The sequence below is a fragment of the Methylosinus sp. KRF6 genome (assembly GCF_018887255.1).
GTDB classification, from domain to species: Bacteria; Pseudomonadota; Alphaproteobacteria; order Rhizobiales; family Beijerinckiaceae; genus Methylosinus; species Methylosinus sporium.
Genome location: NZ_JAHLJF010000001.1, coordinates 4281759 through 4337612, shown reverse-complemented (window position 1 = coordinate 4337612; position 55854 = coordinate 4281759). Strand labels below are relative to the sequence as shown.

The following is a 55854-nucleotide window of genomic DNA, read 5'->3' as shown; positions in this document are numbered from 1 at the left end:
TCGGCGAGCGCCGAGCCGACGCCGCGCCGCGCCACGCGCGGATGCACATAGAGCATGTCGAGGAGCTTGTTCTCGCTCAGCGCGGCGAAGCCGGCGATCTCGCCGTCGAGCGAGGCGACGATGGTGAGCGCGCCGGCGAGCTTCTTTGCAAAAGCCTCTTCGTCATCGGCGGCGGCGGCCCAGGCGGCGAGCTGATCGTCGCCATAGTCTTCGGCGGCGAGCGTCTCTATGCTCGCGCGAAACAATTGCGCCAGGCGCGGCGCATCGGTCGGCAGAAAGGGACGAAGCCCGGGAGCGGAAGCGGCGCGCGCCATGGCTAGATCAGCTCGAAGGCCGCGAGCACATGCCATGCGGCGATGGCTGCGAGCGCGAGGATGATGAGCTTGAACACGAGATAGGACGCCCAATGCCCCGGAAAGGGCAGAAATCTGCGCCAGTCGTTCTTAAGCATGGACGTGGTCTCCTCTCACGAAAGACGGAATCTTCGTGCGCGTCTCCTTCTCCCATTTATGGGAGAAGGTGGCCCTCGCGTCAGCGAGGGTCGGATGAGGGTCCGCGAACATATCCATCGATTCCGGCCGCCGCAGCGAGCCCTCATCCGACCCGACTTCGTCGGGCCACCTTCTCCCCCAAAGCGGGAGAAGGAGTCGCGCGTCTCGATTGTTGGATAATGTTCGAGCACAGTGAAGCTTCATCGCTTCACCTCCCATGTCGTCGTACCGTCCTTATTGTCCTTCAGCGCGACGCCCATCGCCGCGAGCTCGTCGCGTATGCGGTCGGACTCGGCCCAGTTTTTTGCCGCGCGGGCGGCGTTACGGGCCGAAATTTGTTCGATTACATAAATGACATCCAAGTCTAATTCTTTAATTTTCCGTTGCGCCCATGCCTCTGGATCGTGTTGAAGCAACCCAATTAATCTAGCACTGCCAAGGAGTAACGCTAGGCTCTGACCACCCTGGTCGGCAAAGATCGAAAGACCTTCGGCCCGAAAGCCAATCGCCCCTTCAAACATTGAATGAAGATACGAGATTGCCAAGTGTGTGTTCAGATCATCACTTAGCGCAGCAATAACATCAACTGAAACCCGCGGTGTATGCGTCAGTTCGACTTTTTCAAAAGCCTTATACCACATATCCAATATTCGCTCCGCCTCTTCCAGCGCCTTCACCGTAAAATCGATCGGCTGGCGATAATGCGTCCTCAGCATAGCGAGGCGCAGCACTTCGCCCGGCCATTTCCGCCCGCCGAAATTCTCCGTGTGCAGCAGCTCGTTGATGGTCACGAAATTCCCCAGGCTCTTGGACATTTTCTCGCCCTCGACCTGCAGGAATCCATTGTGCATCCAATAATTCGCCATCGCCTCATGACCGAAGGCGCAGCGTGTCTGGGCGATCTCGTTCTCGTGATGCGGGAAGACGAGGTCGATGCCGCCGCCGTGAATGTCGAACACCTCGCCCAAATGCTTCCACGACATGGCCGAGCATTCGAGATGCCAGCCGGGCCGCCCGCGTCCCCAGGGCGAGTCCCAGCCGGGCTCGCTCTCCTTCGACGGCTTCCAAAGCACGAAATCCATGTCGCCGCGCTTATAGGGCGCGACATCGACGCGAGCGCCGGCGATCATCTCGTCGAGGGGACGACGCGACAGCCGGCCATAATCCGCCATGGACGGCACGTCGAACAGCACATGGCCGTCCGCCGCATAGGCGTGGCCGGCGGCGATCATCTTCTCGATGAGCGCGATCATCTCGGCGATATGCTCCGTCGCGCGCGGCTGCACGGTCGGCTCGAGGCAGCCGAGCGCCTTCACATCCTCCTGGAATATCTTGTTGGTGCCCTCGGTCAGCTCGCGGATGGTGATTCCGCGCTCGGCGGCCCGCGCGTTGATCTTGTCATCGACGTCGGTAATGTTGCGGACGTAAGTGACATGATCGGCGCCATAGAGATGACGCAGCAGGCGAAACAGCACGTCGAAAACGATGATCGGCCGCGCATTGCCGATATGGGCGTAGTCATAGACGGTGGGGCCGCAGACATACATGCGCACATTCGCCGGATCGAGAGGACGGAACTCCTCCTTGGCGCGTGTCAGCGTATTGTAGAGCTTCAGAACGGGAGCGTCGGACGACATGAATTTCCCCTCGGCCTGCCGGCCCGGGGCGTCATTGCGTGTCATGAAGAGAGACGTGACGGCTCCGGCCAGCGATTGGGCTAGCTGATAATGATCCGACAAAGGATGCAGGAGTGGAGCGTGCTCGTCATAGCGCTAACATGCGCGCTCCGGGGCCGTCCGTCAAGTCGCAGACTCGGCCCTTCGGTCCCTTCCCCAGCCCCTCGCCAGAACGGGCCACGGCCGCGAGCGCGGGCTTGCCAAATATATCGTTACACGATATGAATTTCATCGTAGAACGATGCAATTGCCGACGCGCTCCTGCATCGGCGATCGCGCCCGTTCGCATCCCGACGGCTCATCGCCGACCGCCGCCCGTTATTCCCTCTCGAGGCGGCCGATCCGCGGAGAAAAGCGGGATGTGGCGCACGCCGCCTTCGACCGCCCCGCAGGTCGAAGGCGGCGCGCCCGAAACGACCGAAGAAGGCCTGGGCGCCCTCGCGATCGGCGCGAGCGACGTCTCGAGAGGCCCGCAATTGGAGGAAACGACAATGAAAATTCGCCTCGTCTTCACCCTCGCCCTCATCGCCGCCGCGGCCGGCGCCGGACTCGCAGAGGCGACGCCGCATCGGGTCGGCGACCTCGGCTTCTCGCCGCGGCCGATCGAAAAAGTGAGCTGCGACAATCGCGGCGACGACAAGCAGGCGCGCTGCATGGAGAGCTGCGACGAGGTCTGGATCAAGGCGTCGCAGGCCTATAATGGCAATATCGACAAGGCCAAGGTCGAGAAGAAGTCCTGCGAGGCCAAATGCGGCTGCTGAGCCGCCGAGCCGTCGTCGCCTCGGGGGAAGGCTTTCCTTGATCCCTTCGCCGGAATAAGTCACAACAGCTCGCGCTGCGGCCCTGCGCCGCGGCGCGAGTCCTTTTTCCGGAACAGGGTCAAATGGCGGAAATTTTGCGCGTCGGCGTCGCGGGCTTGGGCACGGTGGGCGCTTCGGTCGTGCGGCTGCTGCAGAGGCAGGCGCAGGCGCTGGCGGCGCGCACCGGGCGCGAGATCGTCGTCACGGCGGTTTCCGCCCGCGATAAGAGCAAGGACCGCGGCGTCGACCTCGCCGGCGCGACCTTCTATGACGATCCCGTCACCCTCGCCGCCGCGGACGGCATAGATCTTTTCGTCGAGCTGATCGGCGGGTCCGAAGGACCGGCGCGCGTCAGCGTCGAGACGGCCCTCTCCAAGGGCAAATCCGTCGTCACCGCCAATAAGGCGCTGCTCTCCGCCCATGGCTCGGCGCTGGCCGAGCTGGCCGAGAGCCGCCATGTCGCGCTCGCGTTCGAGGCGTCGGTGGCCGGCGGCATTCCCATCGTCAAGACGCTGCGCGAGGGCCTCGCCGGCAATTCGATCGAGCGCGTCTATGGCATTTTGAACGGCACCTGCAATTACATCCTCTCGCGCATGGAGGCGGAGCGCCTCTCCTTCGAGGAGTGCCTGAAGGAGGCGCAGCGCCTCGGCTATGCCGAGGCGGACCCGACCTTCGACATCGGCGGTTTCGACACGGCGCATAAGCTGTCGATTCTCGCCTCCCTCGCTTTCGGCGCGCGCATCGCGCCCGAGGCGGTGGAGATAGAGGGCATAGAACGCGTCACCTTGGCCGATATAGACGCGGCTGGGGAGCTCGGCTTCCGCATCAAGCTGCTCGGCGTCGCCCAGCGCACGGCGCAAGGCATAGAGCAGCGCGTGCATCCCACAATGGTGCGCAAGACCACCGCCATCGCCCAGGTGATGGGCGTCACCAACGCCGTGACCATAGACGCCGACGCCGTGCATGAGCTGACCTTGGTCGGTCCGGGCGCCGGCGGCGACGCCACTGCCTCCGCCGTCGTCGCCGATATCGCCGACATCGCCAAAGGCGTGCGCTCCGCGCCCTTCGGCCTGCCGAGCGCCGCTCTGCGCAAGCTCGAGCGCGCGCCGGCGGCGCTGCATGAGGGCGGCTATTACATCCGCCTCGCCGTGCCGGACGTGCCGGGCGCCTTCGCCGCCATCGCCACGGCCATGGCGGAGCGCAAGATCTCGCTCGAGAGCATCATGCAGCATGGCGCGCGCGCGGCGCGGCGCAGCGGCGCGGCCCAGGTCGGCGCGCAAGTCGGGGTGATCCTCATCACCCATGCGACGACAGAACGTCTGGTGCGCGAGGCGCTCGACGCCATCTACGCCGACGGCGTCATCGCCGAGCCGGCGCAGGTCATCCGCATCGAGCGCGAATAGCGCATCGCCGGAGAAGAGCACATGGCGCGCCCCGCATCGGCGGCAGAAAAGCCGATCGACCGCAATCTGACCCTCGAGCTGGTCCGCGTCACCGAGCGGGCGGCGGTAGCGGCGGCGCGCTGGCGCGGGCGCGGCGACGAAATGGCGGCCGATCAGGCCGCCGTCGACGCCATGCGCAGCGAATTGGGCAAGCTGGCGATTCGTGGCCGCATCGTCATCGGCGAGGGCGAGCGCGATTGCGCGCCCATGCTGTTCATCGGCGAGGAGGTCGGCGCCGGCGGCGGCCCGCGCGTCGATCTCGCCGTGGCGCCGCTCGAGGGCTCGACGCTCTGCGCCAAGGACATGCCGGGCGCGATCTCCATCGTCGCCATCGCCGCGGCCGGCTCGCTGCTCTATGCGCCAGATGTCTATATGGACAAGATCGCCATCGGCCCCGGCTATCCGCCGGGCGTCGTCGATCTCGACAATGAGCCGGACGCCAATATCGCCGCCCTCGCCGCGGCCAAGGGCGTCGCGGCGCAGGACGTCACCATCTGCATACTGGACCGGCCCCGCCATGCCGAGTTGATCGCGCGTTGCCGCGCGGCGGGCGCGCGGGTGCGGCTCATCAGCGACGGCGATGTGGCGGGCATCATCTTCACCGCCCAGCCGGCGGAGACGGGCGTCGATATGTATCTCGGCGCCGGCGGCGCGCCGGAAGGCGTGCTGGCGGCCGGCGTGCTGCGCTGCGTCGGCGGCCAGATGCAGGGCCGCCTCGTGCTCGACAGCCCGGCCAAGACGGCGCGCGCGGCCGAAATGGGCGTGCGCGATCCGCGCAAGAAATATGAGCTGGAGGAGCTGGCCTCCGGCGATGTGGTGGTCTGCGCGACCGGCGTCACCGACGGGCCGCTGTTGTTCGGCGCGGTCTTCGACAGGGAAGCGATCGAGACGGAGACGCTGGTCTACCGCTCCTCCACCGGCACGGTCCGGCGCATTCGCGCCCTGCATCGCGCGAGCGGCAAGTTCGAGGCCGAATGACATTCGCGGCGGCCGCGCGCGACGAGCCTTTGTTCATGTCCGGCGGAACATGAAAAGACTCGTCGCGATCGACGAGACTTCGGCGTTGGAAACGCGATCAAAACAAATGCCTGGAGTCTTTCCGTGTTTCAATGAAACACGGAAAGACTCTAGCCCCTCCCGGCGGGAAAGGCGTTGCGCAGGCTCCGCTGGAGCGTGCGAACGGATACGCCCAGCTCTTCCGCCACCTCCTGCATCTGCGTCTTCTCATGTCGTATAGCCTCGAAAGCGTCGGCGATCTGATCGGGGCTGAGCGATTTCGGCCGACCTAGCGTGCAGCCGCGCGCACGCGCGGCGGAGAGCCCCGCCCGCGTTCTTTCGCTGATGAGGGAGCGCTCGAACTCGGCCAGCGCCGCCATCATATGGAACATCAGCCGGCCGCCCGACGAGGTCGTGTTGATGTTCTCCGTCAGAGACTGAAAATCGATCCCTCGCTTGCCGAGCTGATCCATCAACGCGACGAGAGCCGGCAAAGACCGGCCGAGCCGATCCAGGCGCCAGACGATCAAAGTGTCGCCGGACTTCAAATTTCGTATCGCCTTCTCCAGACCCACGCGACCGAAATCAAGTCCTGACCGTCCGTGATCTGTAAAAATTTCATCACATCCTACCTTTTCTAAGGCTTCGATCTGCAGATCGAGTTTTTGCTCGTCTGTGGATACTCGCGCATAGCCGACGATCATTATTTGTTCTCGTGTCTCGATGCCAAAACGGCGCTTCTACGTCGTAAAGAATCGGTTTTTATCTACCAAACCATCTCGTTACGAGACAGAAAGGCTTGACAAAATCGGTCCTTTCTTTCCCGCGCCTTGAAATATGCGCTCGGTTAAAATAATCCTGTAATTACAATGCTAACATGCGCACGATGTCACAGGATTTTTACGCGCTACTTATGGTCACAAAGGACCGTTTATGCCGCGAATCCGGGAGTTTGACGCTGCAACCAGGCGCCGACGCGGAGAGGAAAAAATCTCTTCTTTTTCTTCGGCCTTCGGCCGCGACGAGCTCGCGGTCCCGGGCGAGCGGGCGCGCCCGCGCGATCTCGAGGCAGCGGACATCCGCGTGTCGGACACGGTCACGGGAATGATGATCGCCGCTGTCTCCGGCGCGGTTATCGGGCTTCTGGCCGCCGGAGGAGCGTTTGCCGCCGCGCTGGTCTTTCTGGCGGCCCTTGTCGGCGTCTACGCGGGCTGGCAGGCGCGAGGAGACGCCTGATGTCGGGCCGCTCCACAGGCGCCTGCGCCGGCGCATCGCCCTTCGGACGGCGCGGACCGCGTCGTGACGAAGTTTCGAAGAGCCGCCGATACGGCGACGATCCGAGCATGTATCGACGCGTCAGGCTGCGGGCGCTCGGCGCGGAGCTGACGTTCGTCTACGCCGCCGACTTCCAGGGCCTCGCGCCGCAATTTCTGGTGCGGTTCGACGAAGACGGGCCCTATCTCTCCATCGGCGATCCCGTCGCATTTTCGCTGGCGTCGAAAGGCGAGCCGATGGGAGCGGATCGACGCAAACGCCCGCGCATCCCGACAGACGGGGCGGAACGGAGCCGACTCCTGCTGATCGCCGGAGAGGAGGAGGCGATCGACCGCGCCGCCGCCCGGCCTGCGCAGCAGCACGGGCAAATTCCGCTCGACACAGCGGATATAGCCGTGGACATGCTCATCGGCTATTCGATCGAGGCCGTCGAACGACGGCTCGTCCTGCGCACATTGCGCCGCTTCAACGGCGATTATCGACAGACCGCCTTTGCTCTGGGGCTGTCCACGCGAGAATTGTCGGCGAAGCTGCTGGCGCTGCTCTACGCGGACGCATCCGCGACCGCGGAATAACGCTATGGAACGATCTTCGCCGCGCGGATCGCCTTGTCGTGACGACCCGCAGCGGCGAAGCGAAACTCAGTATTTGCGGCCGGTCTCGAGCTGGGTCTTGGCGTCGAGCGGCTTCTTCGGCGGCGGGGTCAGGTCGGGCTGCGACTGAGCCGCGCAGGCGGCCAGCGAGAGAGCGAGCAGAATAGCGGCGAACGGACGAAGAGAGCGCATCTTTGGCTTCCGACGGTATGTGTGGAAAACGCCGTGGCTTTCGCGGCGCAGCATGACTTCAGCTAGGCTATTGAGGCCAGATTGTGGCCGTGAGCGCTACCATGGCGATTTTCTGAGACTTTTTGCTTTTCCATGCGCTATCTCACCTCTCGAGCGCGCTGGCGCTGGCCTGCCGGCCCGCGAGGCCGTAAAGCAAAAGCGACATGACTCCCGCCGCACAAGTCTCCGCCGCCATTGAAATCCTCGCCGAGCTCGCCGAGCGCCGCCGTCCGGCCGCCGATGCGATCAAGGATTGGGGACTTTCGCACCGATTCGCCGGCTCCAAGGACCGCGCGTCCATATCGAGCCTCGTGTTCGACGCGCTGCGCAAGCGCGCCTCGGCCGCGTTCCTGATGGGCGACGAATCGCCTCGCGCCGTCGTCATCGGCGCGCTGCGCGAATCGCACACACTTTCCATCGAGGAGATCGCGGCGCTGTTTTCCGGCGAGGGCCACGCCCCCGCCCCGCTCACGGCCGAGGAGCGCGAGCGCCTCGCTACGGCGACGCTCGAAGGCGCGCCGGCGCATATTCTCGGCGACTATCCAGAATGGCTGGCCGAGCGCTTCGACGCCGCCTTCGGCGCGGCCGCCGCCGAGGAGGGCCGCGCTCTCGCCGCGCGCGCGCCGATCGATCTGCGCGCCAATATTTTGAAGGCCTCGCGCGAGGACGCGCTGCGCCGTCTCGCGCATCTTTCGCCGGAGCCGACGCCTTTGTCGCCGCTCGGCCTGCGCATCGCGCCGCCGACCAAGGGGCGCGGCCCTGCGCTGACGGCCGAGCCCGCCTATGTCAAAGGCCTGGTCGAGCCGCAGGACGAAGGCTCGCAGCTCGCCGCCCTGCTCTGCGCCGCCGAGCCCGGCGAGCAGGTTCTGGATCTCTGCGCCGGCGGCGGCGGCAAGACGCTGGCCCTCGCCGGACAGATGCACAATCGCGGGCAGATCTACGCCTTCGACGACGACGGCCGGCGCCTCACCCCCATCTATCCGCGCCTCGAGCGGGCCGGCGCGCGCAATGTGCAGGTCCGCGCCCCGCGCGGGAAGGCGGATGTGCTCGCCGATCTCGAGGCGCGCTGCGGCCTCGTGCTGATCGACGCGCCCTGCACCGGAACCGGAACCTGGCGGCGCCACCCGGACGCCAAATGGCGCCTCGCCCCCGGCGCGCTAGAGGAGCGCATCGCCGAGCAGCAGGAGCTGCTGGACAAGGCCCCGCGCTTCGTGAAGGCGGGCGGGCGCGTAGTCTATGTGACCTGCTCACTGCTGATCGACGAGAATGAGGCGCAGATCGCGTGCTTTCTCGAAGGACATGCGGATTTTTCCGCCGTTCCGGCCGAGGAGGCGGCGGCCAAGGCCGGGCTGCCGGAGCTCGCGCAATTCGCCTCGCCGCATGGGGCGGGGTTTCGGCTGACGCCGCACACGGCGGGGACCGATGGATTCTATGTGTGCGTGCTGAAGCGCGGGTGAATAACGAAATTTGTCAAAGCTCGTTATTGCGCTATCTTAGGCCAAAGAGACCTTTGTCCCCGAGCGACCCCCATGAATGTGAGCCTCACCCCAGAGCTCGAGCAGCTGGTGCATCAGAAGGTGCAGACCGGCCGCTACACCTCTGCGAGCGAAGTGGTGCGCGAAGCGCTGCGCCTGATGGAGGAGCGCGATCGGCTGGAGGCCTGGCGCAAGGATGAGATCCGCGCGCAGATCGCGGCGGGCCTCGAGTCGCTGCGGGCCGGAAAAGGCGAGGACGGCGAGGACGTGTTCGATCGGCTGGAAGCGGAGATCGACGCCGAGGAGAAGCTTAGCGCCGAGTGAGCCGCTTTCGCCTCTCGCCGGAAGCCCAGAGCGACCTCGACGCCATAAGGCGCTATCTGACCCGCAAAGGCGGTCCGACGCTCGCCCGGCATGTCCTGCGGGAAATATACGTCGCGCGCTGCGCGTCATCGCCGAGAACCCGGGGATAGGGCACAGAAGAGGGGACCTCACCAACGAGATGGTGAAGTTTTGGCCGGTCTTTTCCTATTTGATCGTCTATGAGCCGTCGATGCGTCCAATCGGAATCGTGCGCATCATTCACGGGGCGCAAGACGTCGAGACGATGTTTTCCGAGAAGCCGCCGCAAATGTGAGCGGTCCTCGCAGACTGGGCCTTCGCCTTTCGCAGGCCGGGTCCAACATCCCGGGCGCGCGCCGTGCTCTTGCGCATTGCCGACTGCGAGGGGTAGTCACTAGCTCTCGCAAGCCCCCACACACGAAAGACCAGCATGACCGCCACTGAGAGCTTCCACCACGACATCGCCGATCGCCACGACAAGCTGCTGATCGTCGATTTCGGCTCGCAGGTGACGCAGCTCATCGCGCGGCGCGTGCGCGAGGCCGGCGTCTATTGCGAGATCGCGCCCTTTCAGAGCGCCGAGCGCGCCTTCGCCGAAATCCGCCCCAAAGCGGTGATCCTCTCCGGCGGCCCCTGCTCCGTCACCGAGGACGGCTCGCCGCGCGCGCCGCAGAGCATTTTCGACGCGAAAATCCCCGTGCTCGCCATTTGCTACGGCGAGCAATTGCTGGCCGCGCAATTGGGCGGCGCGGTGGAGGGCGGCCACCATCGCGAATTCGGCCGCGCCGAGATCGGCGTCGTCGAGGAGAGCCCGCTCTTTGCCGGCGTGTGGGAAAAGGGTTCCCGCTATCCCGTGTGGATGAGCCATGGCGACCGCGTCACCCGCCTGCCGGAAGGCTTTCGCGTTATCGCCGCTTCCGAGAACGCCCCCATGGGCGCGATCGCCGACGAAGCCCGCCGCTATTACGGCGTGCAATTCCATCTCGAGGTCGCGCATACGCCGGACGGCGCCAAGCTCATCTCCAATTTCGTCCATAATGTCGCCGGGCTGAAATCCGACTGGACCATGTCGGCCTTTCGCGGCGAGGCGATCGAGGCCGTGCGCCGCCAAGTGGGCGCGGGCCGCGTGCTCTGCGGGCTTTCGGGCGGCGTCGATTCCGCAGTCGCCGCCGTGCTGATCCATGAGGCGATCGGCGATGCGCTGACTTGCGTCTTTGTCGATCACGGATTGCTGCGCGGCGGCGAGGCGGAGGAGGTCGTCACCCTCTTCCGCGATCACTACAACATCCCGCTCGTGCATGTGGAGGCGCAGGAGCTGTTCCTGCAAGCGCTGGAAGGCGTCGAGGACCCGGAGGTCAAGCGCAAGACGATCGGTCGCCTCTTCATCGAGACTTTTGAGGAAGAGGCGAAGAAGATCGCCGCCGACGGGCGCGGCGCGCCGCAATTTCTGGCGCAGGGCACGCTCTATCCTGATGTGATCGAGAGCGTGTCCTTCTCCGGCGGGCCTTCGGTGACAATCAAATCGCATCACAATGTCGGCGGCCTGCCCGAGCGCATGAATATGAAGCTCGTCGAGCCCTTGCGCGAATTGTTCAAGGACGAGGTGCGCGCGCTCGGCCGCGAGCTGGGTCTGCCGGAGGCTTTCGTCGGCCGCCACCCCTTTCCCGGCCCCGGCCTCGCCATCCGCTGCCCCGGCGGGATCAGCCGCGAGAAGCTAGAAATTCTGCGCAAGGCGGACGCCATCTATCTCGACGAGATCCGCAAGGCCGGGCTCTATGACGTGATCTGGCAGGCATTCGCCGTGCTGCTGCCGGTGCGCACTGTGGGCGTGATGGGCGACGGCCGCAGCTACGACCATGTCTGCGCCCTGCGCGCAGTGACGAGCACGGACGGAATGACCGCGGATTTCTATCCTTTCGACATGAATTTTCTAGGCCGGGCGGCGACGCGCATCATCAATGAGGTGCGCGGGGTGAACCGCGTGGTGTACGATGTGACCAGCAAGCCGCCGGGGACGATCGAGTGGGAGTGAGGGCTTCGAGCCGCTACGATCATTCGACCGCAGGGATCGCCGCCTCGCGAGCCCGCGCCGCCTCCACGGAAGCGCGCGCGGCAATCCGCGCGACATAGGCGCCGATCTTCGGCCAACGCCCGAGATCGATCGAGAAGCGCGGCATCCAGCCGAGCACAGTGAAGAGATAGGCGTCGGCGACCGTGAAAACCCCGCCCATCAGAAACGGACGGTCCGCCAATGCCGAATCGAGCCAATCGAAACGCTTGGACAGTCGCGCCTCGAAGAACTCTCGCGCCGCCTTCGGCAACGCCTGATCGAACAAAGGGCTCGAACCGGCGTGAAGCTCGCTGGTGACGAAGTTGAGCCATTCCTGAAGACGCACGCGCTCCAATTCGCCGTTCGGCGGCGCGAGCCCCGCCTCCGGTTTCAGATCGGCGAGAAATTGGAGAATCGCCGGCCCTTCGGTCAGCGTCTCGCCGCAATCCAGGCAGAGCGCGGCGACATAGCCTTTCGCATTGACCGTCCAGAAATCGCCGCCCTCCGACGTCCTCTTGGTTCGATTGTTCACCCGTACCAGCTCGTAGGGCAACCCCAGCTCCTGCAACGCGATATGCGGAGCGAAAGAGCAGGCGCCGGCGGCAAAATACAGCTTCATCCGGACATCTCCGTCGAAGAAGGACGCGGGCATGTTGACATGACGCAGGGAAGAAGAAAAATTACGTAACAAGATTTCTCATATAAGCAGCTCTAATATGAAGCTGACACAGCTCCGCGGCCTGATCGCCATAGCAGAATCCGGCAGCATCACCGCCGCGGCCGAAGCGATCGGCGTCACGCAGTCCGGCCTGAGCCAGGCGCTCGCAGCGCTGGAGGAGAGTCTCGGCGTCAAATTATTGGTGAGGAAAGCAAACGGAATCGAGCTGACGGCCTTCGGCGAACGGGTTCTCGAGCACTCCCGCGCGGCCTTCACTCATGTGGAGGCGATCCGCCGAGAAGCGGCGATCGCGGCCGGGGAGCCGTTCGGCGCGCTCCGCATCGCCGCCTTCCCCAGCGTGTTCGCGACCTTTCTGCCGCCCCTGCTCCGGCGCTTCCGCACGCTCTACCCCGACATAGACGTGATCGCGCTGGAGACGGATGATCGGGAGGTCGAGATTTGGCTCGACGAGGGATCGGTGGACCTCGGCGTCGTATTGAATCCGCCGCCAGAGAGAAACACGATCGCGGTTGGGCGGGACGCCTGGGTCTGCGTTCTGCCCGCTTCTCATCGTCTAGCGCGACGTGGATCATCCGTGTCGCTCGCCGAACTGACGGCGGAGCCTTTCGTGCTCGCGACCGGAGGATGCCATGTCCATGCGCGCACGCTCGCCGAACATGCCGGCTTGTCTTTGACGAATATCCGAATGGAGGTGCGCGACTGGACGAGCGCCATTGCGCTCGTCCGCGAAGGCGTCGGCGTCGGCCTCGCGCCCGAGTCGACCTTGCCGGAAAATCGGAAGGGCTTACGTGTCGCGCGGCTCGATCCGCCGCTCTACCGCGAATTCGGCCTGGCCGCAGCGCCGGGACGCACGCCCTCGCGCGCCGCACGGCTCTTCATGGATCTACTGCAGGCAAAAAGGTGAGCCTGCAGCGCCATCACATCCCCGTGACGACCGGCTCCCCGGCCTTCTGCCAGCCGATGATGCCGCCGCCGAAATGCGTGCTCACATCGCGGCGGCCGAAGAGGCGGGCCTGCTCCATGGCGTTCACCGAGCGCTTGCCGGAGCGGCAATAGACCACGACCTTCTGGCCCTCGGCCGGCGCCGGAATCTTGGCTGGATCGAAGGCGGACAGCGGCACGAACAAAGCGCCGTCGATATGGCCCTGGGCGTATTCGTCCGCCTCGCGCACATCGACCAGAATGATCGATTTGTCGGCGATGCCGCTCTTCAAATCCTCGAGGCTGATCTCGTTGTACCACTCGGCCATGTCGTCTTCCCAAAATCTCTGCGCCGCCGCACGATCTGCTCTCGCGCCGCAGCCGCAAAGGCTCGGGCGGGCGGCTTGAAGCGTCGCGCGGGCGCGTTAGGTGGCAAGCCCTCGGGGGCGCTGTTTCCGCCATTTGACACAGGAGGTCCACAAATGTCCAGGAATGCATCGCTCGCGCTCGCGGTCGCACTCGCCGTCGCGTCCTCGCCCGCTTTCGCCGAAGTGCAGATGTTCAAGGGCGATCTCTCCGGCGGCGCGGAAACTCCGCCGAGCGCGAGCAAGGGCGTCGGCTCCATCGCCGTGACGCTGGACCCGAAGACACGGAAAATCAGCTGGAAGGGCTATTTTGTCGGTCTCGAGGGCCAGGAGCTGAAGGCGCATTTCCACGGGCCCGCCAAGGCCGGCGAGAAAGCCGCGCCGGTGCTGCCGGTCGAGGCCTTGGAGGAGACATTCCAGGGCTCGGCGACGCTCGACGCCAAGCAGGTCAAGCAGCTCGAAGACGGCCAATGGTATTTCAACATCCATTCGGCCAAGCATCCGGAAGGCGAGCTGCGCGGGCAACTCAACCGCGTGCGGTGACGCGCGCCCCTATTGCGGATTTTCCAGGCTGAAGGCCTGCGCGCCTTCGTCATAGGCGAAAATCTCGCCATAGCGGCCCCAGGTGGTGACGCTGCGCAGCGTCATCTCCGCATAGTCCTCGCTCATGTAATCCTCGAGCTCCTCGCGGAAGCGCGTGGCGGGCGCGTAATGCGACGGCCGCTCGTCCAGCACGCGGCGGATGCGCTGCGCCAGCGGCACATAAGCGAGCAAATGGTCGCCGAACAGCTTCTTGCGCTGGTCGACGTCCATCTCCGCGAAGCGCTTGCCGGCCGTCGTCAGCCTTATGTCGCCCTCGGCGAGCTCGGCGAAGCGCAGCAGCTGCAAAGTCTCGGCGACGGGGAAGAGCTCGTCGATCTCGAGCTGCAGACTGTCGGCGAGCGTCGGCAGATCGGCCTTGCCGTCATAAGGCGGCGCCGCCACCTCCTCGATCATGCCGGCGAGCGTGTTGGTCGAGACGGTGGGCAGCGCCATGCCGAGGCCGAGGCCCGGGAAGGTCGACTCCCGCATCTTCGCCGGCTCAGCGCGGCGCGTCATCAGCGCATAGATCTGGTCGACGAGCTGGCGGAACTCCGGATCGAGCCGATTGCGCGGATGCGCCAGCGTCACGCGAATTTCCGCGGCGATGCGGCCGGGATTGGAGGAGAGCACCACGATGCGGTCGCACATCAGCACCGCCTCCTCGATGTTGTGCGTGACCATCAGTATGGATTTGATGGGCATCCGGCCTTCCACCCACAGATCGAGGAGATCGGTGCGCAAGGTTTCCGCGGTCAGCACGTCGAGCGCCGAGAAAGGCTCGTCCATCAAGAGAATATTGGGCGCGACGACGAGGGCGCGCGCGAAGCCGACGCGCTGGCGCATACCGCCGGAAATCTCCTTGGGAAAAGCGTTCTCGAAGCCGTCGAGGCCGATGATGTCGATCGCCTTCAGCGCGCGGCGGCGAGCGTCCGCCTCGCGCACGCCTTTGGCGCGCAGGCCGAGCTCCACATTGGCGAGCACGGAGAGCCAGGGAAACAGGGCGAAGCTCTGAAACACCATGGCGACGCCATCGACCGGGCCGGCCACTTTCTCGCCGCGATAGAGAACCTCGCCGCCGGTCGGCCGCGCCAGGCCGGAGACGATGCGCAGCAGCGAGGATTTGCCGCAGCCGGAACGTCCGAGCAGGCCGACGATCTCGCCATCGTCGAGCCGCAGCGAGATATCGTCGAGAACGATCGGGCCTTTTTCGCCGGAAGAGCGGCCATAGGCCTGGAAGACATTGCGGAGCTCGAGCAGAGGCGCTTTCGTCGCGGACATGGCGGAACCCTTCAGGACAGGCGCAGGCGCCGTTCGACGAAGCCGAACAATTGGCGCCAGAAGAGACGGTTGAACAAAATGACGACGACGCTCATCAGCGAGACGCCGAGCACGATCTTGGGATAGTCGCCGGCCGCGGTCGCCGCGGCAATATAGGCGCCTATGCCCTGCGCCTCGATCGTGTCGTCGCCCCATTTCACATATTCGGCGACGATGGCGGCGTTCCACGAGCCGCCCGAGGCGGTGAGCGCGCCGGTCACGTAATAGGGGAAGATCGCCGGCAGAATGACGTTCTTCCACCAGGCGAAGCCGCGAATGCCGAAATTGGCGGAGACCTCGCGGAGATCGTTCGGGAAAGCCGAGGCGCCGGCGATGACATTGAACAATATGTACCATTGCGTGCCGAAGATGATCAGCAGCGACAGCCATATGTCGGGATCGAGCCGGAAGGTGAGAATGCCGATGACGGCGATGGGGAAGAGGACATTCGCCGGAAAGGCCGCCAGAAATTGCGCCAGCGGCTGGATTTTCTCGGCGATGCGCGGACGCAGGCCCACAAAGACGCCGATCGGAACCCAGACCAGCGTGGCGAGCGCGATCAGCACGACGACGCGGATCAGCGTGTAGAAGGTCAGCAGCAGCGCATGGCGGAAATCCTCGAGGCTGACCGCGCTGCGCAGAAATTCGAACACCAGCGACAGCGAAAAGAGCAGCGCCGCGCCGACGGCCGCGAACCATACGACATCGAAGACCACCGCCCCGCGGCGGCTCTCCGGCAGGCGCGGCGCCGCGTAGGGCAAGGCCATTTTCCACAGCGAGGCGCGGCGCAGCAGCGAAGCCGGCCAGGCGGCCGCGGCGCGCAGCCACCGCGTGCGCACGAAGAGATCGCGCACCCAGCTCTCGGCTTCGTCCTGCGAGGCGGAGAGCTCGACTCGGAACTTGCCCGAGAAGGCGACGATGGGCCGAAACAGCAATTGGTCATAGGCCAGAATGATGAGCGCCACCGCGACCACCGCCGCCGCGACGCAATCGATGCGCTTGCTCTCGATCGCCAGCGCGAGATAGGAGCCGACGCCCGGCAGCCGCACATTCACGTCGCCGACGGTGATCGCCTCCGAGGCGACGACGAAGAACCAGCCGCCGGACATGGACATCATCATGTTCCAGATGAGTCCGGGCATCGCGAAGGGCGCCTCGAGCTGCCAGAATTTCTGCCAGGGCGTGAGGCCGAAGCCCTTGGCCACCTCGTCGAGATCGCGCGGCACGGTGCGCAGCGACTGGTGGAAGGAGAAGGCCATGTTCCAAGCCTGGCTGGTGAAGATGGCGAAGATCGCCGCGCCCTCCGCCCCGAGCGTCGAGCCGGGGAAGAGGCCGAGAAAGAACGTCACCGTGAAGGAGAGAAAGCCGAGCACCGGCACCGACTGAAGCACATCGAGCAGCGGCACCAGAATCATCTCGGCGCGCCGGCTCTTGGCGGCGAGCGTGGCGTAGACCAGCGTGAAGAGCAGCGAGAAGCCGATCGCCGCGAACATGCGCAGCGTCGTGCGCAGGCCGTAATAGGGCAGCTCCCAATAATCGAGCGACAATTGCGCCGTCTCCGGCGCCTCGAGCGGCAGCGCCATGCCGCGCCAGCCCAGCGCGGCGAGCGCGAAAACGCCGAGGACGAGCGCGAGAGCGACGAAATCCCACAGATTGGGCAGAGTGCGGCGGCCGAGCGAGGTGAGCGCGACGAAACGATTCAGCATGATCGAAGGCTTTCGGCGAAGCGAGGCGCAGGGATGGCCGGCGGCTGGGGCTCCGGCGGGACAGCATGTCGCACAGCCGGATATCGCCGTCATCTCCGCAGAGACGGAAAAAGCCACGCGCCGCCGTCCAATGGCCAAGCCTTATGACAATTGCGTGTCGCCGCCGGGCGGGATCGCCGAAAATCGGCGCCGGGCCGGCGCGAGCGCGATCACCGCGTCCCCATCGGCGCGACGCGGGACTCGCGGCGGGCCTCGCCCTTGGGCAGGGAGCCGGTCGGCGCGGGATCGATGCGCGCGCCGTCGAGCCGGTCGAGCCGCTGCTCGATCTGCTCCAGCCGCGCGGCGCCGAAATCGCGCGCCGTCTCCAGCGCGCGCAGCCGCACGCCGGCGCGCAGCGCCTCCTCGTCGTGGCGAAGCGATTCGATCAGCGCGCGCGTCGCCCGCGCCTCGTCGAGCAGGCGGGCGATCTCGCGACGCTGCTCGATCCCGAAGGAGACTTCGGGCTTCCAGTCGAGCGCCTTGGCGAGGGTCTGGCCGTCTATGCTCTGCGCGGCCTGCAGCGCGGTCTTGACGCCGGTGCGCGAGCCGAGAAAAAAGCCGGCCGCCGCGCCCGCGCAGACGGACGCGACGATGACGCCGAGAATCCGAAGGCCATTGGGCCGCGAAGGGGGCGCTAGGCGGCGCGCCGCTGCCGTCCACATGAAGGACCTCCTGAGCGACGCCGAGGCGATGTCTCAGTGGTCCGAGTGTCCGCGCCCATGGTTAACGGCGCGTTAAGCGCGCGTGGCCGCCGGCGCGAGACGCGTCCGACGGCCGGAACGATGCGCGTCGAAGCGCTTCGTCAGTGCGCGCGATGCTTCATGGCGCGATGCGGAATGTCGCTATAGGGCGCTATGCCATGGCCGCCGACCGAGGAGCGCCACTGCTGTGACCGCCCCTGATTATCGGAGCGGCCCTGACTGGAGGAGGAGCGGCCCTGGATCGCCGAGCGCCCCTGCGATCCGCTCTGGCCGGCCATGCGCGCCTTGCCGGAGGCGGCGCCGGATTTGGAATATTTCTGAGACGGCGCCGAGGAGCGACCTTTCGTCGCCTTGGAGGCGCGCGCGCCCGGATAGTCCTGATAACGAGCCTTGGCGATATCTGAGGCCGCGCCGGCGGCGAGCGCCGGAACCGCCGAGGGCAGCGCCAGCGCCGGAGCCGTCATCGTCGGTAGAGAGATGGCGAGCAATCCGAGCGCGACCGCGCCCATGGTCAGATTCGTGAGGTTCATATGCACACTCCCGTATCGCGAGCCAGCGCCCGCGGCGGCCCCCCAGGGCGTCACAACGTGCGGGAAGCGGGTCGGTTCCCTCGGCCCACGCCGCGCGCCGCCGCGCCAGAGCCCGCCCGAAGGGGCGGCGGAGCGCAAGATTGCAAGTGGAGGCGACGCTACCTATAGTCCGCGCCAATTCCGGCCGTGAGCGCACGAAAGAGCCGGAGACCGCAACGCCCAAGGGAAGCCCCAAATCATGCTGGAAGGCCTTCGCATCGCCTCGCAACATCGGATCGGCCGCATCGTCCTCGGGCTCGTCATGGGCTTCATCGCGCTGAGCTTCGCGGTGTGGGGCATAGGCGACGTGTTCCGCGGCTTCACCTCCACGCGGCTCGCCAAAGTGGGCGCGGGCGAAATTTCGGTCGACGCCTATCGCAGCGCCTATCAGAATGAGCTGCGCCGCCTGCAGCAGCGCGCTCGCCGCGCCATCACCAATGAGGAGGCGCGCCGCTTCGGGCTCGACCAGCAGGTGCTCCAGCGCATGATCACCGATCTGTCGCTCGACCAGAAGACGAAAGCGCTCGGCCTCGCCATTTCCGAAGACGAGACCTTGCGCCTCACCCGCGATGAAAATGTCTTCAAGGGCCCGACCGGCAAATTCGACTCCGACCGCTTCAAGCAGCTCATTCGCGACGCCGGCTATACGGAGCGCAGCTTCCTCGCCGAGCAGAAGGGCGGCTATCTGCGCAAGGAGCTGACCGATTCCATCGTCGCCGGCATGGAGCCGCCGCCTCTGGTGCTGGAGGCGCTGCATCGCTTCCGCAACGAGGTTCGCGAGATCGATTATTTCCTTCTCCCCGCCGCGGCCGCTGGCGAGATCGCCAAGCCCGGCGAGGAGGAGCTGAAGAAATATTTCGACGATCGCGAGCAGAGCTTTCGCGCCCGCGAATATCGCAAGCTCGCTCTGCTCGCCGTGACGCCGGCTTCGCTCGCCAAGCCGCAGGAGGTGAGCGAGGCGGAGGTTCGCAAGCTCTATGACGAGGTGAAGGCCAAGCGCTACGGCACGGCGGAGAAGCGCCATTTGCGCCAGCTTCTCTTCGCCTCGAAAGACGAAGCCGATAAGGCGCTCGAGCGGCTGAGGGGCGGCCTCTCCTTCGACGCGCTGGCGGGAGAGCGCAAGCTCTCGCAAAAGGACATAGACCTCGGCTTGCTCGAGGAGCGCGACCTCGGCGACCGGCAGATCGCCGCAAAGGTCTTCGCCTCGCGCGAGCCGGGCTTCGTCGGCCCGGTTCAGACGGCGTTCGGCTTCGCCATTCTCCAGGTCGAGAAGATCACCCCCAGCGTCTTCACGCGCAGCTTCGAGGAGACCGCCGACGAGCTGCGCCGCGAGATCGCGCAACAGCGCGCCGCTCCGTCCGTGCGCACGCTGCACGACTCGATCGAGGATCAGCGCACCGGCGGCAAGACGCTGGCCGAGGCCGCCAAATCGGCCGGCCTCGACGTCGCGACGATCGAGGCGGCGGATTCGACCGGACTCGATCCCGCCGGCAAGGAGATCGCCGGCCTCTTCGGCTCCGAGGATCTGCTGAAGGCGATTTTCGCCTCCGATGTCGGCGTCGACAATGACACTGTGCCGACGCGCGACGGCGGCTATGTGTGGTTCGAGATCGCCAAGGTGGAGCCGGCGCGCCAGCGCAGCTTCGCCGAGGTGAAGGAGGCGGTCGAGACCGCTCTGCGCGGCGAGAAGCAGCAGAAGGCGCTGACCGAGCGCGCCGAGGCGCTGACCGCGGAGCTGCGCGCCGGCAAGGCGATAGAGGACGTCGCCAAGGGCGCCGGCGCCGAGACGCGGCATTTGAGCGATGTGAAGCGCGCGCCGCATCCCGAGCTGTCGACCGCGGCGATCGTCGCCATTTTCGACGCGCCGTCCAAGGGCGCCGGCTCCGCCGCGGTCGATGGCGGGCGCCTCGTCTTCCAGGTGAAGAGCGCGACGACGCCGGCCTATGATCCCGCCTCCATCGAGGCCAAGGCGGCGGCGGACCAGCTGCGGCCGGCCTTCACCAATGACATACTCGAGCAATATGTCGGCGCGCTCGAGAAGGTCTTCAACGTGTCGATCAACGAACATGCGTTGCAGGCGGCGACCGGCGGAGCGGATCAGAACCAGTGAGCGCATTGTCCGAACCTTCGTTCGACGAATTCGCCGCCGCCCATGAGGCGGGCCGCGCCGGCCTAGTGGCGACGCGGCTCGTCGCCGATCTGGAGACGCCGGTCGCGGCCTATCTGAAGCTGACGCGCGCGCGGACGGCCAATGTCTTCCTGCTCGAATCGGTCGAGGGCGGCGCCGCGCGCGGCCGCTACTCGATGATCGGGCTCGACCCCGACATCGTGTTCCGCATCCATGGCGAGAAGGCCGAGATCAATCGCCGCGCGCTGCGCGACGCGAATGCTTTCGAGCCCTGCGCGAAACCGCCGCTCGACGCCCTGCGCGAATTGCTCGCCGAATCCGCGATCGACGAGGTCGCGCATCTGCCGCCGATGGCGGCCGGCGTGTTCGGCTATCTCGGCTATGACACTGTGCGGCTGATGGAGCGCCTCGCCCCGGCCAAGGACGATAAGATCGGCGTGCCCGATGCGATCTTGCTGCGGCCGACCGTCATGGTCGTCTTCGACAATGTGCGCGACGAGATCATCGTGGTGACGCCCGCGCGCCCCGCGGGCGGCGTTTCCGCAAAGGCCGCCTATGAGGCGGCGCTCGCGCGGCTCGATTTGGTGGTCGCGACATTGGAAGCGCCGCTCGAGCAGCGCGAGGCGGAGGCCGATCCGCATCTTCTCGCCGAGGAGCCGGTCTCCAACACCACGCCCGGGCGTTTCCTGGAAATGGTCGAGCGCGCCAAGGACTACATTCGCGCCGGCGATATTTTCCAGGTCGTGCTGTCGCAACGCTTCACCGCGCCTTTCACCCTGCCCGCCTTCGCGCTCTATCGCGCGCTGCGCCGCGTCAATCCGGCGCCTTTTCTGTGCTTTCTCAATTTCGGCGACTTCCAGATCGTCTGCTCATCGCCGGAGATTCTGGTGCGCGTCGCCGAAGGAAAGGTGACGATCCGCCCCATCGCCGGCACGCGCTGGCGCAGCCCGGTGAAGGCGGAGGACGAGCGCCTCGCCGCCGATCTTCTCGCCGATGAGAAAGAGCGCGCCGAGCATTTGATGCTGCTCGATCTCGGACGCAATGACGTCGGCCGCGTCGCCGCGACGGGAAGCGTGCGCGTGACCGACAGCTTCACCATCGAGCGCTACAGCCATGTGATGCATATCGTCTCCAATGTCGAAGGCGCGCTCGATCCCGCGCGCGACTGCATAGACGCGCTCGCCGCCGGCTTTCCTGCGGGCACTGTCTCCGGCGCGCCGAAAGTGCGCGCCATGGAGATCATCGACGAATTGGAGACGGACAAGCGCGGCATTTATGGCGGCTGCATCGGCTATTTCGGCGCCGGCGGACAGATGGACACTTGCATCGTGCTGCGCACGGCGATCGTCAAAGATGGAAAGATGCATGTGCAGGCGGGGGCCGGCGTCGTCTATGACAGCGATCCCGATTACGAGCATCGCGAGACGGTGAACAAGTCCAAGGCGCTGTTCCGCGCCGCCGAGGAGGCCGTGCGCTTCGCGACGCGCGCGCGGCGCGGGCAGTAGAGCCGGAGCGAGAGAGGCGCGGCGTGACGGAGCATACGCTCTATGAGGAGGCGGACGACCCGCACCGGCCGATCCGTCTCGGCGACGCCGGCGCTGCGGGCGACGCGGCGCGCTGGGGCCATATGCTCACGCTGTTCATGCGCATTATGGCGCTGTTCTGGCTGCTGCAAGGCGTGATGCAATGGGTGATCGTGCTCGCTGCGAGCCGGCCCATATTCGACGAGGCGCCGACCAACGCCGCCATCGCAATCGTGTTCTTCGCCGTGCTCGATCTCGTCGCCGGCGTCGGGCTCTGGCTGGCGACGCCCTGGGGCGGCGTGCTGTGGCTGCTCATCGCAGGCGCGCAAATCTTCGTGACCTTGAGCGTGCCGGGATTTTTCGCGGGCGGCTATTGGCTCATCGCCCTCGATCTCGCGCTCATCGGCCTCTATTTCTTCCTCACTTTCGAGGCCGGCCGCGATTATGAGGCGCAGCGCCTGCGCGAGAAGCGCCGCAGGCGGCGCGTCCCCGAGGCCGAGGCTGTCGAGGGCCGCCTCGGCCGTATGGGGCGAAAGGCGCGCGCATTTTTCTCCCGGCTCGGGTAAGACGCGCGAAGCGGCGCGCGCAACACCCCTAACGCAATTCTAACAATTTGATTCACTGGCTATTTACCGCATCGAAGGTAGTGGAGGTAAACGACGGATTCAGACTGTTGTTTAAAGCGGTCTTCATTCGCGGCGGATAGGTTCTGGCCCATCGAGACACGGACCGGACATCGAATATCCGGCGCAAAAGACGAGACGGAGCTTGTTCATGAATACGGCGTCGAAGACCGAGGCGGCGCAGGTCCGCGCGGAGAAGATCAACGAAATTCGCCCGATCTATCTCGAATCCCTCACGCTGGTGGAGCGTCTGCACCGCCGCCTGCTCGATGTCATCAAGGACGAGTTCGATCGTCGCAATCGTGGCGACGTCAATTCGGTGCAGGCTCTGCTGCTCTACAATATCGGCGACAAGGAGCTCACCGCGAGCGAGCTGCGCACGCGCGGCTATTATCTCGGCTCCAACGTCTCCTACAATGTGAAAAAGCTCGTCGAGATGGGCTATCTGCACCATGCCCGCTCGCGCGTCGATCGCCGCTCCGTGCGCATCAGCCTCACGCCCAAGGGCAAGGAGGTTCACGACATCGTCGCCGCTCTCTATGAGAAGCACGCGACGACGGTGGAGCAGATCGGCGGCGTCTCGACCGCGGAGTTCCGCACCGTCAACACCGCTCTGACGCGCCTCGAGCGCTTCTGGACGGATCAGATTCGCTATCGCCTCTGACGTCTCCTCCTCTCCTGATAGCTTTCTCCGCTCCACTCGGGCGATCTTCGCGTCACGCGTCGATCGCCCTTTTTCTTTTCCGAATGTCAGGGATTTTTGGCCGAATGTCGACGATTTCTGCTATGAATAGGCGTCGCGGTCGTCACGTCGATAGAGGGGCCTCTTCCATGCGCTGGTCGCTCACGCTCGGCTCGTTCAAGGGCACGGCCGTCCGCATTCACATCACTTTTCTGCTGCTGCTCGCCTGGATCGGCTTTTCCGCCTATCGCAGCGGCGGCGCGCCGGCGGCGCGCGACAGCGTGATCTTCATCACGCTCATTTTCGCCTGCGTCGTGCTGCATGAGTTCGGGCATATTCTGATGGCGCGGCGCTTCGGCATTTTCTCGACCGAGGTCACGCTGCTGCCGATCGGCGGCGTCGCCAATCTCGACCATATGCCGGAAAAACCCTATCAGGAATTGCTCGTCGCGCTCGCCGGCCCCGCGGTGAATGTCGTCATCGCCGCTGCGCTGTTCATCGCGCTCGGCGCCTTCCAGCCGGAGACGCTGGCGCAGCTCGACGATCCGCATCTCAATGTGCTCGCGCGTCTCGCCGCCGCCAATCTGTTTCTGGCGCTGTTCAACATGATCCCGGCCTTCCCCATGGACGGCGGCCGCGTGCTGCGCGCCGCGCTCGCAATGTGGCTGCCGCGCGGCAAGGCGACGCGCATCGCCGCCTTCATCGGCCAGGGCTTCGCCTTCGCCCTGGGCTTTTTGGGCCTGTTCGGCAATCCCATCCTCGTCTTCATCGCCATATTCGTCTACATCGCCGCCAGCGGCGAGGCGCAAATGACCGTGGCGAGCGAGGCTGCCCGCGGCCTCTCCGTCGCCGACGCCATGGAGACCCGCATCGCCGCCATTGCCTGGGGCGCCGATCTCGGCGAGGCGGTCGAGACTCTGCTCGCCACCTCGCAGGACCAATTTCCGGTGGTCGCGGCGGACGGCCGCTTCATGGGGCTGCTCGACCGCTCGGACATAATCGAGGCGCTGAAGGCCGACGACCGCAGCGCGCCGATCGCGCCCCATGTGCAGCGCGACGCCCCCACCGTGAGCGCGGCCGCGCCGCTCGACGAGACGATCGAGAAATTCGCCGGCGCCTCGGCCATGGGCGTGCTGGACGCCGATGGCGTCCTCGTCGGCCTGCTGACGCGCCAGAGCATCGGCGAGATCATGCTGATCGCCAATCTGCGGCCGGACTGGCGGCTCGGACGGCGCGGCTAGAGGCGCCGGCTCCCCCGCCGAGCGGCGCGAATGAATTGACTTGAGCGGCTGAAGAGCCGAAAAAAATCCAGCCGCGGCGGGCGAGCAGCCCACGCCGCCGAGAACCGGACCCACGCGCGAATGACAAAAGTCACGCTCATCGACAATTACGACAGCTTCACCTTCAACCTCGTGCATTATTTCGGCTCGCTCGGGGCCGAGGTGACGGTCAAGCGAAACGATGCGGTCTCGGTCGCCGAAGTGCTCGCCGCCGGCCCGGAGGCGATCGTGCTCTCGCCCGGTCCCTGCACGCCCAAGGAGGCGGGCATCTGCCTCGATCTCATCGCAGCGGCCTGGGCGAAAATTCCGATTTTCGGCGTCTGCCTCGGCCATCAGTCCATCGGCCTGTCGTTCGGCGGCGATGTGATCCGCGCGCCCCTGCCCGTGCACGGCAAAATGGCGACCATATTGCACAAGGGCGAGACGATCTTCCGCGGCATAGAGGGGCCGTTCCAGGCGACGCGCTATCACTCGCTGATCGTCGCGCGCGAAACCTTGCCCTCCTGCCTGCGCGTCACCGCCGAGACTCCAGACGGGCTCATCATGGGCCTCTCGCACGAGAGCGCGCCCGTGCATGGCGTGCAATTCCATCCCGAGAGCATCACCTCGGAGCATGGGCACAAGATTTTGCGCAATTTCCTCGATCTCGCGCAGGAGTGGAACGCGACGCGCCGCCCCGCCAAAGTCGCGTGAGCCAATGCGAGCCTGAAGGCTCGCTCTACTTCAACAGAGACATTCGGCCGTGACCGACCTCAAGCCCTATCTCGCAGCCCTCGCCGCCGGCGCGACCCTCTCCCGGCAGGAGGCGCGCGCCGCGATCTCCACCGTGCTCGAAGGCGGCGCGACGCCGGCGCAGCTCGGAGCCTTTCTGATGAGCCTGCGCCAGCGCGGCGAGACGGTGGAAGAAATCATCGGCGCGGCGGAGGCCATGCGCGCGGCGATGGCGCCGGTCGCGGGCGCGCAAGATGCGATCGACATTGTCGGGACGGGCGGCGACGGCGCCGGCACCTATAATGTCTCCACTCTGGCGGCGATCATCGTCGCCGGCTGCGGCGTGCGCGTCGCCAAGCATGGCGGAAGAGCCGCCTCCTCCCGCTCCGGCGCCAGCGACGTGCTGGCGGAACTCGGCGTCAAGGTCGGCGTCACGCCCGAGCACGCCGCATTTTGCCTTTCGGAAACAGGTATTTGCTTCATGGCGGCGGCGACGCATCACCCCGCCATGCGCCATGCCGCGCCGGTGCGCGGGGAACTCGGCCTGCGCACGATTTTCAACCTGCTCGGCCCGCTGTGCAATCCGGCGCGAGTGGAAAAGCAGCTGCTCGGCGTCTCCTCGCGCGCGCTGCTCGAGCCGCTGGCGCGCGTCTTGGCGGAGCTTGGCTCCAAGCGCGTCTGGCTCGTCCATGGCGAGGACGGGCTCGACGAATTGACGACGACCGCGCCCTCTCACGTCATCGCGCTCGAGGACGGCGCCGTCCGAAGCTTCACGGTGACGCCGGAGGAAGCGGGCCTCACGCGCGCCGAGCCGCAGGCGCTCGTCGGCGGCGATCCCGCCCATAACGCAAGCGCGCTGCGGGCCGTGCTGGCGGGAGCGCGCGACGCCTATCGCGATATCGCCGCGCTCAACGCCGCGGCGGCGCTGGTCGTGGCCGGGGCGGCCGCCGATCTTCGCGAAGGCGCAAATCTCGCCGCGCGGGCGCTGGACAGCGGCGCCGCACAGGCGAAGCTCGAGGCGCTTATCCGCGTCTCCAATGCGTGACGACGCCGCGCCGCCGGAAAAGACTGCGGCGCGCCGCCGCGCTGGCGGGAAATGCTTCGTGTCCTTCGTGTCTTCGTGGTAGAAAACCTCTCGAAGACGCGAAGGACCGTGAGCGGCATGACCGACATTCTGAGCAAGATCGAAGCCTATAAGCGGACCGAGATCAACGACGCCAAAGTGCGTATGCCGCTGGCGACGCTCGAGCGCAATGTGCGCGACCACGATCCCCCGCGCGGCTTCGTCCATGCGATCGAGGCCAAGCTCGCCGAGGGCCGCATCGCACTAATCGCGGAAATCAAGAAGGCGAGCCCCTCCAAAGGCGTGCTGCGCCATGATTTCGACCCGCCGGCGCTGGCGCGCGCCTATGAAGCCGGCGGCGCCGCCTGCCTCTCGGTGCTGACCGACGGCCCCTCCTTCCAGGGCAAGCTCGAGGATCTCGAGGCCGCGCGCAAGGCCGCTCACCTGCCGGCGATTCGCAAGGACTTCCTCTACGATCCCTATCAAGTGTTCGAGGCGCGCGCCCACGGCGCCGATTGCATTTTGATCATCATGGCCGCCGTCTCCGACGAGGAGGCCGAGCGCCTCAACACCACGGCGCATGATCTGCGCATGGACGTTCTCGTCGAAGTGCATAATGAGGAAGAGCTCGACCGCGCGCTGGCGCTGGAGACGCGGCTCATCGGCGTGAACAATCGCAATCTGCATACATTCGACGTCACGCTGGAGACGACCGAGCGGCTCGCCGAGCGCATTCCCAAGGATAAAATCATCGTCGCAGAGAGCGGCATAACGAGCCATGAGGATTGCCTGCGGCTCGAGAAGGCCGGCGTCTTCACATTCCTCGTCGGCGAGAGCCTCGTTCGCAAGGACGATGTGACGACGGCGACACGCGAGCTGCTGCATGGCTCGGTCAAGGGCGATCACAGGCGGGCGCGCACGTAGAATGGGCTTGCTGACGCATCTTTCCAACAAGGGCGAGGCGCATATCGTCGACGTCTCCGACAAGGCGGAGACGAAACGCGTCGCCATCGCCCGCGGACAGATCGTGATGGACGCCGCGACGCTCGCTCTCGCGGTCGAGGGACAGGCGAAGAAGGGCGATGTGTTCGGCGTCGCCCGCGTCGCCGGCATAATGGCGGCCAAGAAGACGCATGAGCTGATCCCGCTCTGTCACCCTCTGCCCGTCACCAAGATCGCGGTCGATCTCGAGCCGGACGCCAATCTCCCCGGCGTGCGCGCGACGGCGGAAGTCTTGGTCACGGGCAAGACCGGCGTGGAAATGGAGGCGCTGACCGCGGTCGGCGTCGCTCTGTTGACGATCTACGACATGCTGAAGGCCGTCGATCGCGGGATGCGCATCGAGGGCGTCGAGCTGGTCGAGAAGCGCGGCGGACGCTCCGGCGAATGGCGTCGCGACGAAATGGACAAAAATGGCTGACGACAAATTGCTGTCCGTGGACGAAGCGCTCGCCCGCGTGCTCGCCGGCGCGACGCGTCTCTCCGGCGACGAGGAGGTTCCGCTCTTCAAAGCGCTCGGCCGCACTCTTGCGCAGGATCTCGTCTCGCGCCGCACGCAGCCGCCGGTCGCGGTCTCCGCCATGGACGGCTATGCGCTGCGCGCCGCCGAGCTCGCGGCGCCCGGCGCGCGGCTGACGCTCGTCGGCGAGAGCGCCGCTGGCCATGGCTATCACTCGGCGCTCGGCGCCGGCGAGACCGTGCGCATCTTCACCGGCGCGCCCGTGCCGGACGGCGCGGACACGATCCTCCTGCAGGAGGACGCCACGATCGACGCCGCTGGCGTCGGCGCCGCCTCCCCTCCCCCGCCCGGCCGGCATATTCGCGCGCGCGGGCTCGATTTCCGAGAGGGCGATCCCGCACTGTTCGCCGGAACGCGCATCGGCCCGAGCGAGCTGGCGCTCGCCGCCGCCATCAATCATCCGCTGCTTCCCGTCGCGCGGCGCCCGCGCGTGGCGCTGATCGCCTCGGGCGACGAGCTGGTTCCGCCCGGCGCCGAGCCCGGCCCGGCGCAAATCATCGCCTGCAATTCCTATGCGGTGGCGGCCATCGCCGAAGCCGCCGGCGCCGAGGTGATCGATCTCGGCATTTTCCGCGACGACATCGCCGAGCTGGAAAAAGGCCTCGAGCAGGCGCGCGCGGCCAAGGCAGATATTGTGGTGACGCTGGGCGGCGCTTCGGTCGGCGATCACGATCTGCTGCGGCCGGCCCTCGCCCGCCAGGGCATGGCGCTCGATTTTTGGCGCATCGCCATGCGGCCGGGCAAGCCGCTGATCCATGGAACGCTGGGCGAGGCGCGCATTCTAGGCCTGCCGGGCAATCCGGTGGCGGCTTTCGTCTGCGCGCTGGTCTTCCTCGGCCCGCTCATTCGCGCCTTGCAGGGCGATCCGCGCGCCGGGGCGGACGAGACCGAGGCCGCCGTCGCCGGCGCGCCGCTGAAGCCCAATAAGGGAAGGCGCGACTATATGCGCGCGACGCTCACGCGCGACGCTTCCGGCCGGCTCGTCGCCACGCCGCAGGCCTTGCAGGATTCCTCGCTGCTGACCGAGCTGGCGCGCTCGCAGGCGCTGCTCATTCGCGAGGCGGGAGACGGCGCTGTGGCGGCGGCCGGCGCGTGCCGGATTTTGAGGTTGCCGGGGGCGTTCGTCTCTCGAGACGCTCGGACCTAAAATCCCCCTCATGCTGAGGAGGCGCCGCAGGCGCCGTCTCGAAGCGCGAGGGGCTCGAGAAGGCGGAACCGAATGGCTCCGCGTGCTTCGAGACGCCCGCTTCGCGGGCTCCTCAGCATGAGCGAGAGTCGGCGGCCTAAAACCGACGTTCGACCTCGAGCGCCAAAAGCTCTCGTTCGTTCTGCGGCTTTCAATTCCGAAAGTCGCCGGCCTCCACGATTCATCGACGTCTCAGGTCTCGGCTATTCTGGCGAGATAACGAATGTGCGCCAACAGAGCTCCTTCTGCGCTAGACGATCCGCCGATAAGACGGTCGACCCGTTCTGTTCTGAAGCGGGGAACCGGACTTTGCGTTTCACGCGCGCTAACACGCACCTCGCTTCGCGAGTTCAGGCTCGCTACGACCAATCTCGCAACTCGTTCCCAAGCAATGACGTCTCGGTCGACACAGATGTAGGTCGCGTGGGGGCTTTCCGCCGTGGCTAGGACGCGGATGACCTTTGCTACCGCGCGCACGTCAGAGAATTGCCGCCCATCGTCGCGTGCGGCTTCGAGGGGACGACCTTCCTTTGCAGCGACCACCATTGCTGCGATGCGATCGTCGCTGCGAAAGGAAGCCTCGGCAAACGCTGGCGGACCAACCACTGGGCCTGGACGAACCACGACGCCTGTCATTCGACGGCCCGCGCACGCCGCGCGAAGAAACAGCTCTCCTGCGGCCTTCGTCGCACCGTAGAGATCGGTCGCGCTGAGGCCATCATCCTCGCTCATTTCTCCAGAGAACGGCCTGTGTACAGCGACCGATGACAAATATATGCAACGCGTGAGACCAGCATCGCCAGCGGCTTCGAAAAGCTTCGCGGCGACGGACGTATCTCGCAACTTCAGTTCGTCGCCAGGATCGCCCCAAATGAGGGCGCCATGAACACAGACATCATGGCCCGGCATGACCTCCGCAATGCGCACTGCATCTTCGAGGTCGATCTCGCAAATTGTAAGCCGGGGATGTCGCGCGAAGGGACCTAGCTTCCCTGACGATCGTACAACAGCGGTCACTTGATGCCGAGCCTCGAGAAGCTCGCGCAAAGTGTGGAGGCCAATGTAGCCCCCTGCGCCGGTCAGGACTATTCTCATGAGATCAGATGCTACTAGCGGATTGCGTGCCTATAGGAAATGCAGAGATCGAGAGCAAGCGATGCAACCCGGCATCGACCATCAGCACATCCACCACGCTGCTCGTGGCGGGCGCATATCTCCCCCGTTCATGCGCGCGCGGCCGTCAGCCCGCCCAATCCGTCACCATCAGCCCCGGCACGCGCGCGAACTCCCGGCCATTCGCCGTCACCAATATCGCGCCGCGGCGGCGCGCCTGCGCGGCGATGAGATAATCATAATGGCCGATCGGCTGTCCCCGCTTTTCGAGATTGGCGCGAATGTCTCCGGCACGGCGCGCGTCCTCCTCATCGAAAGGCAGCACGGCGATTCCCGGCGAGAGAAACTCCGCCAGCAAGGCCTCCATGAGCGGCTTGCGATCGCTGCGCGCGTAGCCGTAGCGAAGCTCGTACAAAACGATGACGGGCAGGCTGATCTCGACACGCTGCGTCAGCGCCTCGCCCATTCGACGCGCGACATCGGCGTTGCGGCGGTTGATCACCGCAATGACGACATTGGTGTCGAGGCAGATCATTCGTCGATGAATTTACGCGGATCGGGAGCGCTCGGCGGATCCTCCGGCGGGCCGTCGGGCAGAAAGTCCCGCGCGCCCAGAGCGTCGAGCCGCGCGAACCACGCCTCGACATCGAAAGGCCCCTCGTGAAGCGGCTCCAAAATCACCTTGTCGCCGACCTTGGTGACCTTGACCTCCTTGCCCTCGAAACGGCAGTCCTTGGGCAGGCGCACGGCCTGGCTGCGGCCATGCATGAACAGCTTGGCTGTGGCGCTCATCGCTCGGGCTCCGCATGGTATCTACTAGATGATAGATACCATAAGCCCGCCGCTGCGGTCAATTCGCGCGCCCCGCAGCGCAGCCGCTCGGTTTTTCTTCGCTTTTCACCCGACTTTCGCGGTAAAAACAACATTCTCGAATCGAGCCGTCGTCCCGCCCTGCCCGAGGAGCCCAAACCCGCATGACCGACACCGAAGACGGAGCCGCCACGCCGCCCGAATATGGCGCGGATTCCATCAAGGTCCTGCGCGGCCTCGACGCCGTCCGCAAGCGCCCGGGCATGTATATCGGCGACACCGATGACGGCACCGGCCTGCATCACATGGTCTATGAGGTCGTCGACAACGCCATCGACGAGGCGCTCGCCGGCCATGCGACTCTCGTCACCGTGACGCTGAACGCCGACGGCTCCTGCACCGTGACCGACAATGGCCGCGGCGTTCCGACCGGCATTCACAAGGAGGAAGGCGTCTCCGCGGCCGAGGTCATCATGACCCAGCTGCACGCCGGCGGCAAATTCGACCAGAACTCCTACAAGGTCTCGGGCGGCCTGCACGGCGTCGGCGTCTCGGTCGTCAACGCCCTCTCCGTTTGGTTGAAGCTGCGCATCTGGCAGGAAGGGCGCGAGCATTTCATGGAATTCGCCAATGGCGATTCCGTCGCGCCGCTCGCTGTCGTCGGCAAAGCGCCGATCGAGGACGGCAAGCCCAAGCGCGGAACGGAAGTGACCTTCCTGCCGTCGCTCGAGACATTCAAGACGGTCGTCGAGTTCGATTATGCGACCATAGAGCATCGCCTGCGCGAGCTCGCCTTTCTGAACTCGGGCGTGCGCATCGTGCTCACCGACGCGCGCCATGCGGAGCAAAAGCGCGAGGAGCTCTATTACGAAGGCGGGCTCGAGGCTTTCGTGCGCTATCTCGATCGCGCCAAATCGGCGCTGATCGGCGCGCCGATCCTCATCCACGGCCAGCGCGAGCACATCAATGTCGAAGTCGCGCTGTGGTGGAACGATTCCTATCACGAGAATATTCTGGCCTTCACCAACAACATCCCGCAGCGCGACGGCGGCACGCATCTCGCGGGCTTTCGCGCCGCGCTGACGCGGCAGATCACCGGCTATTCCGAGCGCTCCGGCCTCACCAAGCGCGAGAAGGTCGATCTGACCGGCGACGACTGCCGCGAGGGATTGACCTGCGTCGTCTCGGTGAAGGTGCCGGACCCGAAATTCTCCTCGCAGACGAAGGACAAGCTGGTCTCGTCCGAAGTGCGTCCGGCAGTCGAGAATGTCGTCAACGAGCTGCTCGACCAATGGCTCGAGGAGCATCCGCAAGAGGCGAAAAGCGTCGTCTCCAAAGTCTGCGAGGCGGCCGCCGCGCGCGAGGCGGCGCGCAAGGCCCGCGAGCTGACGCGGCGCAAAGGCGCGCTCGACGTCGCCAATCTTCCCGGCAAGCTCGCCGATTGTCAGGAGCGCGATCCGGCGAAGGCCGAGCTCTTCATCGTCGAGGGCGACTCCGCCGGCGGCACGGCCAAGCAGGGCCGCAATCGCGAATTCCAGGCCGTGCTGCCATTGCGCGGCAAGATTTTGAACGTGGAGCGCGCGCGCTTCGACAAAATGCTGTCGTCCGAGCAGATCGGCACGCTGATAACGGCGCTCGGCACCGGCATAGGCCGCGACGAGTTCAACGCCGACAAGCTGCGCTATCACAAGATCATCATCATGACCGACGCCGACGTCGACGGCGCCCATATTCGCACGCTGATCCTCACCTTCTTCTATCGGCAGATGCCGGAGCTGATCGATCGCGGCCATGTGTTCATCGCGCAGGCGCCGCTCTATAAGGTGACCAAGGGCAAATCGACGCAATATTTGAAGGACGAGCGCGCGCTCGAGGATTATCTCATCGACTCGCTGCTCGACGGCGCCGCGCTCCGCTGCGGCAATGGCGAGACGCGCGCCGGCAAGGATCTGCGCGCGGCGCTGGAGGACGCGCGCTCCTTCCGCACCATTATGAACGGGCTGCATTCGCGCTATGACCGCAATGTCGTCGAGCAGACGTCGATGGCCGGCGCGCTGCAATCGCCGCCCGACGAAGCCAAGGCGGCCGAAGTCGCGGAGCGTCTCAACGCCATAGCGGAAGAGACCGAGCGCGGCTGGACCGGCGAATTGCGCGACGACGGCTATGTCTTCCGCCGCACTTTGCGCGGCGTGGCGCAGGCGGTGACGCTGGACGCCGCTCTGCTCGCCTCGAGCGAAGCGCGCAAGCTGCAGGAGCGCGCGGAGAGCCTGCGCGAGATTTTCGCCGGCCCGGCGGCGCTGGCGCGACGCGGCGACGAGACCGCGCTCTCCGGCCCGATCGCGCTCTATGACGCGATGGCGGCGCAGGGCCGAAAAGGCCTCACCATTCAGCGCTACAAAGGCCTCGGCGAGATGAACGCCGAGCAATTGTGGGAGACGACGCTCGACCGCGAGGTGCGCTCTTTGCTGCAGGTGAAGGTGAAGGAGGCGGTGGAGGCAGAGGATATTTTCGTGAAGCTGATGGGCGACATCGTCGAGCCGCGCCGCGAATTCATCCAGGAGAATGCGCTGAACGTCGCCAATTTGGACGTGTGATGGCCGATGTGCAAATACCCATAAGCTGCCAATTGCACCCATAAACCGAGTCAAAACCCGCCGGGAGGGCCGAATCCCGGCGGAAGCGGCTTTTACTTACATATATTATGATATTTCTTTCAGTAGGCGACGGAGCGCCGGGCACGTAAGTCATCCGAAGGATTTTTCTTGGAGATGCTTATCAAGCCTGATTGGCAATGCTTTATGATTTCATGGGCGAATGGATGGCCTGAATTCCCGGTTTTCGATGAAGGCGTCCGCGTTCAGCGATAGCGCGGGTCCTTGCAGTTGTTCCCCTCGGCGAACTCGGGCGGAACGCGTTCCTTGCCCCATATCCGATTGCCCGCGCGGCGCGGATGCTCGCGGAAATGCCTGTTCCGCTCCTCGAAATAGCGGTCTATCGCGGCCTTGGCCTCGTCGACGCTGCCGTAGTCGCTGTTGTGGATGATGGCGCGCGCCATCCCGCTGAAGATCGATTCGATGACGTTGAGGAACTGGGCCCGCGCCGGCAGCGGCGCCGTCTCGACGAGGGGCCCGCCGGTTTCAATCGCCGCCGCGTTGTTCTCCTCGATCCGCTCGAAAAGCTTCTTTGAGACGTGCCATGAGGCCGCGTCCCATGAAAGATAGAGCTTGCGCTGGTCGCGGTAGCGGTCGAGGAGGAGATTCATCATGCGGATCATCTCCGTCGTGTTCTTCTTCAGGCTGTAGAAGTGGGTGACCTGGTTCCCCGAAAGCTCCAATGCGGCGGTCAGGATCAGGCATCCCTTGGACTTCTGCCACTGCGCCACCTGCGGCATTTCCCCGGGCACCGCGAGGACGCGGCCCGCCTTCGCCTTGACAGCAAACGGGCCGAATTCGTCTATGGAGAAGAACGCCTCGTCGGCGCCGAGGCCGGACAGGATCGAACGGATACGGGCCAGCTTCTCGGCGTATTCGGGGTCGTTGGAGGTGAGGACGACGCGCGCCTTGCGCCACCGATAACCCGCCGCCTTGATGATCGATCGGACGACCTCCGCGCACGCGGGCGCGCCCTCCTTCGCCAGAACCTCGCGAAGATGGGCCATGGTCCACGACGTGCGGTTTATTCCATGATCGCTTGGCGGCTCATGCAGGAATCGAATTGCGTCGGGCTTTTTGAGCAACAGGATCATCTCGTAAATGTCGTCCCAAACCCCGACGCCGGGATTGCGACCGGGACCGAAGTGCTTGCCGACGTAACCCTTCACGGCGCTGTAGCTGCCCGCAAAACCTTCATCGTGCTTCAACGCCCTGGATATGGCCGCGACTGACGACCGGGGTTCCGTCGCCGCGGATCTGTTCGCGGCGACGAGGCGATCTATCGTCTCAATGTGTTGTCCGAGCTTGGGGTATTGCGGCGATCGAGCAGAGAATGGCGGCGGTAGAGTATGAAGGAGCATTTTTCGGATCGTGCCCCGATTAATGCCGGTCTCGCGCGCGATCTGCCGTCTGGAAACGCCCTCCTCGAGGACCTTTCGCCTGACCATCGTCCACTGCGCGATGTCGCGATACATGGCGTGCCTCCCCCGTCCGCTGCGTTGTCGAGCCCGACGCCGCTGTGGCGATCCGTGCGCACCCCAACTTTTTACCGGGCCCCAAATCACGCCGCGACGGCCATCCCTCGCGCGGGTCTGAATCCTCTGGCGGGCCGGATAGGGGCACGAAGGCGCGAGAAGCCATGGGCGCGGACGCCGCCGCTTTCACACCTTGAGTTTGGACGGGCTTTTCCGCCGTCCCTGCAACCTGAAGATCGCCAGCGCGTACTCCGTGCCCTCGTGCATCACGAACTCGACCGAGGCCCTGTTCCTCAGGTGTTCCGAGCTCCCTCGCCGATCGAAGAGGTCCAGAATCAACAGTGCCGAAAAGGTCACGCTCGATAGCTGATAGGCGGTCAATTGCCCGCCGAAGCGAATAGCCGCGCGGTCGTTGCCCTCGTTCGCGAAGGTGCGTTTGCATTCGCACACGATAGTCATCCGCCCATGCAGGAACTGCACGTCGGCCCTCCCTCCGCCCACGTCTTGGGGCTCCTTGACGCACACGCGGGCGAGGTCGGAGAGGGCACGTTCCCGCCCCAGATCAGGATCAGCGTCAACGGCGCGGGATGGCGGGAATCCGACATCAACCGATGGGTGGCCAACCCCGTGGCGTGGCGGCCCGGAAGCGGGCGCGACCTCGATGGCGTCTGATCGTAGCGCGCGCTCCCGCGCCCGCGCCCGCGCCCGGCGCATCAGGCCGCCCACGGCGTCGGAGCAGTTGGACGAGTTGTTGGGATACCATGTCCCTATGGGCCGCCCGCCCAAGCACGACCTGTCCACCTGGACCGTCACCGACGACTGGCCCCATCCCGTTCCAGTCACGCAGGCCGAGATCGAGGTGTTCGAGCAATGGTTCGGAGACCTGTTCGATGAACTGTTCGGCTCCGAGGGCTGACCCGCCCCATTGCAATATGAGTTATAGTGCGGTACATATACTCATAGTTGGAGAGGCGGGATGATCGTTGGCTTTCGGGACGAATGGTTGCGGGCCTTTTTCAGGGACGACGCCCAATCCCGCAACATCCCATCCGACCTGGAAGCCCGGTTGTTCCGCAAGCTCCAGATGATTGACGACGCCGTGACCGATCAGGACTTGCGTGTGCCCCCAGCAACCACTTCGAGAAGCTGAAAGGCAATCTGGCAGGTCTCCATTCGATCCGCGTCAACGAGCAATACCGGCTGATCTTCCGCTGGGATGGTGAGCGCGGCGAGGCGGACGGCATCTATCTGGACGATCACAGCTACCGATAAGAGCGAGGCGAACATGCTGACCACCAAGCGCAAGCCGGCAAGCGTCGGCGAGATACTGACCGAAGAGTTCATGGAGCCGATGGGGCTGACACAAGGCGCGCTCGCGGAGGCGATGGGTGTTCAGCGCAAGCACGTCAATGAACTGTGCGGCAACCGCAGGAATGTGACGGCCGCGACCGCGCTAATCCTGGCCCGCGTCTTCGGCAACAGCCCCGACTTCTGGCTCAACGTGCAGCGGCGCAACGACCTTTGGGAGGTGATGAACACACCCAAGGAGCGTGAACGGGTCGAACGCGCGCGTCCATTGCAGAGCGCGGCCGTGTGCGTCCGATAGTTCGGGCCGGGACCACCATTCGAGAAGGAGACTGCCATCATGACCGTGCCGCTACGCGCCGCCCTCTATCTGCGCGTCTCGACGGCGCGGCAGGCCGAGCATGATGTCTCGATCCCCGACCAGAAGCGGCAGGGCGATGCCTATTGCGCCTCGCGCGGCTATCAACTTGTCGAAACTTATGTCGAGCCGGGCGCTTCGGCGACCAACGACCGCAGGCCCGAGTTCCAGCGCATGATCGAAGCGGGCACGTCGAAGCCCGCGCCGTTCGATGTCGTCGTGGTCCATTCGTTCAGCCGGTTCTTCCGCGACCACTTCGAGCTCGAGTTCTACGTTCGCAAGCTCGCCAAGAATGGCGTCAAGCTGGTGTCGATCACGCAAGAAATGGGCGACGATCCCATGAACGTCATGATGCGGCAGATCATGGCCCTGTTCGATGAATACCAATCCAAGGAAAACGCCAAGCACGTCATGCGGGCCTTGAAGGAGAACGCCCGGCAAGGTTTCTGGAACGGCTCGCTTCCCCCTATCGGCTACCGCGTCGTCGCGGCCGAGCAGCGCGGGGCCAAGACCAAGAAAAAGCTGGAGATCGACCCGCTCCATGCCGACACGGTGCGGCTGATCTATCGCCTCGCGCTGGAAGGCGACGGGACCACCGGCCAGATGGGCGTGAAGAACATCGTCAGCTACCTCAACAGCCGCCGCATCTTCACGCGCGACGGCGGGCGCTGGGGCATCGGACAGGTTCACCGCATCCTGACGCGCCGCACCTATATGGGCGAGCATGAGTTCAACAAGCGATCCAAGACCAAGGAGTTGAAGCCGGTCAGCGAGATCGTCACGGTTCCGGTCCCGCCGATCATCGACCGCGAGACGTTCGACACCGTGCAGGCGTTGCTCAAGGCCCGTAACCCCAAGGTCATGCCATCCGCCGTCATCAGCGGCCCGACCATGCTCACCGGCCTGATCCATTGCGCCAAGTGCGGCGGGGCCATGACCATCCGCACCGGCAAGGGCGGGCGCTACCGCTATTACGCCTGCTCGATGAAAGCCCGGCAGGGGCCGACCGCCTGCGAGGGGATGGCTGTGCCGATGGACAAGCTGGACGATCTTGTCGCCGACCACCTCGAACGCCAGCTTCTCCAGCCCGAGCGGCTGGAGACCATCCTCGCCAGCGCCCTCGATCGCAGGCAGGAGCAATCCGAGCGCCGCTGCGAGCATATCGCGGAACTCAACAAGCGCGCCGCCGAATCGGAACTGCGTCTGAAGCGCCTCTACGACGCCATCGAGGCAGGCGTGGCCGACATCGACGATCCGGCGCTCAAGGACCGCATCAACGGTCTCAAGGCCATCCGCGATCAGGCCAAGGCCGACGCTGAGCGGGCGCAGGCGATGCTCGACAACTCGGGCGCCAAGGCCATCACCCCGCAAATGGTCCGCACCTTCGCCAAGACAGCGCGCCAGCGCATCCGCCTCGAAGGCGGCGGCTACCGCCGTGATCACCTCCGCGCGCTCGCCCAGCGCGTCGAGGTGGCAGACGGCGAAGTTCGGATCATGGGATCGAAGACGCGGCTACTTCAGGCGCTCACCGCGAAAAACGGCGTAAACTCAGTGCCCACTCAGGGACTGAAGTGGCGGAGGGAGCGGGATTCGAACCCGCGATACGGTTTCCCGTATACACACTTTCCAGGCGTGCGCCTTCAACCACTCGGCCACCCCTCCGTAAATCCCGGCCGGCTCAGATTCGGCCTCGGATCGGCGCGCACTATATTCACAAGCCGCCAGAGTGCAAATCATTCCGTAAGTCGTCCGCGCTCAAACTTTCGGCTCCCGCCCAGTCGCGCCCGGAAAACAGCGACGCTCGCCGATTCAGCGGGCGCAGCCCCATTGCGACGCGCGGATTCGGCCGTATAAGCGGCCAGATGACCGAGGACAGAGCCCGTTATCGCGCGGAGCGCGGCGAGGAAACGAATCAGGAGCCGTCCCACGGCTTCGGATCGCCCGCCCGCAATGAGGCGGAGGCGACGCTCAAATCCGTGGCCGATCTGGTCGCCGCCGGGCTCGTGGATCCGGCGGGCGCGGAAGCGCTGCGCGCCGTCGAGGCCCGCTATAGCGTCGCCGTGACGCCGGAAATCGCCGCGCTGATCGACCGCGCCGACCCCGCCGATCCGATCGCCCGGCAATTTCTGCCGGACCCGCGCGAGTTGGAAACGCGCCCGGAGGAGCGCTCCGATCCGATCGGCGACGACGCCTTCAGCCCGACCGAAGGGCTGGTGCATCGCTATCCCGATCGCGTGCTGCTCAAGCTGCTCTCCGTGTGCCCGGTCTATTGCCGTTTCTGCTTCCGCCGCGAGACCGTCGGCCTCGGCAAGGGCGCGACGCTCTCCGACGAGGCGCTGGCGCGGGCGCTGACCTATGTCGCGGAGCGGCCGCAGATTTTCGAGGTCATTCTCACCGGCGGCGATCCGCTGGCGCTCTCGGCGCGACGTCTCGCCGCAGCGGCCGAAAAGCTCGCCGCCATTCCCCATGTCGCCGTGCTGCGCATCCATACGCGCGCGCCGACCGCGGCGCCGCGCCTCGTGACGGCGGAACGGCTCGCGGCGCTGAAGGCGAGCGGCAAGGCCGTCTATATGGTGATGCATGTCGATCACGCGCGCGAGCTCTCGGCTCCGGCGCGCGCGGCCGTCGGCCGCATCCAAAGCGCTGGGATTTCGACGCTGGCGCAGACCGTGCTGCTCGCCGGCGTCAATGATGCGGTCGATACTCTGGAAGAGCTGATGCGCGCTCTGGTGCGGGCGCAGATCGAGCCGTACTATCTGCATCATCCCGATCTCGCGCCCGGAACCGGGCATTTCCGCCTCTCGCTGGAGCGTGGGCGCGCGCTCTACGCCGAGCTGGCGCGGCGGCTCTCGGGAATCGCGCTGCCCTCTTACGTTCTCGACATTCCCGGCGGCTTCGGTAAGGTTCCGCTCCAGCAATCGCATCTGGAGCAGGACGAGGACGGCGGCTGGCGCGTCCGCGACCGCGCCGGAGGGCGGCATCGCTACCCGGCGGGAGACTGATAGTCCCGCGCGAGCAGCGGAACTCTCGCCGCCGCCGCAAGATTGGCGAATTTTTCGTCTCATTGCTCATATGGCTCGTCTCACCACCGAAAGCTCCGCCTTGCGCCGGTTTCTCGCCCTCTGCCTCATCCTCTTCGTCACGAGCGCTGCCTTCGCCGCCGAGCCCTCCTCCTCGCTGGAGCAGTTCAACGCGCGGCTCGACGTCGCCCGCGCGACGCTCGACGAGGTGGAGGCGGCCCTCGCCGATCCTTCGCTCAACGACGCCACGCTCAAGAGCCTGCGCGATCGGGTCGATGCGCTCCCGGCCGAGCTGCAGGATGTGGTCGAGCGGCTGACGCCGCGCCTCGCGGCGCTGCAGGCGCGGCTCGACGAGCTCTCGGGCCCCGCTAAGCCCACGAGCGAGACGAAGGAGGCTCCAGCCGCCGCGCCGGTTCCGGCTCCGGCCGAGGCTCCGCCCAAGAAGGAGGAGCCCGCCCCGGGCAAGGGAGCGCGCGCGCCCGGCAACGGCCGGGCGGTCATCGCCAAGGCCTCGGCCGAAATGCGTTCCTCGCCCGCGACCAGTCCGGCGCCGGCTCCGGCCGTGGACAGCGGCTCGCTGGCGACGGCGAGCGTCAACGCCGAATGGGCGGAACAGAAAAAGCTCTATGAGGAGGTGGACGCGACGCTGAAGCGCGCGCGTGCGCTGTCGATCGAGACGCGGCAGACCGCTCTGGCGATCCGCGCGCGGCAGCGGGCGCTCTTCGCCAAGACGCTGTTCCTGCGCACCAGCGGGCTGTTCTCCCCTGCTCTGTGGAGCGCCGCTCTGCAGGAGCTGCCCTATGACGCCAAGATTTTCGGCCTGCTGCTGGAGCAGCGCGGAGAGGCCGTCTCGGCGCGGCTGCGCAATGGGCAGATCGAGACTTTTCTGGCGACGATATTTTTCACGTTGCTGCTCGGCGTCCCGGCGCTTCTCTTCGCCCGCCGCTTCTCGAAGCGCGAGGCCGAGGTCGAGGCGCCGGATCGGTTCCGCAAGGCGGCGGCGGCGTTGACGACGACCATTGTGACCGCAGCGCTGCCGATCGCCATCGTCGCGGCCGTCGCTTTGGCGCTCGACGGCTTTCAGCTCGAGGACGCCGTTCTCGCGCCCCTCGGCCGGCGACTGTCCGAATCCGTGACTTTCGTCGCTGTTTCTTATGGGCTGGCGCGCGGACTGCTGGCGCCGGGCCTGCCACAATGGCGGCTCGTCGGCTTGGGCGATCGACTCTCGCGGCGGATGCTCTATCTCGCGGTTCTCATCGGCTTCGTCGCCGCGGCGACGCGCGTTCTGGAGCAGATCGCCGAATTCGTGCAGGCGAGCCTTCCGGTGATCGTGCTGACGCGCGGCGCCGGCGCCTTGTTCATCGCCATCGTCTTTCTCATCGTCACCGTGGCGACGCGCCATGAGACATGCGAGGGCGACCCCGGCGCCGATCTCGACGGGCGCGACCGGATCTATGCCCTTCGTCTGCTCGCCTGGGTGGAGATCGTCGTCATCACGGGCGCGCTGGCGGCGGGCTATGTCGCCTTCGCCAATTTTCTGGTGTTGCAGCTCGCCTGGCTCGCGGCGGTCGGCACGGCGCTCTATCTGCTGCTCGCCTTCGTCGAGACCGGCCTTCAGCGCCTCTTCCAGCCGGAGACGCCGCTCGGGCGGACCCTCGTCTCCGGTTTCGGCGCGAGGCAAGAATCGCTCTGCCAGCTCGCTGTGGTGTTGACCGGCGTCGCGACGCTCGGCCTCTACGCCTTCGCGCTCTTCGTCGCTCTGGTCCCTTACGGTTTCCAATCCGGCGATTTCTTCGGCAATCTGCAGACCGCCTATGCCGGTTTCAAAATCGGCGAGGTCACCATCTCGCCGGCCGGAATGGCGACGGCGCTCGCCCTTTTCGCGCTCACTTACGGGGCGACCAAGGCGTTGCGCCGCTGGCTCGATCAGCGCCTGCTGCCGCTGACACGGCTCGACATGGGCCTGCGCCATTCCATCGGCGCCAGCCTCGGCTACGCCGGATTCATTCTGGCGGTCGCCGTGGCGCTGGCCGAGCTCGGCCTCAGCCTCGAGCGGCTCGCCATCGTCGCCGGCGCGCTGTCGGTCGGCATCGGCTTCGGCCTGCAATCGATCGTCAATAATTTCGTCTCCGGCCTCATATTGCTGTGGGAGCGGGCGATCCGCGTCGGCGATTGGGTCGTGCTCGGCGAGGAGCAGGGCTATGTGAAGCGCATCAATGTGCGCTCCACCGAGATCGAGACTTTCGACCGCGCCACGATGATCGTGCCCAATTCCAATCTCGTCTCCGGCGTCGTCAAGAATTGGCTGCGCAACGATCGCATCGGCCGCATCAAAATCGCCATCGCCCCGCATTCGGGCGTCGATCCCGAGCAGATCCGCGAGCTTCTGCTCGCCGCCGCCAAGGCGCAGGACGGGCTGCTGCGCATTCCGGCGCCGCAAGTGATGTTCCTCTCCATGGAGCAGACGGCCTTCCGTTTCGAGCTCTGGTGCTATGTCGAGGATGTCGAGCAGGCGACGCGGGTGAAGAGCGATCTGCTCTTCGACATCTACCGCCGCTTCGCCGAGGCGGAGGTGAAGATTTCCGCCCCCGCGCCGGCGCCGGCGGTGGTGCAGGTGATGGGGCTGGAGCCTTTCGCGCCCTCGCCGCGCGCGCTGGAGAGCGGACGCGAGCGGGACTATGCGGTGGCTGGCGAATGAGTGTAGAAGGCGCGCGCATTCCGTTTCGTTCCACTCACAGACGAAAGCCGCATGTCTCGCTCCCTTCGCTTCCTCGCGCCGGCCGCGGCGCTTCTCGCGCTCGCCTCTTGCACGAGCGAGAGCCGCCTGCCGAAAGAGCCCGAGCAGCCGAGCTTCTATCGCTCGCTCGCTGCGCCGAACGCGCGCGTCGACGCGCAGGCGGCGCGGGAGATGATCTCGCTCTATCGCGGCAACAACGGGCTCTCGGCGCTGGCGCTGGACCCCACATTGCAAGAGGCCGCGCAGGCGCAGGCGAGCGCCATGGCGAGCGCCAATTCGTTGAGCCATGAGGTGCGCGGAACGCTGGACATGCGCCTCACCGCGCGCGGGATGCGCAGCGTCAGCGCCGCGGAGAATGTCTCGGCCGGCTATCACACGCTCGCCGAAGCTTTCTCTGGATGGCGGCAGTCGCCGCCGCACAATAAGAATTTGCTGATGAAGAAAGCGACGCGTATGGGAATCGCGACCGCCTATGCGCCCAATGCGAAATACAAGGTCTATTGGGCGCTGATTCTCGCCGACTGAGGCGTCACGCCCGGCGTTTGCGCTTGCGGCCGCCGCTCGACGCCTTGCCGCCGCCGCCCGGCGTTTTGGTCGCCGCCTCCTCCGGCCGCACATAGCGCACGCCCAGAAAGAAAAGAATTTGCGCCTCGCCGACGATGGGCGGCGCAGCGGCCGCCGGTCTCGCCCTCGCGGAAAAATCTATCAATTCGCCCATTTCATCGCCCCCGCAATGAAGCGCGCAAATCGCGCGTCAGGTCGATGGCGCGATTAGGGGACGCCGAGGGTTAATGTTGCGTCAATGTCCGCACGCTAATATCGCCGATCGTGTATTTAGTTTGCGATTGGTGCGTATATGCCACGAGGCGAAAGCGAAAGGCGGAAGGCCGAGGCGGTCCTGTTCCGCGAGATCGTCGACCAGTTCGTCGCGCGTCCGCTGCATCCGGCCGCCGATGTCGAGCAGTTCGAGACGCTGGTCGGAGGCTTCATCGAGATGCTCGACGCCGATGTGGTGGCCGAGCGGGCTCTGGAACTGTGTCGCCATCCGGACACGCCGCGCGGGATCATCGCGCGGCTTCTCGACAAGGGCGGGCGCGTCTCGCGCATCGCCATAGAATATGCGCCGTCGATCCACGCCGGCCTCGTCCGCGCGCTGGCCGAGCATGGCTCGGCCGAGCTCGCCATCGCCATCGCCCGCCGCTCCTCTCTCGAGCGCAAGATCGCCGCCGGCCTCGCCTCGCGCGGCGAGAGCGAGGTGCTCTGCGCGCTCGCCGCCAATCGCCGCCTGCATCTCGATCAAGCGGCGCGGCGCTCGCTGCTGCAGGCCGCGCGCGACGATCTGCGGCTCGCCCGCATATTGCTGGACCGCGCCGATCTCGCGCTCGACCCGGAGGCGCTGTTCCTCGCCGCCGACGCCGGCGAGCGCTCGCGCATTCTGCTGGAGGCGGCGACGCGGGCGCTCGTCTCCAACGGGCCGGAATATGTCGCGCGGCCGACGCCGGCGCTGGCCGAGGAGATCGACGCCTGCGCCCTAGCCCGCGATTTCGAGGGACTGGCCGAGGCGCTCGCGGAAGCGCTCGACTGCCGCAAATCGCGCGCGCGCGCCATTCTCGCCGACAAGGGCGGCGAAGCGCTGGCGCTCGCCCTTCTCGCGCTCGGCGTTTCGGAGGATACGGCGATCCGCATCTTCTTGGGCGCGGATCGCGAGGCCCCGGATGTGGAGCGCATACGCTCGCTCGTCGCGCTGATGCGCTCGACGCCGCCGCGCGCCGCGCAGAGGCTCGTCGCCGCGATGACCGGCTCGCTGCGCCAGGAGAAGGAGCGCGCCGCCGCCGCATCCGCGCGCCCTGGCGCCGTGGAGCAGAAGCGCAGGCGCAAACAGAAGAGCCAGACGGCCAAAGCGCAGGCGTGAAGCCGCGATGCCAGCCTTCAGGCCCGCTCTCGTCTCGCCCTTAAGGCCGCATCATGCCGCAGCGGCGATTCGTCCTTTATTGACGCCCGTCAACGACGCGCGGCGACACGACCTTTACGCGACTCTTCGTTCGGTCGCGGCGCGCCTCGATCGAACCAATCATTCGATGGAGGAAAAGGCATGTCGCTCATCACCTGGACGCCCGAGCAATTCGCCACCAACGTCTCCAAGCATGACATAGAGCATCAGGAAATTTTCAGACTGCTGAATGTTCTCGGCGATTCGGTCGCGAGTGGCGACCGCGACGCCGTCGGCCGCGACCTCGACGCGCTCATCGCTTATGTGGCCGAACATTTCGCCTCGGAAGAAGCGAATTTCGAAGCCTATGGTTATCCCGCCTATCCGGGCCACAAGGCCGAGCACGACAAGCTGGTCGCCGCCGCGCTCGATCTGCAGAAGAAATTTCACGCCGGCGAGACGGAAGTGACCGCCGATACGGCGGCCTTTCTCGTCGGCTGGCTGACCGATCATATTCCGAAGATCGACAAGCTCTACGGCTCCTTCCTCAATGAGAAGGGCGTGGCGTAAATCGCGCTCGCTTTTCCTCTCCCCGCGCCGGCGGGGAGAGGACGAATTCGCCCTCTACCCGCCCGGTTTCGGGAATCCGCCTCGCTATGTCATAAGACCCGCGCAATTCACAGATAAGCGCGCGGACATGATACGCCTCGAGAACATCAGCAAGCAGAACGGCCAGCAGCTCCTCTTCATCGAAACGTCGGCGGCGCTGCTTCCCGGCGAGAAGGTCGGACTGGTCGGCCCCAATGGCGCCGGCAAGACGACGCTCTTCCGCATGATCGCGGGCCAGGAGCGGCCGGATGAAGGCCAGGTGTCGGTCGATCGCGGCGTCACCATCGGCTATTTCAACCAGGATGTCGGAGAAATGGCCGGCCGCAGCGCCGTCGCCGAGGTGATGGACGGCGCCGGCCCGGTGAGCGCCGTCGCCGCGGAGCTCGCCGAGCTGGAGGCGGCGATGGCCGATCCTGATGCGGCGGAGAATTTCGACGCGATCCTCGAGCGCTATGGCGAGGTGCAGGCGCGTTTCGAGGAGCTGGATGGCTATGCGCTGGACGGGCGCGCACGAGAGGTGCTGGCGGGCCTGGGCTTCTCCCAGGAGATGATGGACGGGGATGTCGGCGCGCTTTCCGGCGGCTGGAAAATGCGCGTCGCGCTGGCGCGCATTCTCCTGATGCGCCCGGACGCCATGCTGCTCGACGAGCCGAGCAACCATCTCGATATCGAAAGCCTGATCTGGCTCGAAGGATTTTTGAAAGGCTACCCCGGCGCGCTGCTGATGACCTCGCATGATCGCGAGTTCATGAATCGCATCGTCGACAAGATCATCGAGATCGACGGCGGCTCGCTCAACTCCTATTCCGGCGATTACGAATTCTACGAGCGCCAGCGCGCGCAGAATGAATTGCAGCAGCAGGCGCAATTCGAGCGGCAGCAGGCCATGCTCGCCAAGGAGATCAAGTTCATCGAGCGCTTCAAGGCGCGCGCCTCGCACGCCGCGCAGGTGCAGAGCCGCGTGAAGAAGCTCGACAAGATCGAGCGCGTCGAGCCGCCGCGCCGGCGCCAATCGGTCGCTTTCGAATTCGCCCCGGCGCCGCGCTCCGGAGAGGAGGTGGCGACGCTCTCGCGCGTCTCCAAGCGCTATGGCTCGCGCAGCATTTACGAGGGGCTCGATTTTCAGGTGCGGCGCAAGGAGCGCTGGTGCGTGATGGGCGTCAATGGCGCCGGCAAATCCACGCTGCTGAAGCTCATCGCCGGCACCGCCAAGCCGGACGAAGGCGCGGCGGCGCTCGGCGCCAATGTGAAAATGGGCTATTTCGCGCAGCACGCCATGGAGCTGCTGAACGGCGAGCACAGCGTCTTCGAGGCGCTGGAGGACGCATTTCCGCAAGCGGGGCAAGGCGCGCTGCGCACGCTCGCCGGCTGCTTCGGCTTTTCCGGCGACGATGTGGAGAAAAAATGCCGCGTGCTCTCCGGCGGCGAGAAGGCGCGGCTGGTGATGGCGAAAATGCTCTATGACCCGCCGAATTTCCTGGTGCTGGACGAGCCCACGAACCATCTCGATCTCGGCACCAAGGAGATGCTGGTCGAGGCGCTCGCGGCCTATGAGGGCGCCATGCTGTTCGTCTCGCACGACCGGCGCTTTCTGGCGGCGCTCTCCAATCGCGTGCTGGAGGTGACGCCGGAGGGCGTGCATCAGTTCGGCGGCGGCTATACGGAATATGTCGCCCGCACCGGGCGCGAGGCGCCGGGCGTGCACGGGTGAGCATGGCCTCGCTCAGCGCGCGAGATGCTGGTCGAAAAAGGCTTTCATCTTGGCGACGGCGAGGCGCGATTCCGGCGCGTTCGGAATCTGCCCCTGGAACACATGCGGCATTCCTTCATAGACGTCGAGCTTGGCGGTCCCGCCCGCCGCTTCGATCGCCTGATACAGCCGCACCGAATCGCTGAGCAGAATTTCCCGCGTGCCCGCCTGAATGAGAGCGGGCGGAAAGCCTTTCGCGAAATCGCCATGGACCGGCGAGACATGAGGATGCGCCCAATCCTTCTCGTCCGCATAGGCGAGCATGGCGTTTTTGATCTGGCGCTCATAGGATATGATCGGATCGGCGTCGCGCAGCGTGACGCGCGTGTCGGCGGCGTTGCGGAAATCGGCCGTCAGCGACCATGTCGCCACGGCCCCCGGCAGGCCGAGGCCTTCGTCGCGCATTTTCAGCGTCGTCGCGACCGCGAGATTGCCGCCGGCGGAATCGCCGAACATGGCGATGCGCCGCATTTGCGCGCCGCCGGCGAGCAAATGCTTCACGACGGCGACCACATCTCCGGTGATCTGCGGCCATTTCGCCGCAGGCGCGAGGCGATAATCGACGATGACGATGCGACGGCGAAAGACGTGCGCGAGCTTCGCCATTCCCTCGAGCGCGCCGCGCGCGTCGAAAAACACGAAGGCGCCGCCATGGAGATAGACGACGACCGATCCGTCATCGACGAGCCCATTCGGCGCAATGTCGAAATAAGAGACGCCGTCGGTCTCGATCCGCGACACGGCGACGCCCTTCGCCCGCACGGCCGCGAGATCGACCTCGCGCGCCGCAGCGGCCGCCGCCTGCAGCCGCGTCCAGCCGTCATGATCGCCGGGCTCCGGCAAAGTGGGGATGACGGCGTGATCGCCGCCGATTTTCGCCAGCAGCCGCTGGCCGTCCGTCGAAATCGTCTCGGGAACCCAAGCATAGGCGGAGGCGCGGGCCGGATCGGCTCCCGACGTCGGCCGCAGCAGCGCGACCAGTAGTAGTCCGGCCGCAGCGCAATGTGCGAGCGATTCCTTCAAGGTCCCTCTCCGATCGGAGGACGGGCGAGGCCCGCGCGCTGCACAGTGCCTCGAATATTTTTCCGGTTCTTTGCTCGACCGCGGCGACTGTTTCCACTCGGCGACTTGTCGGCGCCGATTGAAAGGGCGCTGTTTCTCGAAGGACGAGCGAAGCGTCGGGCGCCGCCTCAGGAAGCTTCCCGCGTTTCCTCCTTCACCTTCCCATCCAGCAGGCAGCTCACCGTTACATCGCCCATCACATTGATCGCGGTGCGGCAGCGGTCCAAGAGCCAGTCGATCGTCAGCAGCAGCGCGATATAATCCGTCGGCAGCGCGACGGCGCGAAACACCATGGTCATGGTCACGAGGCCTGCCTCTGGAATGCCGGCCGCGCCCACGGAGGCGACGACCGAGGTCAGCACCACCAGAATCTGCTGCGTGAAGGTCAGATGCATTCCCAGCAATTGCGCGACGAAGAGCGCGGCCATCGCCTCATAGAGCGCCGTGCCGTCATTGTTGAAATTGGAGCCGATCAGCGCGCCCATGCTGGCTGATCGCTCGCGCAGGCCGACGCGTTCGCGCAGCAGCTCATAGGTGAGCGGCATGGTCGCCGTGGAGCTGCCGGTCGAAAAGGCCATCAGCAGCGCATCGCGCACGCCGGCGACCACATGCAGCGGGTTCGCCCAGGAGCCGAGCCATATGCGCAGCGCATAATAGAGAAATTGCAGCGCCAGCGCCGTCAGCACGGCGATGAAAAATTCGCCGAGCGCCAGAAAATCCCGAAAGCCGCTGACGCCGACGATGCTGGCGATGAGGCCGAAGACGGCGAGCGGCACGACGTCGATGATCCAATGCAGAATGGCGATGAGGCTCGAAAGCGCCACATGCACGAGATCCTCCACCGTGCGCACTTCGTGAGTCCGCAGTCCGCGCAGCGCGACGCCGAAGGCGACGGCGATGAAGATGACGCCCATCACCGCGCCATTGTCGCCGAAAGGCCCCAGAATGCTCTTCGGCACGCTGTCGAGAAATTGCATCAGCGGATCGGCCGCACCGCCCGAAGATTTCGCCGGCGCGCCGGGAGCGGCCGTCGTCCAGGCGCCCGGCTGCAGCACATTGGCCACCGCGAGTCCGATGAAGATCGCCGCCAGAGTATTGGTGAGGAGCAGAGCGACGAGGCGCAGCGCCTGCCCGCCGGCGAGATGCGCGCGCATGAGCGCCTGGACGATGGCGAGCAGGATCAGCGGCGGCGCCAACGCGCCCAGCAGGCGCAGGACGAGCTTGGCCGGCGTCTCGAGGATATGCGCCGAATCGCCGAGCGCGAGGCCGGCGACGACGCCGAGCGCCACGGCGACGATGATGCGCGCATAGAGCGGTATGGCGCGCCAATGCGCGATGAGGCCGGTCGTCGTCTCTCTCTCATTCGATCGCAATCTTTCGTCCTCCAGTGATCGCCGACATGAAAATGACGCGAATTGTCAACCTTATAGGTCTATTCCCGGCGTCTCGGGAGACCTATGCTCGGCGCGTCCTACGCTCTCATCGTCAATATCATGATCGCGGCGCTGTTCGCTGCGAGCTTCGCCTTCGTCGCTCTGGCCAATCCGGCCGACCGCCGGGCGTTGTGGTTCGCCGCGAGCTATATGCTGGGAATGGTGGCGCCGCTGAGCCTTTTCGTCATTCGCTTCGGCCTCTGGCCCGATTTCTTCGGCGCCCTGAACTATGTCGGCTTTTGCGCGGGCCTGTTTTTGATGACGGCCTCTCTCGCCCGCTTCTACGATCGCGGCCCGCGCTGGAGCGCGGTCGCCGGGCTCTATTGCGCGGCGCTGCTCAGCGGCGCGGCGATCGGCGAATGGCCGCAAGACAGTCTCGCCTTCAACCTCGTCTATCAGACGCCCTATGCTCTGGCGACCGCCTGCTGCGGCTGGATCATCCTGCTCGCGAGCCGACGCGGGGCGCTCGAAATCGCGCTCGCCGGCCTCTATGGGGTGATCGCCGCGCATTTCATCGCAAAGCCCTTTTTCGCGACGGCCTACGGCGTCGGCCGCACGTCGAGCGAATATGTCGCGAGCTCCTACGCGATCGTCTCGCAATCGGTGACGGGCGTTCTGCTGATCGCGGCCGGGCTGCTCACCTTGCTCCTGGTCGCGCAACGGGCGATCTCCGAGGCTCGCCGCGCGGCGGAGACCGATCAATTGACCGGGCTGTTGAACCGGCGCGGATTCGACCTCGCTTGCGCGCCTTTGCTGGCGCGCGTCCGCGCCGAGGGCGATCCGGCGACGGTCGCCCTCGTCGATCTCGATCATTTCAAACGGATCAACGATCGATTCGGCCATGCGGTCGGCGACGAGGTCTTGAGATATTTCGCCGCGCTGCTGCGGCTGACGACTCCCGAAGGCGCGCTCGTCGGCCGCCTGGGCGGAGAGGAATTCGTCGTTTTCCTGGATGGAGCGCCGCGCGCGCAAGGGCGGCGCGTCGCCGAGATGATCCGGCAGGCGGCCGCGCTGCATGTCACGCCGCGCCTACCCCCGATCACGGTCAGCATAGGCGTCGCCGAAATCGCCGAGGATGAAACCTTCTTCCAAGCGATGCGCCGCGCGGACGAAGCGCTCTATCGCGCCAAGACGCTGGGCCGCGATCGCGTCTGCGTCGCCCGCCGGGCGAGCCTGAAGGAAATCCATAGCTAGACGAAAGTCGATCATCGCGCCGCCTTTCTTCGGCCGCTATATAGTCGCCGCACCACGTCGCATCGAAAGGCCGAGCCGGCATGATCCGCGGAATAACCCTTTCTCTTCTCGCACTCGCCTCTCTCGCCTCCGCCGCCCCCGCCGCGGAGCTGAAATCGCAATACACGTCTCTCCAGAACTGCCCCGCCGTCGATCGGCTGAAACTCGCGAATCGGACGCTGGAAAAGAGCGACAGGACCGCGATTTTCCGCTGCGCCGGCGTCGGCGGCTTTTCCGTCTATGTCGTGGACGATGATCCGCGCAGCTTCCTCGTGCTGGAGCGCGGCAAAACGCTCTATTCGCTGGAACGGCCCATGGCCTCGGCCTTCTCGCTCGGCAATTTTCCCAATGTCACGGGCGCGAAACAGGCCGAGTGGCGGCTCGATCCCACCGGCGCGCCCGCGGGGCTGATCGTGCGCATCGCCTATCAGCGCGCCGACGGCGCCGCGGCCTCCACGCTCATGGTCTTCGATCTGCGCGGCGAGCCCATGGTCATCGGCGCGGCGAAGACGAATGAGGAGGCGCGCGACCTGATCGACGGCGCGCTCGTCGCCAGAACGCTGGAGGAAAAGCTGTCGCGCGAATGCAATGCGATCTATGTCTCGCTCTGCAAGGGATTTCCGCCCGGCCCGGAAATGCTCGGCGCCTGCTTCGACGCGCGGCCCGAGATCGCCAACGAGGTTCCGCAAAAATGCGTCGCCGATTTCCAGACCAATGTGGAGAATTATCACGAGGCCAAGGGCGGCCATTGACCGAGGCCGCGCGACGAGATCACGCCGCCTTCTTCTTCTCCGCGATCGACACCAGCGTGCGCAATATGCGGCGCGCGCCCTCGAGCCGGCTCTTCATATCGGCGAAATCGCGGATGAAGACGATTCGCATATCCGGGCGCACCTTGGCCTGCGCGCTCGGCTCCATGATGAAGCGCGCGAGGCCGGCGGGATCGGCGAAATTGCCGTCGCGGAAGGCGATGATGACGCCCTTCGGCCCCGCCTCCAGCTTCTCCACATGCGCTCTTCGGCACAGCGCCTTGATGGCGACGATCTTGAGCAGCAGCTCCACTTCCGGCGGCGTCGGGCCGAAACGGTCGATCAATTCCGCCGCGAAGGATTCGATGTCCTGATCCGTCTCCAGCGTCGAGAGACGCCGATAGAGCTGCAGGCGCAGAGTGAGGTCCTGCACATAATCTTCCGGTATCGTCACCGGCGCGCCTATGGCGATGGTCGGCGACCACGCCTCCTCCTCCGGCTCCTCTATGCCGGCCTTCAGCAGCGTGATCGCATCGCCGAGCATCTGCTGATAGAGTTCGTAGCCGACCTCCTTGATATGGCCGGACTGCTCCTCGCCCAAGAGATTGCCGGCGCCGCGAATGTCGAGATCGTGGCTCGCGAGCTGGAAGCCGGCGCCGAGCGTGTCGAGGCTCTGCAGCACTTCGAGACGCTTCTGCGCTTGCGGCGTGATGGTCTTATTGGCGGGCGTGGTGAACAGCGCATAGGCGCGCGTCTTGGCGCGGCCGACGCGCCCGCGCAGCTGATAGAGCTGCGCGAGGCCGAACATATCGGCGCGCCAGACAATGAGCGTATTGGCCGTCGGAATGTCGAGGCCCGATTCGACGATGGTCGTCGAGAGGAGAATGTCGAATTTCCCCTCGTAGAAAGCCGTCATGCGCTCTTCGAGATCGCCGGCCGCCATTTGCCCATGCGCCATGACGAATTTCGCCTCCGGCACGGCCTCGCGCAAAAATGCGGCGGCGTCCTCCAGATCTTCGATGCGCGGACAGACGAAGAAGGCTTGTCCGCCGCGATAGCGCTCGCGCAGCAGCGCCTCGCGCACGATGAGCGGATCGAAGGGAGAAACGAAGCTGCGGACGGCGAGGCGATCGACCGGCGCGGTGGCGATGAGCGACAATTCGCGCACGCCGGTCATGGCGAGCTGCAAAGTGCGCGGAATGGGCGTCGCGGAGAGCGTCAGCACATGCACCTCGGCGCGCAGCTCCTTCAATCGCTCCTTATGGCCGACGCCGAAGTGCTGTTCCTCGTCGATGATGACGAGGCCGAGATCTTTAAAAGAGATCGCCTTGCCGAGCACGGCATGTGTGCCGACGGCGATGTCGACGGTTCCGTCCGCAATGCCCGCTTTGGCGAGGCGCATGTCGGAGGCGTGAGTCATGCGCGACAATTGCGCGACGCGAATCGGCAGGCCGGAGAAGCGCGTGGAAAACGTCTTGTAATGCTGGCGCGCGAGCAGAGTCGTCGGCACGACGACCGCCACTTGTCGGCCGTTGATCGCCGCGCAAAAGGCGGCGCGCAGCGCCACCTCTGTCTTGCCGAAGCCGACATCGCCGCAAACGAGCCGATCCATCGGACGGCCAGAAGCCAGATCGTCGAGCACCGCCTCGATCGCCGCGGCCTGATCCTCCGTCTCGTCATAGGGGAAGCGCGCGCAAAATTCGTCGTAGAGCCCTTCCGGCGGGACGAGCTTGGTCGCCTGCCGAAGACTGCGCTGCGCAGCGATCGCGATGAGGCCCTTGGCCATCTCGCGAATGCGATTCTTCATCCGCGCCTTGCGCGTCTGCCAGCCGACGCCGCCGAGCTTGTCGAGAACGGCCTCCGTATCCTCGGAGCCGTAGCGCGTCAGCAGCTCGATATTCTCGACCGGCAGATAGAGCTTGTCGCCGCCGGCATAGTGAATCTCGAGGCAATCATGCGGCGCGCCGGCGGCGGTGATCGTCTCGAGGCCGATGAAGCGGCCGATGCCGTGATCGACATGCACGACGAGATCGCCGGCCGAGAGCGCCGCCACCTCGCCGAGCAGATTCTCCGTATGCTTGGTCTTGCGCCGGCGGCGCACGAGGCGGTCGCCGAGAATGTCCTGCTCGCCGAGAATGGCGAGGCCTTCCGTCTCGAAACCATGCTCGACGCCGAGCACGGCGAGCGCCGCCGCGCCCTTGCCGAGCGCCAGAGCGGCGGGAAGAGAGGACACCGTCTTCAGATCGCGCAATCCATGCTCGGCGAGCACGCTGCCGAGACGCTCGCAGGAGCCGTCCGACCAGCCGGCGACGACGACGGTCCTGCCGGCGCCGCGCAGCGCCTTCACATGCGCGACGGCCGCCTCGAACACATTGGCGTTCTCGTCATTGCGCTCGGGCGCGAAATCGCGGCCGGCGCGGGCGGCGCAATCCACTGTCTCGTTGCCGGCGCCGTCGGGCGCGGCGAAGGGCGAGAAGGTCGCGAGGCTGCGGCCCTCGAGCTTGCCGCGCCATTCCTCTATGGTGAGATAGAGCTGGTCCGGCGGCAGCGGCTTGTAATTGGAGTCGGCCGGCGCCGCGTCATAGGCGAATTTGCGGGCGTCGTAATAATCGGCGATCTGCGTCAGCCGCTCGCCGGCGGCCTCCTCGACCAGCGGATCGAGCAGCAGCGGCGCCTCGCCCACATAATCGAAGACGCTGCCCATGCGCGCATAGAACAGCGGCAGCCAATGCTCGGCGCCCTGATGGCGGCGGCCCTCGCTGATCGCCTCATAAAGAGCGTCGCCGCGCGTCTGGCCGCCGAAGCGCGTGGTGTAGGCCTGGCGAAAGCGCCGCATCGTGTCGCTGGTGAGGCGCAATTCGCTCATCGGCACGAGATCGAGCGAGCGCAGCTGCCCCGTGGTGCGCTGGCTCTCGGGATCGAAGCTGCGAATCGATTCGAGCGTGTCGCCGAAGAAATCGAGGCGGATCGGCCCCGGCATTCCCGGCGCATAGAGATCGACGATGCCGCCGCGCTGGGCGTATTCGCCGGTCTCCCGCACGGTGGAGGAGCGCAGAAAGCCGTTTGTCTCCAGCCACAGCGCCAGCTCGTCGAGACGCACCACATTGCCGGGCGCGGCGGAAAAAGTGTCGGCGGCGACATTTTCCAGCGGCGGCACGCGCTGCAGCAGGCAGTCCACCGTCGCCATGACGACGCGGGGCCGCTCGGCAGAGGATTTGGAGCGGGCGAGGCGCGCCAGCGCCGTCATGCGGCGGGCGGAAACGGCGGCGTTGGGCGAGACGCGATCATAGGGCTGGCAATCCCAGCCGGGAAAATCCAGCGCCTCCACTTCCGGCGCGGCGAAGCGCAGCGCCTCGCGAAAGGCCGCCGAGCGCTGCGCGTCACGCGCCACATGGACGAAGACGGCCGGCCGCCCTTCCGCGACGCGGACCAGCGCGCGGGTGAGATCGGCGGCGACGAAAGCGTCGAAACCGTCCGGGACATTCACGAAGCGGAGCTTGTCGCCTTTTTCCAGGCGGGCGACCGCGGATTTGAGATCGGTCATTTCGGGAACATGCTCTCAAAGATCGAGCGGCTTCTCATGCGTATGGAAAGCCGCGATCCGGCGGAAGAGTGGCGTGTCGTAGCAGGCGGGAACCGGCGCGGCGCGCGACAGCCAGCGAAAAACCTCGTCGTCCTGCGCGTCCAGCAACGCTTCGAGATCGTCGAGCTCGGCCTCGGGCAGAGAGTCGATCGTCGCGTCGACGAAACGGCCCATCAATATGTCCATTTCGCGCATACCGCGCCGCCATGCGCGAATTCTTATGCGCCGGCGGCGAATGTCGGGATCGTCTCGGGTCGAAGCGCTCAAGGGCGGAAATCCGCTCGCGGAGGGACGGAGTACAAGAACTCGCGCGCCGGGCCGCCCCTTCGGGCGCCGGCGCGGAGCCAGAGGAATTAGCGCAGCCGGCGGGGAAAAGATAGTCATCCACAGCCTGTGCGAAGCCGTTCGAGATCGTCGCCGAGACAGTTGCAATCACGCTTCGATTGCGGCATAAGGGCCCCGTCGCGTCGCCGCGACATGGATGCGGGTGTAGCTCAGGGGTAGAGCACAACCTTGCCAAGGTTGGGGTCGAGGGTTCGAATCCCTTCGCCCGCTCCAGTTTTAACGCGGTAAATCAGAGCGTTATGAGAAGGCCGCCGCAAGGCGGCCTTTCGCTTTTCCGGCATGGTGTCCACATGGTGTCCACCATAGTGAAGGCGAGGTGCCCCGCTTTACAAAACAGCGAGAGAAGTCGTGAATCGGCTGCCGAGCTACGCGCCGTTGACTGCTGGTCGCCTCACCTGGCGCGGGCGTAGCTAATGGCCGACCTCACCGACTTGGTCGACGCCGTGGAGCAGGTCTGGCGTATCCCGCCGCCTGGCCCGGCGAATCTTCTCACCGATCCGCGGTTCCTAACCCTCGCCGACATACTCGCGGCGCGATGCGGCGGAGAGAAGGTCGCCTTTTCCCTCTTCAACGCCCTCCGCAATCTCGGGCTGCCCTGCGCCATGAGGTCGAGCGTATAGCCGTCGGTCGACGGCAGCGGCGCGATCGCCGCTGCGCTCGAAGGCACCATCTCTGTTGATTTCCACTGAGAGCTGACCCAGGCAGCACGAGTTTTTCCACCGAGAA

Annotated in this window: 54 protein-coding genes, 2 tRNA genes and 3 pseudogenes (1 of these 59 cut by a window edge); 37 read left to right on the top strand and 22 right to left on the bottom strand. The window is 65.7% G+C overall.

The window, feature by feature from the left end:
• From KP010_RS20450 to cysS, 3 genes are all read right to left on the bottom strand, one after another.
• A protein-coding gene (locus tag KP010_RS20450; protein ID WP_142864301.1) for a GNAT family N-acetyltransferase crosses the window boundary here: on the bottom strand, positions 1-314 show its 5' portion. Its footprint begins 190 nt before the window's first position; 314 of the gene's 504 nt are visible here — the first part of the coding sequence; its start codon is at positions 312-314; the stop codon falls past the left edge of the window.
• 2 nt (positions 315-316) lie between these two features.
• Entirely contained in the window at positions 317-451 is a 135-nt protein-coding gene (locus tag KP010_RS23120) for a hypothetical protein (protein WP_256380986.1), read from the bottom strand.
• 240 nt (positions 452-691) lie between these two features.
• Entirely contained in the window at positions 692-2128 is a 1437-nt protein-coding gene (gene cysS / locus KP010_RS20445; RefSeq protein ID WP_142864300.1) for a cysteine--tRNA ligase, read from the bottom strand.
• A 530-nt stretch (positions 2129-2658) separates the two neighbouring features.
• On the opposite strand from cysS, the gene KP010_RS20440 reads away from it, so the two are divergent.
• The 3 genes from KP010_RS20440 (at position 2659) to glpX (ending at position 5387) form a co-directional block, all read left to right on the top strand.
• On the top strand, positions 2659-2928 hold the full coding sequence (locus KP010_RS20440; RefSeq protein ID WP_142864299.1) for a hypothetical protein: 270 nt from the start codon (positions 2659-2661) through the stop codon (positions 2926-2928).
• A 122-nt stretch (positions 2929-3050) separates the two neighbouring features.
• Positions 3051-4370 (top strand): homoserine dehydrogenase, encoded by a 1320-nt coding sequence (locus KP010_RS20435; protein ID WP_142864298.1) that lies wholly within the window; start codon positions 3051-3053, stop codon positions 4368-4370.
• A 21-nt stretch (positions 4371-4391) separates the two neighbouring features.
• A complete protein-coding gene (gene glpX / locus KP010_RS20430; RefSeq protein ID WP_142864297.1) occupies positions 4392-5387 on the top strand; it encodes a class II fructose-bisphosphatase in 996 nt (331 codons plus the stop codon).
• Between the two features lie 149 nt (positions 5388-5536).
• Here the strand turns inward: glpX and KP010_RS20425 are convergent, their stop codons facing one another.
• The gene (locus tag KP010_RS20425; protein WP_142864296.1) at positions 5537-6109 is read right to left on the bottom strand and encodes a recombinase family protein; all 573 of its coding nucleotides are present in this window, start codon (positions 6107-6109) and stop codon (positions 5537-5539) included.
• 229 nt (positions 6110-6338) lie between these two features.
• On the opposite strand from KP010_RS20425, the gene KP010_RS20420 reads away from it, so the two are divergent.
• Positions 6339-6641 carry a hypothetical protein gene (locus KP010_RS20420; RefSeq protein ID WP_142861838.1) on the top strand — a complete coding sequence of 101 codons (303 nt, stop codon included), beginning with the start codon at positions 6339-6341 and terminating at the stop codon, positions 6639-6641.
• Positions 6641-7255 carry a hypothetical protein gene (locus KP010_RS20415; protein ID WP_216281429.1) on the top strand — a complete coding sequence of 205 codons (615 nt, stop codon included), beginning with the start codon at positions 6641-6643 and terminating at the stop codon, positions 7253-7255. Before KP010_RS20420 ends, KP010_RS20415 begins: the two co-directional genes overlap by 1 nt.
• A 66-nt stretch (positions 7256-7321) precedes the next feature.
• Here KP010_RS20415 and KP010_RS20410 read toward each other — a convergent pair whose 3' ends face one another.
• Entirely contained in the window at positions 7322-7465 is a 144-nt protein-coding gene (locus KP010_RS20410) for a hypothetical protein (RefSeq protein WP_018266023.1), read from the bottom strand.
• Between the two features lie 203 nt (positions 7466-7668).
• Between KP010_RS20410 and KP010_RS20405 the strand changes: the two genes are divergently transcribed.
• The 4 genes from KP010_RS20405 (at position 7669) to guaA (ending at position 11353) form a co-directional block, all read left to right on the top strand.
• Positions 7669-8961, top strand: coding sequence for an RsmB/NOP family class I SAM-dependent RNA methyltransferase (locus KP010_RS20405; protein WP_142861836.1), 1293 nt, complete (start codon positions 7669-7671; stop codon positions 8959-8961).
• A gap of 72 nt (positions 8962-9033) precedes the next feature.
• A complete protein-coding gene (locus KP010_RS20400; RefSeq protein WP_142861835.1) occupies positions 9034-9303 on the top strand; it encodes a type II toxin-antitoxin system ParD family antitoxin in 270 nt (89 codons plus the stop codon).
• Positions 9304-9481: 178 nt separating this feature from the next.
• The gene (locus KP010_RS23115; protein WP_256448903.1) at positions 9482-9616 is read left to right on the top strand and encodes a hypothetical protein; all 135 of its coding nucleotides are present in this window, start codon (positions 9482-9484) and stop codon (positions 9614-9616) included.
• 135 nt (positions 9617-9751) lie between these two features.
• Positions 9752-11353 carry a glutamine-hydrolyzing GMP synthase gene (guaA, locus tag KP010_RS20395; RefSeq protein WP_024880386.1) on the top strand — a complete coding sequence of 534 codons (1602 nt, stop codon included), beginning with the start codon at positions 9752-9754 and terminating at the stop codon, positions 11351-11353.
• A 19-nt stretch (positions 11354-11372) separates the two neighbouring features.
• Here guaA and gstA read toward each other — a convergent pair whose 3' ends face one another.
• A complete protein-coding gene (gstA, locus tag KP010_RS20390) occupies positions 11373-11990 on the bottom strand; it encodes a glutathione transferase GstA (RefSeq protein WP_142861834.1) in 618 nt (205 codons plus the stop codon).
• A 97-nt stretch (positions 11991-12087) separates the two neighbouring features.
• Here gstA and KP010_RS20385 point away from each other — a divergent pair, with 97 nt between their 5' ends.
• The gene (locus KP010_RS20385; RefSeq protein WP_142861833.1) at positions 12088-12954 is read left to right on the top strand and encodes a LysR family transcriptional regulator; all 867 of its coding nucleotides are present in this window, start codon (positions 12088-12090) and stop codon (positions 12952-12954) included.
• A gap of 13 nt (positions 12955-12967) precedes the next feature.
• Here KP010_RS20385 and KP010_RS20380 read toward each other — a convergent pair whose 3' ends face one another.
• Positions 12968-13300, bottom strand: coding sequence for a rhodanese-like domain-containing protein (locus KP010_RS20380; protein ID WP_142861832.1), 333 nt, complete (start codon positions 13298-13300; stop codon positions 12968-12970).
• A 153-nt stretch (positions 13301-13453) separates the two neighbouring features.
• Between KP010_RS20380 and KP010_RS20375 the strand changes: the two genes are divergently transcribed.
• On the top strand, positions 13454-13879 hold the full coding sequence (locus KP010_RS20375) for a CHRD domain-containing protein (RefSeq protein WP_142861831.1): 426 nt from the start codon (positions 13454-13456) through the stop codon (positions 13877-13879).
• 9 nt (positions 13880-13888) lie between these two features.
• On the opposite strand, the gene KP010_RS20370 is transcribed toward KP010_RS20375, so the two are convergent.
• The 4 genes from KP010_RS20370 to KP010_RS20355 all read right to left on the bottom strand — a co-directional run bounded on the left by KP010_RS20370 (position 13889) and on the right by KP010_RS20355 (position 18211).
• A complete protein-coding gene (locus KP010_RS20370; RefSeq protein ID WP_108917387.1) occupies positions 13889-15196 on the bottom strand; it encodes an AAA-associated domain-containing protein in 1308 nt (435 codons plus the stop codon).
• Between the two features lie 11 nt (positions 15197-15207).
• Complete coding sequence (locus tag KP010_RS20365; protein WP_216281427.1) at positions 15208-16941, bottom strand: ABC transporter permease subunit; 1734 nt, start codon at positions 16939-16941, stop codon at positions 15208-15210.
• 209 nt (positions 16942-17150) lie between these two features.
• Positions 17151-17642 (bottom strand): hypothetical protein, encoded by a 492-nt coding sequence (locus KP010_RS20360; protein WP_142861829.1) that lies wholly within the window; start codon positions 17640-17642, stop codon positions 17151-17153.
• 140 nt (positions 17643-17782) lie between these two features.
• Entirely contained in the window at positions 17783-18211 is a 429-nt protein-coding gene (locus KP010_RS20355) for a hypothetical protein (protein WP_142861828.1), read from the bottom strand.
• 238 nt (positions 18212-18449) lie between these two features.
• Between KP010_RS20355 and KP010_RS20350 the strand changes: the two genes are divergently transcribed.
• From KP010_RS20350 to glp, 10 genes are all read left to right on the top strand, one after another.
• A complete protein-coding gene (locus KP010_RS20350; RefSeq protein ID WP_216281425.1) occupies positions 18450-20360 on the top strand; it encodes a SurA N-terminal domain-containing protein in 1911 nt (636 codons plus the stop codon).
• Between the two features lie 5 nt (positions 20361-20365).
• A complete protein-coding gene (gene trpE / locus KP010_RS20345) occupies positions 20366-21883 on the top strand; it encodes an anthranilate synthase component I (RefSeq protein WP_185966397.1) in 1518 nt (505 codons plus the stop codon).
• Between the two features lie 23 nt (positions 21884-21906).
• Positions 21907-22467 carry a DUF6163 family protein gene (locus tag KP010_RS20340; RefSeq protein WP_142861825.1) on the top strand — a complete coding sequence of 187 codons (561 nt, stop codon included), beginning with the start codon at positions 21907-21909 and terminating at the stop codon, positions 22465-22467.
• Positions 22468-22675: 208 nt separating this feature from the next.
• On the top strand, positions 22676-23188 hold the full coding sequence (gene ldtR / locus KP010_RS20335; RefSeq protein WP_108917380.1) for a transcriptional regulator LdtR: 513 nt from the start codon (positions 22676-22678) through the stop codon (positions 23186-23188).
• Positions 23189-23355: 167 nt separating this feature from the next.
• The gene (locus tag KP010_RS20330; RefSeq protein ID WP_108917379.1) at positions 23356-24447 is read left to right on the top strand and encodes a site-2 protease family protein; all 1092 of its coding nucleotides are present in this window, start codon (positions 23356-23358) and stop codon (positions 24445-24447) included.
• A gap of 120 nt (positions 24448-24567) precedes the next feature.
• A complete protein-coding gene (locus tag KP010_RS20325; protein ID WP_024880414.1) occupies positions 24568-25179 on the top strand; it encodes an aminodeoxychorismate/anthranilate synthase component II in 612 nt (203 codons plus the stop codon).
• Between the two features lie 49 nt (positions 25180-25228).
• Positions 25229-26242, top strand: coding sequence for an anthranilate phosphoribosyltransferase (trpD, locus tag KP010_RS20320; protein WP_142861824.1), 1014 nt, complete (start codon positions 25229-25231; stop codon positions 26240-26242).
• Between the two features lie 117 nt (positions 26243-26359).
• Positions 26360-27184 (top strand): indole-3-glycerol phosphate synthase TrpC, encoded by an 825-nt coding sequence (gene trpC / locus KP010_RS20315; protein WP_142861823.1) that lies wholly within the window; start codon positions 26360-26362, stop codon positions 27182-27184.
• 1 nt (position 27185) lies between these two features.
• Entirely contained in the window at positions 27186-27680 is a 495-nt protein-coding gene (gene moaC / locus KP010_RS20310; protein WP_142861822.1) for a cyclic pyranopterin monophosphate synthase MoaC, read from the top strand.
• Positions 27673-28926, top strand: a complete 1254-nt coding sequence (gene glp, locus KP010_RS20305) for a gephyrin-like molybdotransferase Glp (RefSeq protein WP_216281423.1) — start codon at positions 27673-27675, stop codon at positions 28924-28926. Before moaC ends, glp begins: the two co-directional genes overlap by 8 nt.
• 231 nt (positions 28927-29157) lie before the next feature.
• On the opposite strand, the gene KP010_RS20300 is transcribed toward glp, so the two are convergent.
• The 3 genes from KP010_RS20300 to KP010_RS20290 form a co-directional block, all read right to left on the bottom strand.
• The gene (locus KP010_RS20300; protein ID WP_216281421.1) at positions 29158-30060 is read right to left on the bottom strand and encodes an NAD(P)-dependent oxidoreductase; all 903 of its coding nucleotides are present in this window, start codon (positions 30058-30060) and stop codon (positions 29158-29160) included.
• 145 nt (positions 30061-30205) lie between these two features.
• The gene (locus KP010_RS20295; protein ID WP_216281419.1) at positions 30206-30613 is read right to left on the bottom strand and encodes a type II toxin-antitoxin system VapC family toxin; all 408 of its coding nucleotides are present in this window, start codon (positions 30611-30613) and stop codon (positions 30206-30208) included.
• Positions 30610-30870 carry an antitoxin gene (locus KP010_RS20290; RefSeq protein WP_216281417.1) on the bottom strand — a complete coding sequence of 87 codons (261 nt, stop codon included), beginning with the start codon at positions 30868-30870 and terminating at the stop codon, positions 30610-30612. Before KP010_RS20290 ends, KP010_RS20295 begins: the two co-directional genes overlap by 4 nt.
• 182 nt (positions 30871-31052) lie before the next feature.
• Between KP010_RS20290 and gyrB the strand changes: the two genes are divergently transcribed.
• Positions 31053-33482: a DNA topoisomerase (ATP-hydrolyzing) subunit B gene (gene gyrB / locus KP010_RS20285; RefSeq protein ID WP_216281415.1), complete on the top strand. Its 2430-nt coding sequence runs from the start codon at positions 31053-31055 to the stop codon at positions 33480-33482.
• Between the two features lie 263 nt (positions 33483-33745).
• Here gyrB and KP010_RS20280 read toward each other — a convergent pair whose 3' ends face one another.
• Positions 33746-35014 carry an IS630 family transposase gene (locus tag KP010_RS20280; protein ID WP_246659721.1) on the bottom strand — a complete coding sequence of 423 codons (1269 nt, stop codon included), beginning with the start codon at positions 35012-35014 and terminating at the stop codon, positions 33746-33748.
• A gap of 186 nt (positions 35015-35200) precedes the next feature.
• A complete protein-coding gene (locus KP010_RS20275) occupies positions 35201-35494 on the bottom strand; it encodes a hypothetical protein (protein WP_142861819.1) in 294 nt (97 codons plus the stop codon).
• 51 nt (positions 35495-35545) lie between these two features.
• Between KP010_RS20275 and KP010_RS20270 the strand changes: the two are divergent.
• From KP010_RS20270 to KP010_RS20250, 5 genes and pseudogenes are all read left to right on the top strand, one after another.
• Positions 35546-35686 (top strand): annotated as a pseudogene (locus KP010_RS20270) (helix-turn-helix transcriptional regulator); the annotation flags it as partial.
• 79 nt (positions 35687-35765) lie between these two features.
• The gene (locus KP010_RS23445) at positions 35766-35930 is read left to right on the top strand and encodes a hypothetical protein (protein WP_185966398.1); all 165 of its coding nucleotides are present in this window, start codon (positions 35766-35768) and stop codon (positions 35928-35930) included.
• A 60-nt stretch (positions 35931-35990) separates the two neighbouring features.
• A pseudogene (locus tag KP010_RS20260) lies at positions 35991-36286 on the top strand (type II toxin-antitoxin system RelE/ParE family toxin).
• A 13-nt stretch (positions 36287-36299) separates the two neighbouring features.
• Positions 36300-36620, top strand: a complete 321-nt coding sequence (locus tag KP010_RS20255) for a HigA family addiction module antitoxin (protein WP_142861817.1) — start codon at positions 36300-36302, stop codon at positions 36618-36620.
• A gap of 39 nt (positions 36621-36659) precedes the next feature.
• A pseudogene (locus KP010_RS20250) lies at positions 36660-38279 on the top strand (recombinase family protein); the annotation flags it as partial.
• On the opposite strand, the gene KP010_RS20245 reads toward KP010_RS20250, so the two are convergent.
• Positions 38250-38339 (bottom strand) — tRNA-Ser (locus tag KP010_RS20245). The pseudogene KP010_RS20250 and the gene KP010_RS20245 overlap by 30 nt on opposite strands.
• 200 nt (positions 38340-38539) lie before the next feature.
• Between KP010_RS20245 and KP010_RS20240 the strand changes: the two genes are divergently transcribed.
• The 3 genes from KP010_RS20240 (at position 38540) to KP010_RS20230 (ending at position 42959) form a co-directional block, all read left to right on the top strand.
• Positions 38540-39679 carry a lysine-2,3-aminomutase-like protein gene (locus tag KP010_RS20240; protein ID WP_142861816.1) on the top strand — a complete coding sequence of 380 codons (1140 nt, stop codon included), beginning with the start codon at positions 38540-38542 and terminating at the stop codon, positions 39677-39679.
• A gap of 100 nt (positions 39680-39779) precedes the next feature.
• Positions 39780-42395 carry a DUF3772 domain-containing protein gene (locus KP010_RS20235; protein ID WP_246659720.1) on the top strand — a complete coding sequence of 872 codons (2616 nt, stop codon included), beginning with the start codon at positions 39780-39782 and terminating at the stop codon, positions 42393-42395.
• 51 nt (positions 42396-42446) lie between these two features.
• Entirely contained in the window at positions 42447-42959 is a 513-nt protein-coding gene (locus KP010_RS20230) for a CAP domain-containing protein (protein ID WP_108915898.1), read from the top strand.
• A gap of 4 nt (positions 42960-42963) precedes the next feature.
• Here KP010_RS20230 and KP010_RS20225 read toward each other — a convergent pair whose 3' ends face one another.
• A complete protein-coding gene (locus tag KP010_RS20225; RefSeq protein WP_108915899.1) occupies positions 42964-43152 on the bottom strand; it encodes a hypothetical protein in 189 nt (62 codons plus the stop codon).
• A 138-nt stretch (positions 43153-43290) separates the two neighbouring features.
• On the opposite strand from KP010_RS20225, the gene KP010_RS20220 reads away from it, so the two are divergent.
• The 3 genes from KP010_RS20220 (at position 43291) to KP010_RS20210 (ending at position 46684) form a co-directional block, all read left to right on the top strand.
• On the top strand, positions 43291-44346 hold the full coding sequence (locus KP010_RS20220) for a DUF2336 domain-containing protein (protein WP_142861814.1): 1056 nt from the start codon (positions 43291-43293) through the stop codon (positions 44344-44346).
• A gap of 180 nt (positions 44347-44526) precedes the next feature.
• Positions 44527-44934, top strand: coding sequence for a bacteriohemerythrin (locus KP010_RS20215; protein ID WP_108915901.1), 408 nt, complete (start codon positions 44527-44529; stop codon positions 44932-44934).
• Positions 44935-45061: 127 nt separating this feature from the next.
• Complete coding sequence (locus tag KP010_RS20210; protein WP_142861813.1) at positions 45062-46684, top strand: ABC-F family ATP-binding cassette domain-containing protein; 1623 nt, start codon at positions 45062-45064, stop codon at positions 46682-46684.
• 12 nt (positions 46685-46696) lie between these two features.
• Here KP010_RS20210 and KP010_RS20205 read toward each other — a convergent pair whose 3' ends face one another.
• On the bottom strand, positions 46697-47746 hold the full coding sequence (locus tag KP010_RS20205) for an alpha/beta hydrolase (RefSeq protein ID WP_185966396.1): 1050 nt from the start codon (positions 47744-47746) through the stop codon (positions 46697-46699).
• 167 nt (positions 47747-47913) lie between these two features.
• Positions 47914-49158 carry a dicarboxylate/amino acid:cation symporter gene (locus tag KP010_RS20200; RefSeq protein WP_246659719.1) on the bottom strand — a complete coding sequence of 415 codons (1245 nt, stop codon included), beginning with the start codon at positions 49156-49158 and terminating at the stop codon, positions 47914-47916.
• Between the two features lie 84 nt (positions 49159-49242).
• Here KP010_RS20200 and KP010_RS20195 point away from each other — a divergent pair, with 84 nt between their 5' ends.
• Positions 49243-50412 carry a GGDEF domain-containing protein gene (locus tag KP010_RS20195; RefSeq protein WP_142861810.1) on the top strand — a complete coding sequence of 390 codons (1170 nt, stop codon included), beginning with the start codon at positions 49243-49245 and terminating at the stop codon, positions 50410-50412.
• Between the two features lie 80 nt (positions 50413-50492).
• Complete coding sequence (locus KP010_RS20190; protein WP_142861809.1) at positions 50493-51203, top strand: hypothetical protein; 711 nt, start codon at positions 50493-50495, stop codon at positions 51201-51203.
• 19 nt (positions 51204-51222) lie between these two features.
• On the opposite strand, the gene mfd is transcribed toward KP010_RS20190, so the two are convergent.
• Both mfd and KP010_RS20180 read right to left on the bottom strand, forming a co-directional pair.
• Positions 51223-54744 (bottom strand): transcription-repair coupling factor, encoded by a 3522-nt coding sequence (mfd, locus tag KP010_RS20185; protein ID WP_142861808.1) that lies wholly within the window; start codon positions 54742-54744, stop codon positions 51223-51225.
• Between the two features lie 15 nt (positions 54745-54759).
• Positions 54760-55050 (bottom strand): succinate dehydrogenase assembly factor 2, encoded by a 291-nt coding sequence (locus tag KP010_RS20180; protein ID WP_185966395.1) that lies wholly within the window; start codon positions 55048-55050, stop codon positions 54760-54762.
• Positions 55051-55266: 216 nt separating this feature from the next.
• Between KP010_RS20180 and KP010_RS20175 the strand changes: the two genes are divergently transcribed.
• A tRNA-Gly gene (locus tag KP010_RS20175) sits at positions 55267-55341 on the top strand.
• Between the two features lie 200 nt (positions 55342-55541).
• Positions 55542-55748, top strand: a complete 207-nt coding sequence (locus KP010_RS20170) for a hypothetical protein (RefSeq protein WP_216281413.1) — start codon at positions 55542-55544, stop codon at positions 55746-55748.
• Positions 55749-55854: the final 106 nt, after the last annotated feature.

Coding starts and splice junctions, on each gene's coding strand:
- KP010_RS23115 (WP_256448903.1), top strand. CDS start 9,482: ATGGTGAAGTTTTGGCCGGTCTTTTCCTATTTGATCGTCTATGAGCCG.
- KP010_RS20410 (WP_018266023.1), bottom strand. CDS start 7,465: ATGCGCTCTCTTCGTCCGTTCGCCGCTATTCTGCTCGCTCTCTCGCTG.
- KP010_RS20365 (WP_216281427.1), bottom strand. CDS start 16,941: ATGCTGAATCGTTTCGTCGCGCTCACCTCGCTCGGCCGCCGCACTCTG.
- KP010_RS20385 (WP_142861833.1), top strand. CDS start 12,088: ATGAAGCTGACACAGCTCCGCGGCCTGATCGCCATAGCAGAATCCGGC.
- KP010_RS20435 (WP_142864298.1), top strand. CDS start 3,051: ATGGCGGAAATTTTGCGCGTCGGCGTCGCGGGCTTGGGCACGGTGGGC.
- KP010_RS20190 (WP_142861809.1), top strand. CDS start 50,493: ATGATCCGCGGAATAACCCTTTCTCTTCTCGCACTCGCCTCTCTCGCC.
- KP010_RS20280 (WP_246659721.1), bottom strand. CDS start 35,014: ATGTATCGCGACATCGCGCAGTGGACGATGGTCAGGCGAAAGGTCCTC.
- KP010_RS20440 (WP_142864299.1), top strand. CDS start 2,659: ATGAAAATTCGCCTCGTCTTCACCCTCGCCCTCATCGCCGCCGCGGCC.
- KP010_RS20360 (WP_142861829.1), bottom strand. CDS start 17,642: ATGTGGACGGCAGCGGCGCGCCGCCTAGCGCCCCCTTCGCGGCCCAAT.
- cysS (WP_142864300.1), bottom strand. CDS start 2,128: ATGTCGTCCGACGCTCCCGTTCTGAAGCTCTACAATACGCTGACACGC.
- KP010_RS20170 (WP_216281413.1), top strand. CDS start 55,542: ATGGCCGACCTCACCGACTTGGTCGACGCCGTGGAGCAGGTCTGGCGT.
- KP010_RS20295 (WP_216281419.1), bottom strand. CDS start 30,613: ATGATCTGCCTCGACACCAATGTCGTCATTGCGGTGATCAACCGCCGC.
- KP010_RS20230 (WP_108915898.1), top strand. CDS start 42,447: ATGTCTCGCTCCCTTCGCTTCCTCGCGCCGGCCGCGGCGCTTCTCGCG.
- KP010_RS20195 (WP_142861810.1), top strand. CDS start 49,243: ATGCTCGGCGCGTCCTACGCTCTCATCGTCAATATCATGATCGCGGCG.
- KP010_RS20255 (WP_142861817.1), top strand. CDS start 36,300: ATGCTGACCACCAAGCGCAAGCCGGCAAGCGTCGGCGAGATACTGACC.
- KP010_RS20370 (WP_108917387.1), bottom strand. CDS start 15,196: ATGTCCGCGACGAAAGCGCCTCTGCTCGAGCTCCGCAATGTCTTCCAG.
- KP010_RS20375 (WP_142861831.1), top strand. CDS start 13,454: ATGTCCAGGAATGCATCGCTCGCGCTCGCGGTCGCACTCGCCGTCGCG.
- KP010_RS20290 (WP_216281417.1), bottom strand. CDS start 30,870: ATGAGCGCCACAGCCAAGCTGTTCATGCATGGCCGCAGCCAGGCCGTG.
- moaC (WP_142861822.1), top strand. CDS start 27,186: ATGGGCTTGCTGACGCATCTTTCCAACAAGGGCGAGGCGCATATCGTC.
- KP010_RS20325 (WP_024880414.1), top strand. CDS start 24,568: ATGACAAAAGTCACGCTCATCGACAATTACGACAGCTTCACCTTCAAC.
- KP010_RS20215 (WP_108915901.1), top strand. CDS start 44,527: ATGTCGCTCATCACCTGGACGCCCGAGCAATTCGCCACCAACGTCTCC.
- KP010_RS20300 (WP_216281421.1), bottom strand. CDS start 30,060: ATGAGAATAGTCCTGACCGGCGCAGGGGGCTACATTGGCCTCCACACT.
- KP010_RS20240 (WP_142861816.1), top strand. CDS start 38,540: ATGACCGAGGACAGAGCCCGTTATCGCGCGGAGCGCGGCGAGGAAACG.
- KP010_RS20225 (WP_108915899.1), bottom strand. CDS start 43,152: ATGGGCGAATTGATAGATTTTTCCGCGAGGGCGAGACCGGCGGCCGCT.
- KP010_RS20380 (WP_142861832.1), bottom strand. CDS start 13,300: ATGGCCGAGTGGTACAACGAGATCAGCCTCGAGGATTTGAAGAGCGGC.
- KP010_RS20210 (WP_142861813.1), top strand. CDS start 45,062: ATGATACGCCTCGAGAACATCAGCAAGCAGAACGGCCAGCAGCTCCTC.
- glp (WP_216281423.1), top strand. CDS start 27,673: ATGGCTGACGACAAATTGCTGTCCGTGGACGAAGCGCTCGCCCGCGTG.
- mfd (WP_142861808.1), bottom strand. CDS start 54,744: ATGACCGATCTCAAATCCGCGGTCGCCCGCCTGGAAAAAGGCGACAAG.
- gstA (WP_142861834.1), bottom strand. CDS start 11,990: ATGAAGCTGTATTTTGCCGCCGGCGCCTGCTCTTTCGCTCCGCATATC.
- KP010_RS20420 (WP_142861838.1), top strand. CDS start 6,339: ATGCCGCGAATCCGGGAGTTTGACGCTGCAACCAGGCGCCGACGCGGA.
- KP010_RS23120 (WP_256380986.1), bottom strand. CDS start 451: ATGCTTAAGAACGACTGGCGCAGATTTCTGCCCTTTCCGGGGCATTGG.
- KP010_RS20415 (WP_216281429.1), top strand. CDS start 6,641: ATGTCGGGCCGCTCCACAGGCGCCTGCGCCGGCGCATCGCCCTTCGGA.
- ldtR (WP_108917380.1), top strand. CDS start 22,676: ATGAATACGGCGTCGAAGACCGAGGCGGCGCAGGTCCGCGCGGAGAAG.
- KP010_RS20350 (WP_216281425.1), top strand. CDS start 18,450: ATGCTGGAAGGCCTTCGCATCGCCTCGCAACATCGGATCGGCCGCATC.
- trpC (WP_142861823.1), top strand. CDS start 26,360: ATGACCGACATTCTGAGCAAGATCGAAGCCTATAAGCGGACCGAGATC.
- glpX (WP_142864297.1), top strand. CDS start 4,392: ATGGCGCGCCCCGCATCGGCGGCAGAAAAGCCGATCGACCGCAATCTG.
- KP010_RS20425 (WP_142864296.1), bottom strand. CDS start 6,109: ATGATCGTCGGCTATGCGCGAGTATCCACAGACGAGCAAAAACTCGAT.
- KP010_RS20355 (WP_142861828.1), bottom strand. CDS start 18,211: ATGAACCTCACGAATCTGACCATGGGCGCGGTCGCGCTCGGATTGCTC.
- KP010_RS20400 (WP_142861835.1), top strand. CDS start 9,034: ATGAATGTGAGCCTCACCCCAGAGCTCGAGCAGCTGGTGCATCAGAAG.
- KP010_RS20330 (WP_108917379.1), top strand. CDS start 23,356: ATGCGCTGGTCGCTCACGCTCGGCTCGTTCAAGGGCACGGCCGTCCGC.
- gyrB (WP_216281415.1), top strand. CDS start 31,053: ATGACCGACACCGAAGACGGAGCCGCCACGCCGCCCGAATATGGCGCG.
- guaA (WP_024880386.1), top strand. CDS start 9,752: ATGACCGCCACTGAGAGCTTCCACCACGACATCGCCGATCGCCACGAC.
- KP010_RS20405 (WP_142861836.1), top strand. CDS start 7,669: ATGACTCCCGCCGCACAAGTCTCCGCCGCCATTGAAATCCTCGCCGAG.
- KP010_RS20220 (WP_142861814.1), top strand. CDS start 43,291: ATGCCACGAGGCGAAAGCGAAAGGCGGAAGGCCGAGGCGGTCCTGTTC.